The sequence below is a fragment of the Sporosarcina sp. NCCP-2716 genome (assembly GCF_023707985.1).
Taxonomy (GTDB): Bacteria; Bacillota; Bacilli; order Bacillales_A; family Planococcaceae; genus Sporosarcina.
This window is the reverse complement of sequence record NZ_BRCF01000004.1, coordinates 1-56091: the sequence shown is the minus strand read 5'-3', so window position 1 is coordinate 56091 and position 56091 is coordinate 1. Positions and strand designations below refer to the sequence as shown.

Here is a 56091-nt window from a genome sequence, read left to right as displayed (position 1 = left end):
TGTGTAGCACATGCCGGCGGGCGTGTTTTCATCCAGATCCTCCGGGAACTCGAACGCATCGGACGCTTCGTCGAGCAGCGCTTCATATGCGTGGACGTTCGGCAGGTCGGTCTCCGGGATATCCTTGCTGTCGCCCATGATGACGTAATGTTTCACTGTCTTCAGCAGCGGTGCGAGCTTCTCGAGGTGCGGGAACAGGTTGTCATCGACGAGCATGATTTCGTCTTCCGCATGGTTCACAACATAGGCGATATGCTCGGGGGACAGGCGGATATTGACCATGTGCAGGATTGCGCCGGTGCACGGGACGCCGAAATATGCTTCCAGGTGGCGGTGGTGGTTCCAGCCGAACGTCGCCACTTTCGTCCCGTGAGACATGCCGAGCTTGGTCAGCGCATCGGCCAGTTTCCGTGTCCGTTTTGCGAATTCCCGGTATGGAATCCGGTGGATCGTGTCTGCGGCTGTGCGTGAAATGATAAGCTTCTCCGGAAAAAACTGTTCAGCCCTGCGGATGAATGACGTCAGATTCAATGGCGTTTGCATCATACTGGCCCTCTCCCTTATCCTTCGATTTTTCGTGCACCGTACAGGAACACTCTGTCCATCCTATGCACGCACCACTTACAGCATTTCAATGATCGTCGCGTTCGCCATGCCCATCCCTTCACAGATTGCGAGCAGTCCGTAACGTCCGTCCGACCGCTTCAGCTCGTGCATGAGCGAAACGATCAGTTTCGTCCCCGTTGCGCCGAGTGGATGGCCGAGTGCGATCGCACCGCCGTTGACATTCAGCTTCGCCGGGTCGGCCCCTGTTTCGGCGAGCCAGGCGAGCGGCACGGGGGCGAAGGCTTCATTCACTTCATATAAGTCGATGTCATCGATTGACAATCCAGCTTTCTGCAGGACGCTCCGGGTCGCTTCGATCGGCCCGGTGAGCATGAGCGTCGGGTCCGAGCCGACAACTGTCCTGGCTATGATCCGCGCGAGCGGCCGGACGCCGAGCGCGTCGGCCTTCCCCCGGCTCATGAGCAGTACCGCGGAGGCGCCGTCGCTCATCTGGCTCGCATTTCCAGCTGTGATGACGCCGTTTTCGTCGAAGACGGTGCGGAGGCCGGCAAGCGTCTCCGGTGTCGATTCGGGGCGAGGGCCTTCATCGACAGAAAACAGGCGTGTCCCTCCGTCTGCACCGGCAACCGGTACTGGGACGATCTCCGGTTCGAACCGGCCGCTGCCGATCGCTTCGATAGCCTTCCGGTGACTGTCGTGCGCGTATCTGTCGAGCGCCTCCCGGGTCAGCCCCCACTTCTCTGCAATCCGTTCCGCGGACAAACCCTGATTGATGATTTCATACCGCGCGGTCAGCTTGCCGCTAGGTTTTGCGGCATGCATGTTGGAAAACATCGGTTCACGCGTCATGCTCTCGACACCGCCCGCAATGACGACGTCCATATCGCCGCAATCGATCGCCTGCGATGCGAAGTGGACGGCCTGCTGGCTGGAGCCGCACTGCCGGTCGATCGTGACGCCGGGGACCGTCACCGGAAATCCGCCGATCAGCCCGGCCGTCCGTGCAATATTGCCGCCCTGTTCGCCGGACTGCGTCACGCATCCGAGGATGATATCGTCCGTCTCCTCTTTCGGTACACCTGCCCGTTTCATCAGTTCGTCGAGCACGAGGGCCGCCAGTTCGTCCGGCCGCGTACCGGACAGGCTGCCTTTCCTCCGGCCCACTGGCGTCCGAACACCCGCCACAATCACTGTTTCCGTCATATGAGCACATCCTTCACGAGTTAATCGTCATAGTTTTCCAATAACTATACCAAGTTATGAAAGCGGTTTCAACAGGAGAATGAATGAGTGCTTTGCAATCTCAGTCTAAAGGCTGAGATGAAACTCCGTACCGCGCCCGTTTGGTAGAGCGCGGATCCGTTCTATGATGGACTTACAAACGAAGGGAGGCACGTTCACTCATGAAAAAGTTCCTACTTGCAGGACTCGGAATCCTCGCAGCTATCGTCGCTATCGCCAACATCGGCTCCATCGCAGCACTTGCCCTTTCGGCCGCAGCCGCATTTTTCGGCTGGCACTACTTCCGGAAAAGCGACTCGGCGCTCGGACGCATCCTTTGGGGGATCATCATGCTGTTCGGTGTCCTGACCGGCATTTCCAACATCCCGGCGTTCATCGGACTGCTGGCAGCGGCAGGCGCCTACTATGCATGGCGGTCCTGGAAAGTCGGCAAAAACCGCGACATCCTTGACGCAGAAACCGATCCGTTCGCCAAATTCGAAAAACAATGGAATGAATTCACAAAATAAGGAGGAAGTTATGATGAACACATTATGGTATAAATTCAAGTTCGCCGTACAGGAAGACTTGGAGAAATTCGCCCAGAAGAAATCATCGGAGAACGCTGCCGACCGTTTGAACGAAACGATCTGCGAAGCGGAGCAGCAGACGAAGGCGGTCGGGGTGCTCCTCGACAGGCAGCGCGTGCTGCGCGACGAAATCGTCAAGGAACAGCAGGAAGCGGAGCGGATGACGGACCGGCGCGCCGAACAGCTTCGGCTCGCGGAAGCTTCTGGCGATGAAGAGCTCATCCGCTATGCGGCCGACGAAACCGAAAACTACCGGCGCCGCCGCGATGAGCTGCGGGCGCTCGCAGAGGAGACGGTGGATTCGATGATCCAGCTGGAACGCCGTTTCGAGAACATGAAGCACCGTGTGCAGGACATGCGCGTACGCCGGCTGAAACTGATGGGCAACGAGAACGTGTCCCGTGCGAATCACCGGATGGACCAGATCTTCAACGCGGATCTGACGCCCGCCCAGGACGGCGTTTCCGACGACATGGAGAAAACACCCGGCGACGTCGCGTCCATGCGGCAGCGGCTGGAAAAACTGTCCGCCGAAGAAGCAAGCATCACGGAAATCGTGTAAACTGATAGGACAGCAGGCAGCTGACCGGGCCGGGGCGGTATGTACCGCCCACCCGGCAGCTCTTTTTGATGGAAACGAGCGGTTCGCCCCGGGAATCGAGCGGTTAGATCGGTGTAACAAGCGGTTCGGCATGAGAAACGAGCGGTTAATCCCATGAAACGAACGGGTTCATCGCCGGCAAGGACATTGAGAAAGGGGAGGATGCAGCTTGAAACGGACAAAAACGGAACGGATCACACTTTGGCTCATGGCATTCATACTGCTCATCTTCGTCGAAGCCGGGCTGTTCGGCAACGGCAATGTCATCTTCTTCTTTCTCGGGGCCCTTGCCCTTTATTTCGGTATTCACCAACGCTCCAAATGGGTCGTCATCAGTGGCGGGGTGTTCATCCTCATTGCACTGCTGTCCCTCTGGAGCCTGCGTCTGCTTATATTCGGTGTGCTGCTGTATGTCGTGATCCGGCTCTGGAAAGGCACACCTGCTGAGGAGATCATGCGTCCTTTGACGGGGTTGAAACGCGAAACACCGAACGGCATCTGGAAAAACCGGCTGTTCTCGGCGCAGTCCACGCCATTTACTTCCTATGAGTGGCAGGACGTCCACGTGCAGGGAATCCTCGGTGATTTCTACATCGATGTCACGGATACGGTGCTGCCGAAACGGACATCGTTCATCTCCATCCGGCAGGGGCTCGGACGTGTGAAGATCGAGCTGCCTTATGATCTGCCGGTCCGCGTCCATTGTTCCGCCCTGTTCGGCGAATGCCGGCTGTTCGACCTCGGACCGAAGCGGCTGCTGAACGAGTCCGTCCACATGAAAGACGGCTACGACCGGCCGATCGGCACCGAAGCGGAACTGATCATTTCGGTATCTGTCCGGTTCGGGGATGTCGAGGTGATCCGGAAATGAGCGGATTGTTCTGGCGTGGCGTACTGCTGTCGACGGCGTTCCTCCTCGTCTGCGCGGCGGGTGTCTACGGACTCATCGAATACGCACCGGTTCTTGAGTGGCACCAGCTTTATGAGGATGAATTCCTCGAAATCCCGCTAGGCGTCTGGCTCGCCGGCACGCCAGTCCTGCTCGGCTGGCTGTTTTCCAGCTGGATGTACAGCATCGCGCGCGGACGTGAAAAAGCGGTGGAACGCAGCTTGGCACAGCTCGCGGAGGAAGATCCGGAGCCATCGACGAAGGGGCTGTCCCGCAAACTGAACCGGTCGATCGCTGCGATTTCCGAAGTGCTGGACACCCAGAAGCGGAGCCTTCAGCGTATGACCGATCAGCGCGCGGAAGACCAGGACCAGATCATCCAGGAACGGCTCATCGAGGAACGGCAGCGGCTGGCGCGCGAATTGCACGATTCCGTCTCCCAGCAGCTGTTCGCCGCTTCGATGCTGCTGTCGTCCATGACGGAGCAGCCCGGGGATACCCCGCTGCAGAAACCGCTCCTGCAGGCGGAAAAGATGGTGCAGCAGGCGCAGCTCGAAATGCGGGCGCTCCTGCTTCACCTGCGGCCCGCTGTGCTGAACAGCAAATCGCTGAAGGAAGGGCTCGAGGAGCTGCTGCTCGAGCTCAAGGAAAAAGTGACGTTCACGATTCGCTACCGCCTGGAGGACGTTCCCCTGTCGAAAGGAGCCGAAGATCATTTATTCCGCATCGCACAGGAAACGCTGTCAAACACATTGCGGCACGCCCAGGCGACCGAAGTCGATGTGCTGTTCATCAGCCGGGAAGGTCTGGCCATCTTCCGTGTGCAGGATAACGGTGTCGGTTTCAACGATACAGCGGAGCGGGGCGGCTCGTATGGGCTGCAGAACGTCAAGGAACGCGCAGTCGAAATTGGCGGCGTCTGCAAGATCGTCTCGGTGCCTTCGCAAGGGACGATCGTCGAAGTGAAATTACCGATCCGACTGGAGGAGGATGGACATGATACGGATATTGCTCGCAGATGATCACGAAATGGTACGCATCGGCGTTTCCGCCTATCTCGGCATGCAGGCGGATATGGAAGTTGTCGGGGAGGCGGCGGACGGCGGCGAAGCAGTCGAGAAAGCCCTCGCCCTGCGGCCCGATGTCATTTTGATGGATATGGTCATGCCCGTCATGACGGGTGCGCAGGCGACAAAAGAAATCATCCGGCAATGGCCGGAAGCAAAAATCATAGTCGTCACCAGTTTCCTCGACGACGATAAAGTCTATCCGGCTCTCGAAGCCGGCGCGGCGAGCTACATATTGAAGACGTCGAATGCCGCGCGGATTGCGCAGGCAATCCGTGACACGGTCGGAGGACAGACCGTGCTCGAGCCCGAGGTGACGACGAAGATGATGGAAAAGATGCGCAGCGGCACGCCTGATCAGCCGCCGCACGAAAGCTTGACTGAACGCGAGCTGGAGACATTGCTGCTGCTTGCGAAAGGCCGGTCCAACCAGGAAATTGCGGATGAATTGTTCATCTCCCTGAAGACGGTGAAGACCCACGTCAGCAACGTCCTGTCGAAACTCGGCGTGCAGGACCGCACACAGGCGGTCATCTACGCGTTCCAGCACCAGCTGGCCAAATGAAAAGACGCACAGCGGAGTGATTCCCGCTGTGCGCCTTTTTTTCAATTAATCGAAATTCCGGTCGTCTTTCGGTTTCTGGTTGTTCCACTGGTCGTGGGCTTCCTTGTTGAACCGGCTGCGGCGGCTCTGTTCGCCGTATGGATACTCCTCGCCCGGTTCCGCTTCGTTATAGCCCGTGTCCGTCTCTTCTTCGGTGAACGGCACCGGATCAGTTCCGCCGAAGTTGTCCGGCAGATCGTGCGTCGGAACGTCCGAATACGCCGGCCCTTTCAGGCTCTGTTCCGGATCTTCCGGTATTTCATCGGACGGATTGACCGGCTGCTGTGCCTGATCGGATGCCCGTTTCATCTCCTGTTTCTTCTGATGCATATCGGAACGCGTTTCACGAACCCCCGATTTCGCTTCCGCTTTCGCAGCGCGTGCATCTTGTTTCATCTCTTCTTTCTTCTCTTCCCACTTTTCCTTCGAGACGTCAGCGTCCTGCAGACTAGACTCCATCTTCGACAAGTACCGTGACGCATGGTCGCGTCCGCCGAGACCGAAGGCGAGTCCGAAGGCGAGCGCTACGCCTCCTAAGATGAGGATGAACGCCGCGTTGATGATAGCCGGCGCGATACCGAGCTGACTGAGCGCCATGAAGAACGCGAACGCAAGGATTGCATACTTCGCGACGAAGCGCAGGATGTGCGGTGTGCCCGATTGCGTTTTCATGACACTGCCGATGAACTGTTCAGCAAGGTTGGCGAGCCAGAAGCCGACAGCCAGGATCAGTACAGCGGCAACGACCATCGGCAAGTAAGCGAAGATCGCGGTTGCGAGTGTCACCATGAATGCAAGCTGAACGATCTGCAGGGCTTCCACGACGAACAGCAGGATGACGACAATCTGGGCAATCGTCGCGATGATGGACGACACCTTGAAGCTTGAAGACGAATGGTCCCCTGATTTCACGCCGAGCTTGCCCGACAGCGAATCCACTCCGAGGTTCGACAGCAGCTGCCCCACAATCTTCTTGACGAATTTCGCGACATAGACACCGACGAACACGAGGGCAATCGCGATAAGGATACGCGGCAGCATGATCATGATGTCGTTCAGCATCGCGATCGCAGGCTGTGAAATGCCTTCCAGGTCAAGGACTTCCAGGCCGGAAATCGTCACTGGAATCAGGATCAGGACAAATACAATCGTCCCGATCACTTTGGAGACGCTCGTCCCCTGCACGGCAGAAGACAGGTGCAGGCGGTCTGCCATCTTGTCGACACCGACGGATTCAAGCAGTTTCGTAACGATCGTGCGCACCAATTTCGCGACGACATAACCGATCGCGAAGATCAGGGCAGCCCCGACCAATTTCGGGATGAATGCGATGAACCCTGTCAGCAGGTGTTCGAACGGTCCGCTGACACCGCTCAAGCCGAGCGCACTGAGCACTGCGGGGATGAACAGCAGCAGAATTCCATAGAATGCAATATTGGCGGCGGTGCTAACCCACTGGTCCTTGTTCACCGATTCCGGTGATCCGCCTGTCTTCGATACCGCTTTGTGCACATCCACTTTGCGGCCGGCCGACATGACCAGCTTTTTCACGACAGTGGCGAGCACATACGCGAGCAGGAGAATGAGTGCCGCTTTCAAGATGCCGAGAATGGCACCGCTGAAGCCGGCGAATACGCCCAAGAACGGCGCAGCGATCGGATTGAGGTTCATCATATTGAAGAAGATGAGGACCGTCAGCAGCAGAACGCCAAAGAATACCACCTTCCCGGCAATCCGGTCGGCGCTCCATTTTTTGTCCTGCATATTAAGCCGCTCATTGACACGGCCTTTCTTCATCGCCTTGACGACGATGTTTTCAAGCACTTTAGCGATGATGAAGCCGATGATCAGTACAATAATTCCGAGTATCAAGTCCGGCAGCCAGCTAAAGATGCTTGCGTAGTAGGGATCTCTGAACATTGATATCCTCCATTCTATTTAGTAGGTTGCTATCCTTATACCTGTTAAGGAAGACTGGTAAACCTTGGAGCGGGGTACGGGGCGGCGGGGTTATGAGCGCTTTTTTGGTTTTATGAGCGGTTCCCGCGATTTATGAGCGCTTTCCGGCTTTTATGAGCGCTTCCCGCGATTTATGAGCGCTTTCCGGCTTTTATGAGCGCTTCCCGTGATTTATGAGCGCTTTTCAGCTTTTATGAGCGGTTCCCGCGATTTATGAGCGCTTTCCGGCTTTTATGAGCGGTTCCCGCGATTTATGAGCGCTTTTCAGCTTTTATGAGCGGTTCCGCGATTTATGAGCGCTTTCCAGCTTTTATGAGCGGTTCCCGCGATTTATGAGCGATTCCCCAGATTTATGAGCGAACAGCGGATTTTCTTCATTAAAAAAACCAGCTCGCCCGCGGGCAGCTGGTTCACTTTTTCGGTTTGGTGGCATTCCACTGGGCGTGGGCCTGTTCGTTGTGGCTGATAGGAGAAATGACAGGCTGGCCGTCGGCGACGGTATCCTCTGCGCCTGCTGTGTCGTCCGGTTCGTGCACGACATGGGTGTAGTTGGAATCTGCCGGATCAGACAGCGGCAGCTCGTCGGTCGGGCCGGCCGGTCTGCCCTTTCTCGGCACTTTCGGTTCAAGATCTTTTTTCGTCGGATAGTTGTTGTCCTTGATGGTCATTCTGCTTCGCCCCCTCCGTAACCTGCCGTGCAGGCAGTTACCGATTGTGTTCTTAGAATTCCCGTGTCCGGACAACTTTAAACTCCGCACCCGCTTGCTTCAGAACCCGGACGGTACACGGACGGTCACTTTGAACAGGTCGCCGTCCACCTGGATCTCCATCGTGCCGCCGTGCATGTCGACGATCGACTGCGCAATGGCGAGGCCGAGGCCGGAGCCTTCGGTATGCCGGGAAGAGTCGCCTCGTTTGAACCGTTCGTACAGCTCATCGACGTTTTCATCGAGTTCATAGGCAGTGATGTTTTTGATGGTGAACTCCGCAAAACCGGCCGTCTCCCGCAGCGTCACATAGACGCGGGTGCCGGGCAGCGAGTACTTCAGCGCATTACCGATCAGGTTGTCGAGCATCCGCCACCAGCGCTGTCCGTCAATGACGGCGGGCACCGGCTCCTCCGGTATGGTCAGGCGGAAATCGAGCGGGATTTCGGCCATCCGTTCGGTATGTTCGCCGATCGCCTGGCGGACGAGCTGGGCCAGGTCGACGCGCTGCTTGGACAGTTCCATCGTACCGCTTGTCATTTTCGATACTTCGAACAGATCCTCGATCAGCGTCTTCAGCCGCTGGGATTTCCGGTCGAGCACGCCGACATATTCGTTCCGCTCTTCCGCAGAGAGATCGGGATTCTTCAACAGATCCGTATACGTGATGATGGACGTCAGCGGAGTCCGCAGATCGTGGCTCACATTCGTGATAAGCTCCGTCTTCAGCCGTTCGCTCTTCGCCTGGCTGCTGACGGACCGCTCCACGCCCTGCCGCAAGTTGTTCAAATTCGCAGCATGCGCAGCGAATGGGGAACGTCCTTTCACCGGAATATCGCGGTTCAGCCGCCCTGCCGCCATCTCATCGGTCGATTTCAGAATACGGCTCAAGTACCCCATCCGTCTCATGTAGAAGAAGAGTACGGGCAAGCCGATGAACAGCACACAAAACGTGTAAATGACGAACAGCTGTCCGTCGTACGACGCGCCGACCAGTCCGACTCCCGCCAGGAAAAATACGATGAGCAGCAGGAACGTCTGGATGGCAATCGAGCGGTTCAGGAAGACGTCTTCGATATTCCTGATGAATTTTATCGTAAAACTATTGTGCATATCGGCTGCGAACTGACCCGGCTGCCGGTAGCGGGTGATCGCGTTGCCGATCTGGAATGTCATGACGGCAATCATCGCTGCGTACACGACGAACGTCACGACGGCTTTCGTCAGATTGAACGAATAATCCCCGTATGGCATGACGTTCAGTCGGCCGGAAATGCCTTCCGCGAAACTGAGGACATTGACGAGCAGGAAAACGAAAATCGCTGCTTTCACATCCACCCGCCACGCATCATACCGCTCGGTGAACGGCAGGTCGATGAACCAGCTCCAGTTGAATTTCCACAATGTGAACAGGGCTATCAGCGCAGCGATCCCCGCCAGACCGGACACGATGAGCATCACTTTCAGCGACTGGTAATCCCGTGCTTCCCCGTATAGCACGCCGCCTTTCGCAAACGCGGAATGAGGCACGCCAATGAACCCTTTGTAGAGTGTCGACGCCGGGAAGATCGCATCCATGTCCTGCTCGGATAAGGCGACTCCCTCGGCATTGTATAATTCGCCCCGGTACGTGCCGTCATAGCCGTTTCCGTATCGATCAGCGTCCAGGCCGTAAATCTTCAAGTACCCTGTCTCATCGTTGAAATTCCGTTCATAGCCGAACGTACCTGATGTGTCGCCGAGTGTGACGGTATCGCCACCGGCCAGCGGCGTCAGCTTATAATTGACGGGGATGCTGCTCACACTGGTGTCGTCATTTTTCGCGTCACGCAAGGCCTGTGCGAGAAGGGATTTCTTTTTTGCCAGAATCTTGTTCTCCACGTACGAATCGTCTTCAAAGTTCTTGCGGATGTCTTCGATTTTTCCGTCTCGTTCATCGACCAGCGCCTGTTTGACAGCCGGCTGGCTTTCGGCTTCACGGATCCTGTCCTCATACTGCCCCTGGATATTTTCCACTTGTTCCGCCAAGCTGCCGTAATGGTTCCGATACGTGTCGATTTCGTCCGCTGAGACGGCCAGTTTCTTCTCCGCTTCCTCTATCGTGACGGGATTCAGCACGGTGTTACCAAGCTCGTTATAGACTTCTTCCATATGCTGCTGGAACTGCGAAGATTGTGTGTAGCTTTTGAAGAGCACGGACATTCCCTGGCCCGTGATCGTCACGAACCCGCTGAGCGCAATGGCGACGAGCATCGCCCAGACAAGCATCGGTGTATAGCGTTTCATCAGACGGTTCCTCCCTTGATCACTTGGATGAAGTACGCGAGTGTCCGGCTTGTACGTTCATAGCCGCTGCTGGCCAGTTCTGTAATGTGCGGAAAACAATACGCAAGACTGCCGAAGGCGATGAGGATGGAAACGACGGACCAGATCACCGCACTGTTACTTTTCGATTTTGTAACCAACGCCCCACACCACCTTTACATATCTCGGATTTTTCGGATCCGCTTCGATTTTCTCGCGTATTTTCCGGATATGGACAGCGACGATGTTTTCCGCATTGTACGCTTCCTCGTTCCACACCCGTTCGTAGATTTCGTTGATGGAGAACACCCGTCCTGGGTGCTTCATGAGCAGTTCGGTGATCTTGAATTCGATCGGGGTCAGCCGGATGGGCGTTCCGTCGAGCATCACCGTTTTCGCTTCTTCGTCCAGCACTAGACCGCCGACCGACAATGTCGACGTTCCGCCGCCGTAAGTACCGAGCTGCACATAACGGCGCAGCTGGGATTTCACACGGGCCATCAGCTCCATCGGCTGGAACGGCTTTGAAACGTAATCGTCCGCACCGACAGACAGGCCGTGGATTTTATCGGATTCCTCGACTTTTGCACTGAGCATGATGATCGGGACATTTTGGGCTTCCCGGATTTTGAACGTCGCCGTAATGCCGTCCATATTGGGCATCATGATGTCCAGGATCAGCAAGTGGACTTCTTCAGAAGCCAGCAGATCCAGCGCTTCCCGTCCGTCCGCCGCTTTCAGCACCCGGTATCCTTCGTTCTTCAAATAGATCTCGATTCCGTCACGGATTTCCTTGTCATCATCCGCCACCAATATGGTCATCGCCGCCATGTTGCGCACCTCTTCCTTGCTGATATCCTCATTGTAACAGGGACATCTTAACAATTGAGAAGGAAAAAAATGAAGAAATTCTTAAGATGAAGAGGGCATGGATTTTTAGCGGGGGTGCATACTTCTAAATGGAGGTGATGAACGTGGAGAACGAAGAAAAACGCAAGCACAAAGCGAAGCAGCTGGACCGGGAGGAATTCGGTTACGGCATGGACCTGAGTCCGGATGATTTCGATGTCATCGGGCAGAATGATGCAGCAAAGAAGCACAATCGGCAGGCGGGCAGCACGCAGGAGAAAGGCAAGCAGCAGGACCGATGAACGCAGACGAAAAAAACGGCCTGGAGGAAATCCTCCAGACCGTTTTTCTATGCGTGATTACTTGTTGTCACGCTGGTTGGCGCGTGCTTCTCCGCCTTTGCGTCCTGCTTCCGACTGACTCATCTTGTTCGTACCGGAAGTGTCCTGGTTCGCACGGGCTTCTCCGCCTTTTTGGCCGATCTCTTCATAGAATTCCTTGCCATGAGATTCAGAAGTGGCTTCTCCGCCCTTCTTACCGATCTCTTGGTAGAACTCCTTGTCATGATTCTTCGCTGTTGCTTCGCCGCCTTTTTTACCTGCTTCTTCCACTGTCATTTTACCGTTGTTTTTTTCTTCAGCCATTGTAAATTCCTCCTCCAATTTTAGTGAGTAATCTGATTTTATAAGGTAAGTTGTTTTTCTTCAGTAAAGGTAAGTGCACACCTTGCCGTAAGCAGCAGGGTCTTACTTATTGTTGCGCTGGTTGGCGCGTGCTTCGCCGCCTTTTTTACCTGCCTCAGACTGGCTCATCTTGTTCGTGCCGGAAGTATCCTGATTGGCACGGGCTTCGCCGCCTTTTTGGCCAATCTCTTCATAGAATTCCTTACCGTGGCTTTCGGAAGTAGCTTCTCCGCCCTTTTTACCGATTTCCTGATAGAATTCCTTATCATGGTTCTCAGCAGTAGCTTCGCCGCCTTTTTTACCGATTTCCTGGTAGAATTCCTTGTCATGATTCTTCGCTGTAGCTTCGCCGCCTTTTTTGCCTGCTTCCTCAAGAGTCATTTTGCCGTTGTTGTTGTTTTTGTTGTTATCGTTAGCCATGTGTAATTCCTCCTAGTTTTTATGTGATTTGTTCATATTTGTTATATTCCCGAACTAGATTCTTTCAAACCTTTTAAGTATGGGAAAGCAATTTTTTCATACTGTTTATGTTACTTATTATTATTGTTATTGTTGCTCTGCTCCGCTCTCGCTTCGCCGCCTTTTTGTCCGATCTCTTCATAGAATTCCTTACCGTGGCTTTTGGCAGTTGCTTCGCCGCCCTTTTTACCGATCTCCTGGTAGAATTCCTTGTCATGATTCTTCGCTGTTGCTTCGCCGCCTTTTTTGCCTGCTTCTTCGAGTGACATCTTACCGTTGTTGTTATCGTTAGCCATGTGTAATTCCTCCTAAAATTTAATAAGATTATGTTGCGTATCTGTTGTATTCCCACCCGACGCTATCTTAAACATTGCCAATCACGCTTCGCCTGCCAGTGTCCTGACAGCCATATGGAAGGAAACCGTCCGGGCCCTCTGTACGGATGGCCGATTCAGTGATAAACTGGAGAGCGCTCGACTTACGTGGTTCGAAATCCTCCCACGCAAAAAAACTAAGGAGCTGCTGTACTTATGAAAACAAGAACGCTGGCAGTCAGCGGTATTGTGGGCGCCCTCTATGTGGCGGTCACGATTGTCCTGGCACCTTTCAGTTTCGGCAACCTACAATTCCGTCTTGCTGAAGTCTTCAATCATCTGGTCGTATTCAATAAGAAATACTTCGCCGGCATCGTCGTCGGCGTGTTCGTCTCCAATCTGCTTCTATCGAATGTGGGTCCGCTCGATCTGGTCTTCGGCGTCGGCCATACGATCATTTCCCTGAGCCTCACCATCTTCCTCGCCCGCAAAGTGACCAGTCCGGTGAAGCGGATGATGGTCAGCACGGCGGTCTTCACATGCACGATGGGGATCATCGCGTGGCAGCTGCAGCTCGTTCTCGGCTTCCCGTTCTGGATTACGTGGGGCTACCTGGCCATCAGCGAATTCGTCGTGATGGCGATCGGAATTCCGCTCATGAGCGCCTTGAACAAACGTCTCCCTCTTTCAAAAATGATCTGACAGGAGCGATTCTGTGTACTTGACCATCGAGGAAACCGCTGAAAAATTAGGCATGCCGGCTGACCAAGTGCTGCGGTATGTCATGAACCAAAAAATCCGTGCAGTCCACGACGGCCGGGACTGGCTCGTCAATGAAGACCAGTTCGGCCTCTACTTCGAGCAGCTCGAGCAGCTCAAGCAGCAGATCGAGGAGTGGCGGAACGAACCGATTCCCCCGGACCGCGATATCAAAGACGAAGACTGAACAAACCGGCCCCCGCCGATGTTTCTCGACGGGGCCGGTTTTTTTGATGAATTCTAGTGAGAGCCGGGCGATTGGGACGCTGCCTAGTGACTGCTCCTCCGCAAAATGATGTCACTCGGGCAGAAAGAGGGCGCTCTAGTGACCGTTCTCAAGCATAATGACGATCCCCGGGCACTAGAACACTTTCCTAGTGACCGTCGTTGCGCACTATGACGCCGCGCGGGCAATAAGGACGCGCCCTAGTGACCGCTCTCCCGCATAACGACGGTCCCCGGGCACTAGAACACTTTCCTAGTGACCGTCGTTGCGCACTTTGACGCCGCGCGGGCAATAAGGACTCGCCCTAGTGACCGCTCTCCCGCATAACGACGATCCCCGGGCACTAGAACACTTTCCTAGTGACCGCCGTTGCGCACTATGACGCCGCGCGGGCAATAAGGACTCGCCCTAGTGACCGCTCTCCCGCATAACGACGGTCCCCGGGCACTAGAACACTTCCCTAGTGACCGTCGTTGCGCACTATGACGCCGCGCGGGCAATAAGGACGCGCCTTAGTGACCGCTCCCCCGCAAACCGATGGCCCCCGGGCACTAAACACACGCCAGCCTTCATCCAAAACACAAAAAAAGCACCCGGTTTCCGAATGGGGGAACCGGGTGCCGTACGAATGAGGTTAGGCGTTGACCAGCACAGCTTTTTCGATCGCCTGCTTCAAATCGGCGATGATGTCGTCTGCAGATTCCAGGCCGACTGACAAACGGATGAGTTCCTCAGTGACGCCGGATTTGACCAAGTCTTCCGCGGACAGCTGCTGATGCGTTGTGGACGCCGGGTGGATGATGAGCGATTTCGCGTCGCCGACATTGGCCACATGAGACCAGAGCGAAACGTTGTCGATCACGCGTCTGCCGGCGTCGCGTCCGCCTTGGATGCCGAATACGATGATGGAACCGGCACCATTTTTCAAGTACTTTTTTGCAAGCGCTGCGGTCGGGTGGCTTTCGAGGCCGGTGAATGTCACCCATTCCACAGACGGATGCTCAGATAAGAATTCTGCCACCTTCCGCGCATTCTCCCCGTGGCGCTGGATCCGCAGATGAAGCGTCTCCAGACCTTGGAGGAAGTTGAATGCACTGTCCGGATCGAGGCACGGACCGAAATCCCGGAGTCCCTGTACCCGGAGTTTCGTCGCGAATGCAGCGCCAGCCGTGTCGATGCCGTACCGCAGGCCGTGGTAGGTTTCATCCGGTTCGGTGAAGCCCGGGAACCGTCCCTGCGTCCAGTCGAACTTGCCAGCGTCGACGACAATGCCGCCGATTGTCGTGCCGTGGCCGCCGATCCACTTTGTCGCTGAGTGGATGACGACGTCCGCTCCGAATTCGATCGGATTGCATCCGTATGGGGACGCAAAGGTGTTGTCGATCAGGAGCGGGAGGCCGTTTTCGTGCGCGATGTCTGCGACTCTTTCAATGTCTAGCACTTGCAGACTCGGGTTGCCGATCGTCTCGGCGAAGATGCCTTTCGTCTTTTCCGTGATGGCGCTGCGGAAGTTTTCCGGGTCAGTTGAATCGACAAATTTTACCGTGATGCCGTACTTCGGCAGGCTGGTGGCGAACAGATTGTACGTTCCGCCGTACAGATTAGCGGCTGCGATGATTTCATCCCCTGCTTCAGCAATGTTGAGGATTGAGAATGCGATTGCCGCCATGCCGGATGAGAGTGCAACAGCCGCCGTACCGCCTTCAAGCTGTGCAATACGCTCTTCGAACACGGCAACGGTCGGATTCGTGATCCGGGTGTAGATATTGCCGGCTTCCTGCAGGGCGAACAGGTTCTTCGCCTGCTCTGTGTCCTTGAAGACGAACGACGTCGTCCGATGGATCGGGACGGCACGGGATCCGGTTGTCGGATCGGATTGCTGGCCACCGTGAAGCAGCTGTGTTTCGGGTTGTAAATTTGTCATATACCTAACCTCCGGAAGATAGTTTTGATGGAACTGTGCACACCGGACGGGTGATGGGGAAACTAAAAAGGCCCCCTTCAGAAAATAGAAGAGGACCTGCCATTGCTGGCACTTCCCCTTATCTTTCAGACCGCTGTAACAGGATCTGTAGGAAGTAGCACCTTTGCAAGCTGGTCTGCTTGCTGGTTGCCGGGCATCGTAGGGCCTAGTCCCTCCGCCGCTCTTGATAAGAGTTTGTGACTTATTCAGTTTTCCATCTTGGAACTGACTATACAGGCTCCGGATCCGGAAGTCAACAGGTAACTCAAAATAATTTGATAGTTTCGCGATTGACTAATCTAATCCCTTGCCAGCACTGCGTTTCAGCTGAAATAAAAAAAGCCCGGTTGCGTGAAAACCGGGCTCTTGTGTGAATGTCTGGCTTATTGGGCTGCGCCGTAGAAAATTTGGCCGCCTTTCAGATTGACGATCTTAAGCATACCTGTCCGTTTAACGAAGATGCTCTTGAACTGACCTTGGCCTTTGGCGTCTTTCAGCAAAATCGTACGTTCGTTATAATTGTCCGATACGACGACAGGAGTCAGGGCACTCAAGTCGACATGAGCTGCAAGTGTTCCGTATTCAGGAAGGCTGCTGATCGCACTTGACGGCTGTTCCGGTTTTACGGATGGCTGCTGTTCAGGTTTCTGTTCAGGCTTCACTTCAGGAGCCGGTGCAGCTGTATCCGCTGTCACGGTTGTCTGAAGGACGACCCCGCCGCCTTTTTCGCTGATCACTTTCAAGAGCCCTGTCTTTTTCACGAAGACACTCTTGTACTGCGTACGTCCGTAGCTGTCGGAGAAAAGGATCACCCGGTTTGATACGTTATCCTCTGTCACACGTGTTGTGAAAGCGGCCGGATCGATGACTGACGCAATTGACGCGTATTCTTCAAGACCTGTGATGTCCTGAGTGACTTGCTGTCCGTAGTTTGTGTTGTGCTGGACATACGAGTAGGAGCTCTGTGCGTCTGCCTGCTGTCCTGCGTGGGCGTACGTTGCTGCCTGGGCACCTCCTGCGGAAATCATCAGTGCGCTTACTGCTGTAATCAATGTCTTTTTCATCTTGTTCCTCTCCTTTTCCTGTTGGGATACTTATATCATAGCCCTGCTGTCTGAGGATTCCCTGAGATGGAAATTAGGAGATGATGAGAAAACCAACATGCGATTCTAATGTTTGAAGGATATAGAAAAAGAGCCGTCTATTATCGGCTCTTCACGAGTAATTCAACTGCTTCTTTTACGAGTGCTTCTTTCGCTTCCGGTGAATCGGAGAGCTCCTCGTCTTCCATGCAGCTGATCAGATTGGTGCTGACGATCAGACCGATTGTCCGGTCGATCGCTGAACGGGACGCGGATAACTGGGTGATGACGTCTTTACAGTCATCCTGCGCTTCGATCATCCGGAGCACGCCCCGGATCTGGCCTTCGATCCGCTTCAGCCGGTTTACAACTTTCGTATCGTATTCCATCTGTCCATGCCCCCTCTCTTCCCTCCACTTTATACCCCTTCCCGTATAAGGTCAACAGATTGCTTCCCTGGTAAATTAGAACAGCGCGAAATTGTTCGAATTATGTTATACTTATCTATGTTATTTCGTGTTCCAAACCATTGGGCCAACGTTTTACACTGTCTGTACACTGAATGGCCGTGGGTCTTCACCATTCGAACACTATCGAAGCAGACCAGAGGAGGGAATCGTTTGGCTTTTCCGCGTAAGGAACATCCTGTATCCGACTTCATTGCAGCCCGTCATATCGGTGAAAAGATATCATTCATCCGAAACGGGGTTTACGTGATCGGCACTATTCATAAGATATTGGAGAACTCCGTCATTGTGGAGATTTCCGAAGAGGATGCCGAACAGATCGGCGCCGCCTCTTCATTGACGGTCGTCGCCCACAAGAACTACACGGTCGTCTGACCGGATAGAAAGAGCCGTATCGGCAGCGCATCCGCGAACTGCCGATTTTGCTGTCCCGCTTTTCCTGCGCGGGCATGACGCAGAACGAATTTACATACAATTGAAAGGGGATTTCCTTACATTATGAAAGAACAAGTACTTGAACGGTTCATCCGCTATGCGAAAATCAACACCGAGTCTGATGACAGCAGCGCTTCGACGCCTTCCACGGACTGCCAGTGGGATCTGCTGCGTCTGCTGAAACAGGAATTGGAAGAACTCCAGATGGAAGACATCACACTGGACGACAATGGGTATTTGTTTGCGACACTGCCGTCCAATACGGACAAAGACGTCCCGGTCATCGGGTTCCTCGCGCACGTCGACACGTCACCCGATTACTCGGGCAAGGACGTCAAACCGCAGCGCCATGACAATTACGACGGAAGCGACCTTGTACTGAACGAAAACACCACACTGTCAGCCGAGCGGTTCCCGGAACTGAACAATTACATCGGCCAGACGCTCATCACGACAGACGGCACGACACTGCTCGGTGCTGACGATAAAGCGGGAATCGCGGAAATCATGACGGCGATGGCCTATTTGCAGGCACACCCCGAGGTCAAGCACGGCAAACTGCGTGTCGCCTTCACACCAGATGAAGAAATCGGACGCGGGCCGCATAAGTTCGACGTCAAAGCATTCGGCGCGGATTTCGCCTATACGCTGGACGGCGGCCCTCTCGGCGAACTTCAATACGAAAGCTTCAACGCCGCGGGTGCACGTGTCACGTTCTACGGGACAAATGTCCACCCGGGCACGGCAAAGGATAAGATGGTGAACTCCATTTTGCGTGCGCAAAAATTCCAGGCGGCGATGCCCTCCGATGAAGTGCCTGAACGGACGGACGGACGTGAAGGGTTCGTCCATCTGATGCACGTCGCGGGCTCGGTCGAGAAGACGGAACTTGATTACATCATCCGTTACTTCGACAAGGAAACATTCGAAGCACGGAAACAGCTGTTCCGCGATACGGTCGCCGAGATGCAGACGGAGTATGGCGCCGACGCTGTCACACTCGAGCTTGAGGACCAATACTACAATATGGGGGAAAAGATCACCCCGCATATGGAAATCGTCGAAATCATCGAAGAGGCATTCGGCAAGCTTGGCATCGAACCGGTCATCGAACCGATCCGGGGCGGTACGGATGGCTCCCAGATTTCCTATATGGGCATCCCGACACCGAATATCTTTGCCGGCGGGGAGAATTTCCACGGCCGCTATGAGTTCGTTTCTGCAGAGACGATGGAGAAAGCGGCGCAAGTCATCATCGAAGCTGTGCAGCTGTACGAAGCACGGGCGTAAGGAGGCGTCGGCATGAAAGGGATCTGGCTCGGTATACTCGCCGCCGTGTTTTTCGCGGTGACGTTCGTCCTGAACCGCTCCATGGAACTTGCAGGCGGCAGCTGGATGTGGAGTGCCTCGCTGCGCTACTTTTTCATGGTGCCATTCCTCTTCGCCATCGTCGGTATGCGCGGAGGGCTTCAGGCGATGAGCCGGGATATGCGCGCCCGTCCTTGGCCGTTTTTCGGCTGGAGCACCGTCGCTTTCGTCTTGTTCTACGGACCGCTCACCTTTTCCGCAGCCTACGCACCCGGCTGGCTGCTCGCCGGGACATGGCAGCTGACGATCGTTGCAGGTGTCCTTCTTGCACCGATCTTTTACCTGACCGTCCGGACACCGGCGGGAGAGCGGAAAGTGCGGCAGACGATCCCGGTCCCGTCGCTCCTCATCTCCCTCGTCATCCTCGCGGGAGTCGTGCTCATCCAGATTCCGCATGCCCAGTCGGTCACAGGGAAGGCGCTCCTGCTCGGCACGCTGCCGATCGTTGTGGCAGCGTTCGCCTATCCGCTCGGCAACCGCAAGATGATGGAACTGCTCGGCGGCTCGCTCGATACGTTCCAGCGGGTTCTCGGTATGACGCTCATGACGCTGCCGGTCTGGCTTGTCCTTGCGGGGTATGCCTGGCTGACGGTCGGGCTGCCGTCCTGGAGCCAGCTGTTCCAGTCGTTCGTCGTCGGCGTCAGCTCAGGGGTCATCGCAACAACGCTGTTCTTCATGGCGACCGATCTCGTGCAGCATGATCAGGGACGGCTCGCGGCGGTTGAAGCGACGCAATCGCTCGAGCTCCTGTTCGCGATGCTCGGCGAGATGCTGCTGCTTCACATGGCGCTGCCGGGACCTGTCTCCCTGGCCGGCACTGCCGTCATCGTTATCGGCATGTCGCTCCACAGCTGGCAGACGTCCGTTGCCGCCAGACGGCAGATCCAGCAGTCCGCATGAAAAAACTGTCCAAAACGACTCAATCGTTTTGGACAGTTTTTTTTCATCAGCTGGCGGCTTCATAGGCGCCGAGCAGTTCGACGGCCTCTTCCGCAAGCGACGTGTCGATCGCCTTGTCGAAGTCGATCTCTCCCTGGATGGCACCGTTCGCTTTGTACGTTTCATACTGCTTTTTAATGTCGTCAATGAACATCTTGCCGTCCGGATCGAGGCCGGTCACGAAGACTTTATCCCACAGTTTGGCGTCTTTCAGTGCTGTGTGCTTCACCATGATGTCGATGATTTCGTCTTCGTCCACATCCTCGAAGAAGGCGTCGTTATAATCGCGCACCCCTTTCAAGTAAGCGGCCATGAAGCGCAGCGACAGTTCTTCGTCCTCCATGAACTGCGGGGACGCGAGCACCATGGCGATCTGGGATTCCGGTGCATAGTCCGTCGTGTCGCCGAAGCGCAGGTGGAACCCGTTTTCGATGCCCTGTGCGATGAGCGGTTCGATGCTCAGAGCCGCGTCGACCGTACCGGAATCGAGGGCGCCGAGCATCGCGCCGAAGTCGGCAATGTGCACATACTCGACGTCGTCCTCCGTGAGGCCGGCGTGTTTAAGCATCTCCTCGTAGATGTAGCCGTCAATCGAGTTGCGGGAGGAAACCGCAATCTTCTTCCCTTTGAAATCCGGATAATCCATAATGACGTCTTTCATATGGTTGCCGATGACGAAGGAGAAATACGATTCGCCCGGCATGTTATGTCCTTTGTCAGCGATGATCCGCACGTCGATCCCCTGTGCGATGGCATTGAAGAACGAGGCTGTCGACACGCCGCCCGCAATCGAGACTTCCCCGGCAGCGAGCGCCGGCAGCATATCATCGCTGTTCGCGAAATCGGTGAATTCCACGTCTATGTTATAGTCTTCGAAATAGCCCCGTTCCTTCGCGATATAGAAACCGGCTCCCGATGCGGCGCCGTCCTCGGCAATGACGACTTTCGTCCGCTTCTCGAGCGGGCTGAGTGCGCCTTTTTCCGTTTCGTCAACAGGTTTTGCGGCCGGTTTCGTCTCCGGTTCTTTGTCTCCGCAGCCGCCGAGTGCAAGTGCGGCACCGATCACCAGTGCAAGCCCGCCTGCTTTCATCCACTGTTTCACACGCTTCCCCTTCCGTCATTTTCTTGTCTTCTGGACTTCCTGCTGCAAGTGTTTCCAAATGTCGACAAACTGGCCGGCAAGTTCCGGGTCTTTCCGGATCTCTTCGATTTTTCGAGGACGCGGACGGTCGATCCGCACTTCTTGTATGATCTTTCCGGGCTGAGCGCTCATGAGAAGAATCCGGTCGCTGAGCATGAGTGCTTCGTCGATGCTGTGGGTGATGAACAGCACCGTCTTCCTCGTCTCCGACCAGATCGAGAGCAGTTCTTCCTGGAGGATAAATTTGTTTTGTTCGTCGAGTGCTGCGAACGGTTCATCCATCAGCAGGATTTCCGGATCATTCGCGAACGCCCGGGCGATGCTCACCCGCTGTTTCATGCCGCCCGACAGTTCACTCGGGTACAGATGGGCAAACTTCGACAATCCGGTCTTCTCCAAATAGTAGGCGGTCTGTTCCGCGATGACCGATTTCGGCGCTTTCCGCATCTCCAAACCGAAGGAGACATTGTCACGCACGGTCATCCAGGGCAGGATGCCTTTCTCCTGGAACACCATGGACTGCAGCGGCCGGGCACTCTGTTCGGCATGGATCTTCAGCTCGCCTGCACTTTGCGTCTCGAGACCGGCGAGTATGCGCAGCAATGTCGTCTTGCCGCAGCCGCTCGGTCCGACGAGGCAGACGAATTCACCTTCGCCGACGTTGAGGGAAATGTCCTCGAGCGCCGTGACACTTCCTGTCTTCTTCACGAAGACTTTGGTCAATCCGCGCAGTTCGATTTTCGGTTTCATCTAATCACCTCCAAGGCAGCAATTTTTTCTGCAGTCCGCGCAGCAGCAGGGAAAAGACATAGCCGAAGAACGAAATCATGATGAGCCCGACAAACATGTTCTGCAAGAGGAACGCTTTGTAGGACGTCCAGATCAGATACCCGATGCCGGACGTGGCCCCCATCATTTCAGCTGCGACGATAGTGAGGAGGGCGATCGCCTGCCCCATCTGGATGCCTTCGAGCATGACAGGCAGCGCACCGGGAAGGGCGATTTTGAAGAAGAACTGCGATTTGCTCGCGCCATAGTTGCTCGCGACGTCCAGGTAGATCTTGTCGATGCTGAGCACGCCCGCTGCAGTATTGATGACGACGGGGAAGAACACACTGCCCGCAATCGTGACGACCTTCGACAGATCACCGATGCCGAACAGGATGATGATGATCGGCAGCAGGGCAAGCGTCGGGATCGGCATGAGCGCCATGACGAGCGGCGAGACGAAGTGCCGGACCGGTGTGTACAGGCCCATCAGCAGACCGACCAGTATTCCCGGGATGACACCCGCCAGGAAACCGAGGGCGATCCGGTACAGCGACACACCGACGTGTTCGGCGATCGCACCGCTCAGCAGCATTTCCCAAAACGTTGTAACGATCGCTGTCGGCGGCGGGAAAAACCGGATATCGAGCCCGCCCGTGCGCGACAGCAGTTCCCACAGGGCGAGCAGGAAGACCGGCGAGATGATCGTCAGCAGCTGCTGCGCCCGTGCTTTCACCTGCCTGCGTTTCCATTCGGTGCGCTCGATCTGCACCGGGTCTTGCGTTGTTTTCACTGGATGAGTCACGTTCACCACCTCACAGTACTCTATGCGTTCGCCTGTATTATCGGATGGGCAACTGCCAAAGGAAGTCAAAAAAAGCCTGCATCCGGATGTGGATGCAGGCTGTGTATCAGACCGTCTTGGTCGCTGTCTCTTTGATCTCCCTCCTGGCTGCGTAGATGTTGGCGACGATGACTTTGGCGACGCCATACACAGGGACGGCCAGGATGATTCCGACAAACCCCGCAATATTCCCCGCAGCAAGCAGGAGAGTGATGACGGTGAGCGGATGGATGTCGAGCGATTTCCCCATAATATTCGGGGTGATGAAGTTGCTGTCGATCTGGTTGGCCGCAAGGGTGATGACCCCCACCCAGATGACCAACTTCGGGTCTTGCGTGAACGCTATGAGAATCGCCGGCATGACCGCAATCCACGGACCGAGGAACGGGATAAGGTTCATGAACAGCGTGAAGACCGCGATGAGCAGTGCATATTGCAGGCCGATGATCCAATAGCCGATCAGGATAATCGTCGCAAGGATTGCACTGATCAGGAACTGCCCCTGGATATAGCTGCGGAGCACGTGGTCGATATCTTCAATCGTTTTCTTGACCCACATACGGCGCTTGCCGCTGAAATACTTGTAGATATTCGGCGCTAATTTTTCGTGATCCTTCAGCATGAAGATGAAGAAGAACGGTACGAGCACCAGGAGAACGATCGCCTGGACGAACGACTGAATAAATGATACGACCCAGCCGCCGAATTTCAGGGCATAGGACTGGATTTTATCCGCCGCACTGTTCAAAGATTCCTCAACCTGAGGAGGCAGATCCTTCTTCTGTTCCAGCGCCAAGTCCTTAAAGTGAACGAGCTCGCTCGTGATTTTAGGTCCATTGTCGATGAGATTGTTGACTTCCTTGGCAATCGGCGGGTAGACGAGCGCGGAGAATGCATAGATTCCCCCGGCCAATATAGCCAGGATGATCAGGATCGTTCCCCATCTCGGGACTTTTCGCTTCTCCAGGAACCGCTGGATCGGCTCCGTCATGTAATACAGCACACCGCCGACGATAAGCGGCAGGATGATCGCTTTGGCGATGATGCCGATCGGCGCAAAGATGTAGTTGATCTCCAGAAAGAACTTGATGATGAGCAAAGCGAGCAAAATGGCGATGCCCGTCTGGAACCATAATTTTTTCGTCACGAGGCAGCCTCCAGTCCTCCAATTTTTTGTATAGTTAGTACTAGTATACAAGTTACCCGCTGTGCTGTCGAATATGCGCAGACGTACAAAAACTCACCCCCGGCCATCGGAGGTGAGTTCGTTTTTCAGTCAGTCCCGCATTTCCAAGTAAGAGAGCGACACTTTCAAGTTGGCATTGCGCTCACGGATCGCATCGAGCAGCACTTGGTCTTTCGTATCCACTTTGCTGCGGATTGCGAATGTGTATAAGATCATTGTCCCGAGATTCGTCGTCTCGACTTGACGGAGCTGGTAGAAGTCCGTTTTTTCTTCCAGAATATCATCCAGCAGACTCTCATGGTTCAAGTTTTCCGGCACCGTCACTTTCAGCAGCTGCGTGTCCTTCCCTTTGCCATAATCGACTTTGTACAGCAGATAGAAAATCAGGCTGGCAAACAGTGTCAGTGCGATGGCGAGCGGAAACTGGAACAGCCCTGCTGTCATGCCGACACAGAGGCCGAAGAAAATATAGGCGATGTCCTTCGCGTTGGTGACCGCACTCCGGAACCGGATGAGGGAGAAGACCGCGAACAGACCGAACGCCACGCCCGCATTGCCGCTGACGACGTTCATGACAACTGACACGACGACACTCATCATGATGATCGTATGGACGAATGCCTGTGAATAGCGCTCTCCTGTGAATGTGATCTGGTATACTTTCGTGATGATTAAACTTAAGATGAACGCAAGTGCCATCGCGATGAGACTCATCCAGATGGTCGGCGCCCCCTCTATTCCATTAGATGTAAACAAGCTCGTGATCTGATCCATCTTCCATTCCTCCAATTATAGGTTCTTCCAGTTGTTTCGGTTCTGAACAGCCTGTTTGCGGCAGCACATCCCCGCTCAGCAGTTCCGTACTCGTGCAAAATTTCGATGCGCTGCGCTGTTCGCAGTTCAGCGTCTGCAGAATACGCGCAAGCCAGAGCGGTACGGCATGATCCACTTTCACTTCCAGCACGACGAGATCGGGGTCGATGAAATGCTCGCCATATGGTCCATGCTCGATGTGCAGGTCGTCTTTCCGGCATCTCAAATCGAAGTCGAACGTGATGCGCAATTCAGGGTCGGTCACGCCATGCAGCGCGTGCCGGCTGTAGCTGACGACCATTTCAGGCTTCAGATTGTAATAATGGCGGAAATAATCGATTTCCTTCATGACTTGCCGGTTCGACGTGTCGTAGTCGGACAGGTCCGTTCTGCCTTCATCCGCCAAATACCGGTACGCTTCCTTCAGCGGCAGCAGCATGCGTCGTTTGTTCACGACCTTCTTATGCTTCTGCTTCACTTCGAAGAACGCGGTGCTGTCCATATCGGCGTCGTCGTAAACGCGCAGCCGCAGTTTCTGCCGGTACTTCAGTTTGTTTTTCGTCTCGTAGTAGATCGTCTTGTCCGGGCTGTCGAAATACAGGCTCGTGACGGAATACTTGCCCGCTTTCCCATTTTTGTCATTGCGCATGCGCGGGCCGATCTGCTCGACCAGCTGCTCATACTGCCGGCGTGTGATCAGGTATTTCTGTTCTTTCCTGCAAAAGATCTCAATCGCCATCGTGTTCCCCCTCTTTCCTTCCGTTTTCCTTGTGATATCCACTTTACAGGGCGAAGATGGGAAACCGCTGATGATTCCATTAGAGAATGGTGAGAATGGTGTGAGGTGTGGGGGTGCGGGGTGTGTTTATGAGCGCTTTTTGGGATTTATGAGCGCTTCCCTGTTTTTATAAGCGTTCCACGAGATTTATAAGCGTTCCCCACACTCAACAAGCGCTCCACCATTCATATCAGCGCCCGGCCGATAAGATATCCCGGGTTTGACAGGACAAAATGGGGGAAACTAAAGGAATAGACTATACCAGAGGAGGCAATACATGATGAGAAAGAAATTAGCTCTTGCAGCAGTTGGTCTCGGTGCGGCCTACCTTATGCGCAACAAAGATGCACGGGATAAGATGTCGAAGCAGTTTTCGGACTTTGCCAATACACCGATGCGCGGTGACAAAGACAAAGACAGCAGCTCTTCCCACCAGACGGCACAGGCACATAAGTAAACAAGCAAGAAAAAACCGTTTCCCGGCAAAGGAAACGGTTTTTTCATGAGGCTATCGGGCTGCCTGTAATCTGTCGGCAGCTGACAAATCGGTGGGTCCTCGCAACTGGCTCAATCACGCCAGGCGGTTCTCGAAACCGAGGATTGGAATCCGGTCCTCCTCCACAACGATGTCGGAAAGCGGCAGTTCAATCATATAGGCGTCGCTTCCGTACGGCAGGACAGCGACTTTTTTTGCAGCAAACGGGTTATGGGTGACGAGTTTCACGAGTCCGGTCCGGCTGTCCGCGCCTTCGATGGCAAACCGGTGGCCCTTCAGGATTGCATATGGAACGATCTCGTAAGCATCGTCGAGTTCCCGCATGTCGACCGGCCGGACAAACGACAGATGCGACCCTCCTATTGGGGAAAACCCGTTATCCAGATCCGCAGCATCCGTAGTCGTCAAATAGATCTGCCGGTTCCTTGAACTGATTTCATACTCGTTCCCTTTCCAGCGAGCGAATCTTCCTCTTCGAATCATCCCGTCACCTCCGAGCTATGAAGTTCCCTATCTATCTATGAGTATACAGACAATACAGAGTCTTCAATAGACATGATTCGTCCTATTTCTCACTAAGTGTGAAGGCTTAGGGCCTGCCGCACACTTAGTAGGTAGTAACTATACCCCGATCGGCATCGGGTTTAACCTGCTTGCCGCCGGGGTATAAAGTTACTATTACAGCACAGGGAGGTTTTTCGGATGAGTGAAGATCACGGTTTTTCAGATAAGGTCAAAGGCGCCGTCAACAAGGTGAAAGGCGAAGCAAAAGACCAGTATGGAAATGCAACAGGTGATATCGGAAAACAGGCAGAAGGCAAATTCGACAAGATCAAAGGCGAAGCACAGAAGGAAGTCGGCAATTTCAAGGACGACCGCGACCGCCGCTGAACCGCAAGTAAAGAGCTGCACGGCTCAGGGACGATTGTCCATGGGCCGTGCAGCTTTTTTTGATGAAGAAAACCGGCCTTCCGGCAGCCGGTCTGTCATAAGTGATTGGTGTTGATCCGCGGGTAGCGGCCGGCGTTTTCTTCTGCCTGGATGTCTTCCTCCGCATTTTCGAGCGGGACTCCGCTGTTCGTCACTTCCCCTTCACTGTCGAATGGTGAAGGCGCTGATTTGCCCGTCTGCGTGCCTGCCGGGTCATGGTGTCTTGGTGTGTCCGGGTCATCCATCACGAACAGGGCGACGCCGCCGTCTTTGACTTCATTGTAAAACGCCTGTGTCTGCTGCTCGTTGAACCCGAGCTGGTCGAACGCCTCTTTTGCAGGCTCTGTGTCCGTGAATAGGAACTTCATACGGGCGAGCCAACCGTCCTGTTCGCGTGTCGGCAGGACGATATCCGTCTGGTCTTCCAGCTCGCGGTCGTTGTCCTCGGTATTCGAAACCGCGAAAATTTCGTCTTTCGTGTATCCGAGCGATTTCAGCTCTGTGATCTTGGCCAGCACGACGTCGCTTGACTGGAACGTGCCGACATACCGTTTCCGTTTCATGGCTTCCTTCACTTCCTTTCAAATTTTAAAGTCCAGCTGCCATTACTGTAAGTATTCCCCGAACTGCGCGGATTAGAAACCAATTTGCGGGAAGGTTTAGTTTTTCGAGTTAGGTGAATACTGTTAGTATCAACTAAAAGGAGTGAACGCTTGGATGGACGTTAAAGGCAAGGTGGAAAGCGAATTGCAGAACATGGACAGTGAGAAGAAAGAGGACATCCTGAACAACTTCAACCGTTTCAAGTCGTATTTGGCAGACCAGGTGGCAAAAGGTGAAAAGTTAGGGCTGAGTGATAACCAGCTGGCAAAGGCGACTGAGCTGGTGGCAAGCTACCTCGCGAAACACGAAGAACCGAAGAACCGCGAGCAGAACGTCCTGCAGGAACTCTGGAAAGTCGGAGACAAAGACGAACAGAAAGCACTGTCCAGCCTATTGCTGAAACTCGTCAAAGCGGAGTAACTCCTATAAGGAGGGCAAGCCCCATGGAAGAGAAGAAAAAGCCGTTCACAGCCGATGACCGGAAAGATGTCATCGAACCATACATGGACAATCCGGAAGGCATCAAGACCGATAAGGAATCCCTCTTCGACATGCATGAGGACATGCAGACCGTCGATGCTATTCCGATGGAAGACGCCAAGCTCGATTGGGACGATGAGAAGCAGGTAAACCACCGTGAGACAAAAGACAACTCGCAATCGGAAGAGGAATTTGAAGGTCGGTAATGACCACAGCAGACACAGGGAACTCCAGTCCCTGTGTCTTTTATTTCCCGGGGAATAAGTGTTCCGATGACCCGGGACCGAGCCTTTGCAACTGACCGGGCAACCCCGTAAAATAGAAGACACAATCGACTTGAAAAGGGGTTTTTCCGATGTTGCAGGAACGGCTGTATTATAAGGATCCATACCGGACGAGCTTTACGAGCACTGTGATCCGTGAGGGAACGGATGAGCAGGGGCGTCCCTTCGCCGTGCTCGAGAATACCGCTTTTTACCCGACTGGCGGCGGGCAGCCGCACGATACAGGAGATCTCAGCGGCTCAGCTGTCACCGATGTCGAGGAAACCGGCGGTGAAGTCCGCCATTACTTGGAACGGCCGCTAGGGACAGGGACTGCGGTGACCGGCACGGTCGACTGGGCGAGAAGGTTCGATCATATGCAGCAGCATACCGGCCAGCATATCCTGACCGCAGCGTTCGTCGAACTGTTCGGCTATACGACTATCAGTTTCCACTTGGGGCAGGAAATCGTCACCATCGATCTGGCCGCGGCAGATGTCACGGCGGACGAACTGGCGGCTGCCGAAGCGCTCGCCAATCAGGTGATCCTTGAAAACCGGCCGATCGGGACAAAGTGGGTCACGAAAGAGGAGCTCGGTCAATACAACTTACGCAAAGACGTCAGTGTAGAGGAAGAGATCCGGCTGGTCATCATCCCGGACTTCGACACGAACGGCTGTGGCGGCACCCATCCGGCATCCACCGGACAGGTCGCTGCCCTGAAAATCCTGTCTGTGGAAAAGCAGAAGAAGAACACACGTGTCCACTTCGTCTGCGGAGGACGTGTCCTCGACCAGCTCGGCACTGTCCACGGGGAACTCACGAAGACGGCCCAGCTGCTGAGCGCTCCGCTGAAGCAGACAGCATCTGCCGCAGAGCAGCTGCTGGAGACCGCGCATTCCCTTGAAAAACAGCTGGAAGCGGCAAAAGAGGAACTGCTCGACCGGGAAGCGGCGAGCCTGGCAGGCCGGAAATCAGGAATCATCCGGCAGACCTATGACGGCTATTCGATGCAGGAACTTCAGAAATTGGCGAAGAAGACACTTGCGGTCCGCGAGCAGGCAATCGTCATCCTCGTATCGGAGACGTCGGACAAACTCCAGTTCGTCGTCTCACGTACCGCTGCGCTGAAAACGGATCTCCGGACGGCTTCGTCGATCGCGCTGCCGGCCATCGAAGGCAAAGGCGGCGGCTCCGCATCGACAGTTCAGGGCGGCGGAGCCAAGCTCATCACTGCCGACGAACTGGCCCGGCTGCTCGAGCGCTCCATCCCGGTATACGCATAGTAGAACGCAAAAACCCCCTCCCGTCCGGATCTTTCCGGTTGAAGAGGGGGTTTTCGTTATTTCTTGCTGCCGATAACCGCTTCCCAGTCGATTGTGCCGGCTTTGACTTCATCACGGCGTTCTTTTGTCATCGAATCCGATGGGCGTCCGCCATTCGGCCAGTCTTTGTCATGATGCGCAAATTCCGGACGGTCCTGCGATAGGATGAATGCGGAGACGTCCGCCACTTCCTGGTCGGACAGACTGCCCTCGTTCCCTCTCGGCATGTTGTTCTTGACGTAGCCTGCCATTTTCGTCAGGCGGGCAATCCCCGCTCCGTCGTTGAAGGAACCTTCACCCCACACCTTCGGACCCGTGTTTGCACCGTTGCCGCTGCCGTCGGACGCATGGCACGAGGCACAGGACTGCTGGTACACTTTCTCCCCGTCGGCAACGTTCGGGACAGGCATGTCATCGAAGCTGTTCTGATGGCGCCAGCTGAGTTCGGCACCGACCGGGATTCCTTCTGAAATGTATGTCATGTAGGCGACCATGGCATTCAGATCGGGATCGTCTTTCTCGAATTTCTGCCCGTCCATGCTCCGCACCATACAGCCGTTGATGCGGTCTTCCAGTGATACGATCTTGCCAGAGCGCCCGATATACATCGGATAGACGGCAGACATGCCGACCAGGGAGGAAACTTCCTCATCGAGCCCGGCACCGGCGTGACAGCTTGTGCAGGACAGCTCGTTAACCCGCTTTTCACCGTCTTCGGCCGAAGGGGCTTCGCTGCGCAATACGTTTGACGTGTCATTCACCAGTTCGTACCCCCGTTTGATGGCTTCACCCAGTTCATCGTCCGGCACGTCATCCATCGATGGCGGGTTGTACTGGATTTCTCCGCTGTCCGGCACGTCAGGCTGTGCGACTTCGGTGATGTCCTCAGCTTCCGATGCTTTGTTGGATTTCAGCTGGAAGGACATAAGCACAATCGTCAGTGCGAATACAGCCACCAATATAGTTAGGACTAAAGTCGATGTCTTTCTCATTTTTAATCGCCTCCTACTTTTGAGACTATCGTATCATCTCCGGCACACGAAATATATAACATTAAACTAATTTCGATCGAAATAGGGAATACCCTTACCAGCCCCGCCCCCCGGTCTGTTCACTCATGGCCGAGGACTTTTTCCCAGTCGATCGTGCCTTCCTTCACTTGCTGCTGCTTCTCCTTGTCCATAATATCTTTCGGTCCGTCACCGTCCGGCCAGTCATCTGCACTGTCCGGAAACTCCGGACGTTCCTGTGACAGGACAAACGCCGAGACATCGGCCGCTTCCTGAGGGCTTAGCGATCCGGGTGCGGTCATCGGCATGTTTTCCAGGACGAAGCCCGTCATTTTCGACATCCTGGCCATGCCTGCCCCATCGTTGAACGAGCCTTCCCCCCACAGTGCGGGACCGGTAGTCGGACCGGAACCGGAGCCGTCCGCCGCATGGCAGGTGATACATGACTGCTGATAGATCCCCCGCCCGTTCTCGACGTTCGGGATCGGCACTTCATCCACTTCGTTCTTCCCGAGCCACGGCAGATCAGCCCCTTGAGGAATCCCTTTCGATATGTATGTCAAATAGGCGATCATGGCATTCAGGTCTTCGTCGTCGGGATCAAATTTTTCATAGTTCATGCTCCTCACCATGCATCCGTTGATGCGGTCCCCTATCGTCGCGATTGCGTCGTTCCGCGAGCGGTATTTCGGATACTGGGCGGTGACTCCGACGAGCGAAGAGACATCCTTGTCCAGACCGGCACCCGCATGGCAGCTTGTGCATGCGAGCTGGTTGACCACGTCCTCCCCGTCCGTCGCTTCGGCTTTCTCCCGCAGCAGATTGGACGTATCCATCATGAGATCATAGCCGCGCTGGATCGCCTCCCCTTCCGGACCGTCCGGCAGATCATCCATCGACGGCGGATTGTAGGCGATCTCCACGTCGTCCGATACGTCATTCAAATTTCCGGATTGGATGGCCTGCCCGTCTTCCTTGTCCTTTTTCAATTCGTTCGCCATAATGAAAATTACGACAAGCCCAATGAGTGCCAGTACACTCAGCACCCATGCAGATTTGTTACGCATGAAAAACCCCTCCTCTTATTATGTTTTGATCAATTAAATGTAAGCAGCCGTTACGGGGGCAGCTGCCGGCAGCTTATGTACAGACGGATTCGCAATTCTCTTCCCTCGGAGCTTCCAGGTAAAACATCGGCCTGCCGGGTTTCCTTTCATCCGGATTAGGATAAAAGGGGAAGAGAGGGGTTTTGCGTCAGTAACGAGCAAGGACTCAGGAGAGGAAGCGTGCGGATGATAACTTTTGACCATGTCACGAAAACATATGACGGCACAGCCAATGTCGTGGAAGAGATCAATTTCACTATCGGCGAAGGGGAGTTCTTCGTGCTGATCGGCCCGAGCGGCTGCGGCAAGACGACCACCCTGAAGATGATCAACCGGCTCATCCCGCTGACAAAAGGGACTATCCGGATCGGGGATAAGCGGATCAGCGAGTACCCGGTCCACGAACTGCGGAGGCAGATCGGCTATGTGCTGCAGCAGATCGCCCTGTTCCCGCATATGACGATCGAAGAGAACATCGCCATCGTGCCGGAGCTGGACAAATGGGAGAAGGCGCGGATCCGGGACCGGGTCACCGAATTGCTGACGATGACCGGCCTCGACCCTGAGACATACCGGAACAGGAAGCCGAGTGAACTGTCCGGCGGCCAGCAGCAGCGGGTCGGCGTCGTACGGGCGCTCGCGGCGGATCCCGACATCGTGCTCATGGATGAACCGTTCAGTGCGCTCGACCCGATCAGCCGTTTGAAGCTCCAGGAAGATTTGCTGCACCTGCAGCGGACGATCCGGAAAACGATCGTCTTCGTCACGCACGACATCCAGGAGGCGCTGAAGCTCGGCGACCGGATCTGTATCATGAAAGACGGAGCGGTCGAACAGCTCGGGACGCCGGATGAAATACTGGCAGCACCTGCAACGCCGTTCGTGAAAGAGTTCATCGGCAGTCATGGAACGAAGCCCTTCGTCCTGCGCGATTACATGCAGCCTGTCCGTGCCGGTTCGCCGGACGGAAAACCTTCCATCGTTCTGGACGCCGACTGGAGCACCGTCCTCGATGCGCTGCAGTCCTCAGACACCGTCTATGTGACGGACAGCAGCGGACAGACGGCCGGCATGCTCACGAGATCGGCTGTCTTTGATTACCTGGCTGCGCAGGAACGTGAAAGGACGGCGACATGATGAGCCACTTTGCAGACGTATTCAAAGAACGGAAAGGGGAACTGGCGGGTGCCCTGTTCGAACATATCCAGCTGTCTTTCATCGCCCTCTTCTTCGCCGTCCTGATCGCCATCCCGCTTGGCATCTACTTGACGAACCGGAGGCGGATCGCGGAAAGTGTCATCGGCGCGAGTGCCGTCCTGCAGACCATCCCGTCGCTCGCATTGCTCGGATTGCTCATCCCGCTGCTCGGTATCGGGAAAGTCCCCGCCATCATCGCACTTGTCGCCTACGCCCTGCTGCCGATCCTGCGCAATACATACACAGGCATCCAGGAAGTCGATCCCTCTTTGAGGGAAGCCGCCACAGCGATGGGCATGACGAACCGGCAGCGTCTCGTGAAAGTCGAACTGCCGCTTGCGATGCCGGTCATCATGGCAGGCATCCGTACGTCAATGGTGCTCATCGTCGGGACAGCTACGCTTGCTGCGCTGATCGGCGCGGGCGGGCTCGGTGATCTGATCCTGCTCGGCATCGACCGCAACAATCCGTCGCTCATCGTCCTCGGTGCGGTTCCTGCTGCGCTGCTTGCACTCGCTTTCGATTTCCTGCTGAAGAAATTCGAGGGGCTGCCGTTCAAAAAGGCGGCGGCCGCATTGGCGGTCTTCTTCCTGGCCGCCCTGCTCGTAATTGTCGTGCCGCTGTTTGCAAACGGCTCGAAGAAAGAGTTCGTCATCGGAGCGAAACTCGGTGCCGAACCGGAAATCCTCATTAATATGTACAAGCTGCTGATCGAGGATGAAACCGATCTGACCGTGGAACTGAAACCCGGTCTCGGCAAGACATCGTTCGTCTTCAACGCGCTGAAGTCAGGAAGCATCGACATGTATCCGGAATTCACCGGCACGGCACTGTCCGAGTTCCTGAAAGAGGACGCCGCGAGCAATGACCGCCAAGAAGTGTACGAACAGGCACGGGACGGCCTCGTCAGCCAGTTCGACATGGCGCTGCTCGAGCCGATGTCGTATAACAATACGTATACACTGGCCATCTCGAAAGCATTCGGGGAGCAGACCGGAATCACCGCCATCTCGGACCTCGCCTCCGTCCAGAACAATGTCAAAGCGGGCTTCACCCTGGAATTCAACGACCGCGAAGACGGCTACAAAGGCATCCGGAAACTGTACGGCCTCGACTTCCCGTCCGTGAAGACGATGGAGCCGAAACTGCGCTATCAGGCCGTCCAGTCGGGCGATATCAACCTCATGGATGCGTATTCGACGGACAGTGAACTGCAGGAGTACGAGATGACCGTGCTCGAAGACGATAAGGAGCTCTTCCCTCCGTATCAGGGCGCTCCTCTGCTGCTGCAGAAAACGCTCGATAAACATCCGGAACTTGAAGACGTGCTGAACAAGCTCGCCGGCAAAGTGACGGATGACGAAATGCGGGATATGAACTTCCGCGTCAACTCGGGCGGTGAACAGCCGGCCGACGTGGCCCGCCAGTACTTGGAGGAAGCAGGATTATTGAAATGAACATAGCCAGCAGAAACTCCGGTAATCGGTGTCTCTGCTGGCTTTTCCTTTTGTGACGAAGGGCCTTTTGCAATCCGCTCTCCATGTGCGCTATACTGGCAGTTGGCTGGCAACTCGACCAATAAAGGAATGAACTCTGTGAAAAAAGAAATCTCTTCCATTTATTACGTGCGGTTCTTCGCCATGCTGTTCGTGGTGCTTGTCCATACGACCGCCCAATACCGGCACCTGTTCCCGGCGCCCTCGATCCAGAACACGTTCTATTTCTTCCTGAACAACATTGTCCGGGTCGAAGGCGGCATGTTCGTCATGATCATGGGAATCGTCTTCTTCTATATGTACCGCGACCGCCCGTTCACGAAAGACGTATTGCTCACCTACTGGAAAAAACGCGTCACCTACATACTGATTCCCTACGTCGTCTGGTCACTCATCTACGAAGTCGAAATGTGGCATTATCAGGACCGGCCGCTCGTCCTCAGCGACATCATTCACCGGCTCTTGTTCGGGGAAAGCAAGTACCAGCTCTACTTCATCTTCATCGTCGTGCAATTCTACTTGGTCTTTCCCCTGCTGGTCATTCTCGTGCGCAAGTTTGCGTTTTTCCGGAAATACTTGTGGCTCTTCGGGATCCTCGCGGAGTACGGCTATTTCCAGTTCACGATGCACACGGATTTCGTGACCGTCCCGCTCCTGTTCAGCTTCATCGGCTCGTACATGCTCGGCGCCTGGATCGGTGTCCATTATGAGACGATCATCGATAAGATGTCGAAAAAGAAGATGGCCCTCTCCGGAGCGGCGGGTCTGCTGTTCGGTCTGACGTATGTGTTCATCCGCTACCGGAATACGTATTTCGAGCGGCTGCCGATCGACGACGACTATTATAAGATGATCGGCATCCTGTTCAAGGTGATCGGCAGTCTGTTCTTCTTCTACTTTGCCGAATATCTCGTGCGCTGGTCCCGCAAAGTATCGGTCCACCGGATGCGGAGCGTGGCGGCCTACTCGTTCGGCTTCTACCTCATGCATCCCCTCGTCCTGTTCCAGGTGATGAAATACTTGCCGACCCGCGGCACGCCGCTGTCCTGGCACGTGACGATATTCCTGCAATATACGATCACGGTGATCCTCTGCTATCTGATCATCTGGACGTTCCACCGGTTCGTGCCATTCGCAAGCTTCATCTTCGGGAAACTGCCGAAGAAAGCCCCGCTGTTCTGGCAGGTCAAAGAATAAGCTGCTCCCCCCGCTGCCGAGAAATTTCTGCGGGCGCAAAAGGAAGTTTATTTTTTGCAGAAAATTGTTTATGATGAACAAGGGGGCGATGATTTTGAAGAAACCGATGATCTTACTGGCGGCAGGACTCCTGCTCGCCGCATGCAGCAATACGGATAATGCTGACAAACCGTCAGAGAACGATACAGCGCCGGCAGCGGAACAGCCGGCAGAGCAGAATGACGCGTCTGGACTGGAGGAAGGGCTGAAAGGCGATACGGAAAAAGTCGAATTGCCCGATGTTGCTTCCGGTGACGTGCCGGCGAACAAGAAAGTGAACTTCACAGGCACCGTATTCGCAGCCGAGGATGGCAAGTACGGCTTGAAGGCAGACGTCACTGACGCAGCGGAGGATGTGCTGTGGGTCGACGATCTGCGGCTCGGTGAACGGACGGAGATCCCGGAAGGCACCGAAGTGACCGTCTACGGCAGCTATACGGAAAAGGACGATCAGGGCGTCCCTGTCGTGAAAGCTGTCTTCATCGATACGAAATAAGTACGCCTGCAAGCCCCCTTTCGAGGGGGTTTTTTCATATTAATTCTCTTTTTCCTAGTATCCCTCTTGATTTCTCCGTAATTAGGCATAAAATAGAAAAGTACTTTCATGAAGGAGCGTAATGAGATGAAAAAGATAAATCAATCGATTTTCCAGCGCTATTGGAATCCGTATGTCGTTTTGGCGATCGCGGGAATCCTGAGCGCTGTCTATTTTGGACTGACCTCGACGGTATGGGCCGTCACCGGTGAATTCACCCGGCTCGGCGGGGACATCCTCAAACTGTTCGGCGTGGATATTTCCGGCTGGGCGTACTATGACATGGTGCATTTGAAAGGGACGACGTGGAGCCGCCCTGACGGCTGGATCGTCTGGGGCATGTTTGTCGGGGCGCTCGTCATGGTGCTCCTGAGCAACAGCTTCAAGATCCGGCGGCCGCAGCAAAAACGTCGTTACGTCCAGGGACTCATCGGCGGAATCGTCGCCGGGTTCGGGGCACGGCTCGCGCTCGGCTGTAACTTGGCCGCGTTCTTCACAGGCGTGCCGCAGTTTTCGTTCCACTCTTGGATCTTCATCGTCGCGACAGGCATCGGGACGTTCTTCGGAGCGAAGCTGACGAAGACACGCTGGTGGAAAGGCAAGCCGACGCTGACCCGGGGCTCCGGGAAGCCGGCACCTGCGAAAGCGCGCGTCATCCAGCCGTACATCGGCGGGGCCATTGCGATCGTCTACCTCGCGCTGACCGTCTACTTCTTCGTGACGGGCCAGAAACTGCTCGGCCTTGGAGCACTGTTCGGACTGGCGTTCGGCATCCTGATCGAGCGCGGGCAGATCTGCTTCACATCTGCATTCCGTGACCTGTTCCTCGTCGGCCGGAGCGTCATGGCGAAAGCGATCATTCTCGGAATGGCGGTCAGTTCCATCGTGACGATCATCGTCATCTCCGTCTACGGCCTGACGCCGATCACGCAGATCGCTGCACTCAGCACGTTCATCGGCGGCGCCCTGTTCGGGTTCGGTATCGTCATGGCGTCCGGCTGTGAAACCGGGATGATGTACCGCCTGATGGAAGGACAGGTGCTGTTCCTGCCGGTGTTCGCCGGCAATGTCATCGGAGCCACGATCCTTGCATATGCATGGGATCATCTCGGTGTCTATGATACACTCGTCAAAAGCGGAGCCAAAGTCAACCTGCTCGATTCACTCGGGCCAGTCGGAGCAATTGCTGCGACCCTGGCCATGCTTGCTGTCCTGTACGGGCTGACGGTTTACCGCGAAAAGCAATATCATCGTAAAATTGTACTGGCGAAAGGAGCGAAACAGCATGCAAACTGATCTGGAAGCCGATTTCACACTCGACCTGCGCGGCGAATCGTGTCCGTATCCGGTCATCTATACACTGGAAGCACTCGAAGGCATGAACAAAGGCGAACTCCTGCAAGTCATCACCGACTGCCCGGGATCGTTCCGCAACGTGCCGGAAGAAGCAATCGCACATGGCTATACGTTCGCAAAGGATCCTGTGAAGAATGGACAGGAATACTTGTTCTATATTTATGCATAAGCAAAAGCAGAAGCCATTCACCGGCTTCTGCTTTTTTATATTTCCGGGAAAAACGCACTGCCCAGCTGCGGTTCCTTTTCCTGCATAACATATAACAAACAGTGTAAAGGAGGGAATCGTTTTGCCAAAAAGCAGTCGTGAGGAGCTGCAGAGCCTGTCCACACAATTTCTGGAGATTTTCATTAAAGATGTGTTTTCGAAACACAAGGTGAACACCTCTTCCGTTAAGGACTCGATGTCAGAGGAGCAGCGGCAGCAATTGAAGACTACTGTTGAGAAACTGAAAGGTCAGGTGGAGGATTTTCTGCAAAACCAGTCTACCGTGAAGTCGGACATGGAGAAGGAGGCAAAAGAACAGCCTTCCAGCAGCCCGCTGCGAGAGTCATTCCGTTCAAAAAAAGAGACGGAGGATATTCCTGATACGCCGGACGAATAACGGCCGGTTATCATGTTATCCGTCCAATCTGCCGGTAGGAAGCTGAATATAGTAGGAAAGAAAAGAAAGGAGATGAAATGAAGTGAGCAGTATGTATAATTCGAGTGAAGAAGAATGGTGTGCACTTGACCCATCTGCAAACCATCCATGCAATCCTTGCGGTTCGTCGGACAACGGAGATATCACCAACACTGCAAACGTCCTGTCAGACATCGATCAGTCTTCACATGAATTGATTGTCATCCGTGATTCGTGTGACGTCACTGTTTCTACGTCAGATACCCAGATCGCGGTATCCCTGCAGGCCGCTCTCCAAGTCGCGATTGCTGTTGTGGTCAATATCACCATCGCGGACAGTGCCCGTGCTGAGAAAGTAACACAAGAACTACTGGAACGTGCGCAGATCCGCCAAGCCAACTACCAGCGGCTGATCATCGTGAATTCCCGGGGCGTTGACGTGACGACAACAGATACGGATGTCGCCATTTCCCTCCAGCTGCTTCTACAGATCCTCGTCGCACTCGTGGCCCAGTTGGATATCTTGTAACCAGATGGATACAAGTAAGGATGAAACAGACAAAAGCCTCTCTCCGATTACCGGAAGAGGCTTTTGCATTCTTTCCCTGTCATTCAATCAAGTTTCACCCGCTGCAGCCGCAATGCATTCAGCACGACGGAGACGGAACTGAATGCCATCGCCGCACCCGCGACCCACGGGGCAAGCAGGCCGAGCGCGGCAATCGGGATGCCGATCGTATTGTAGAAAAAGGCGAAAAACAGGTTCTGCTTAATGTTGCGCATCGTTTTACGGCTCATGATGATAGCATCCGCCACACTGTTCAAATCGCCGCGCATGAGCGTAATGTCTGCCGCTTCGATGGCGATATCCGTCCCGGTACCGATTGCCATACCAATGTCCGCAAGAGCCAAGGCAGGTGCGTCGTTAATGCCATCACCGACCATAGCCACCTTTTTCCCCCGCTCCTGCAATTCTTGGATCTTCCCGCTTTTTTCTTCGGGCAGTACTTCTGCGATGACATGGGACAGGCCGACCTGCCGACCGATCGCTTCTGCTGTATGTCGGTTATCGCCCGTCAGCATGATGACGTCGAGTCCGAGATCGCGCAGCCGCTTGATCGCCTCTTTGGACGTTTCCTTGACAGTATCCGCTACGGCAATGACACCTGCTAAATTGCCGTCGATCGCAATGAGCATCGCCGTCTTCCCTTCATTCTCCATGTCCTCCATGGTGGGTTCGATGTTTTGAAGGGCAATGTCTCTGCTCCCCATGAGCTTTCTCGTTCCGACAAGCACATGTTTCCCTGCAACTTCCGCTTCGATTCCATAGCCAGGAAGCGCCTTGAACGTTTTCGGTTCGAGCAAAGCGATTCCTCTTTCTCTGACACCCGTTACAATAGCTTGTGCTAAAGGATGCTCAGACTGGGTTTCTGCGGAAGCGGCCAATTCTAAGACATCCCGTTCTGCAAAACCTTCGGTTGCGATGACGTCCGTCAGTGCCGGCTCCCCTTTTGTCACCGTACCGGTTTTATCCAATACCACGGTATCGATGGACCGGGTATTCTCCAGATGCTCGCCGCCTTTGAAGAGCATCCCCATCTCAGCGGCCCGGCCTGAACCCGCCATGATGGACGTCGGTGTCGCAAGCCCGAGTGCACACGGGCAGGCAATGACGAGGATGGAAATGGTCGGAATCAAAGCAGAACGGAAATCGCCCGGCATCACGGCGAAGTACCAGACGAAAAATGTCACGACAGCGATGCCGACGACAATCGGAACGAACACACCTGAGATTTTATCCGCGAGGCGCTGGATGTCCGCTTTCGACCCTTGCGCCTCTTCCACCACTTTGACGATCTGCGACAGCGCACTGTCCCTGCCGACGTTTGTCGCTTTTATCTGCAGGGACCCATTCTTATTGATGGTCGCACCGATGACCGAATGACCGACCGCCTTATCGATCGGGATACTTTCACCTGTGATCATCGATTCATCGATCGCCGACTGACCGGCAACGATTTCGCCGTCCACCGGAATTTTTTCACCCGGTTTGACGATGATGATATCTCCAGTTGCCACTTGTTCAATCGGGATGTCCTGTTCCACACCGTCTTTCAGGACGCGTGCAGTTTTCGCCTGCAGACCGAGCAGTTTCTGGATTGCCTGACTCGTCTTCCCTTTCGCCCGCACTTCGAACAACTTCCCGAGCAGGATCAGCGTAAGGATGACAGCGGAAGCTTCAAAATACAGCTCCGGCTCACCTGTACTGCCGGCGTTCATCCATTCAAACGTCAGGAACAGACTGTAGAAATAGGCAGCGCTCGTACCAAGTGCAACGAGGACGTCCATATTGGCACTTTTACTGCGCAGCGCGTTGAACGCCCCTTTGTAGAACTGAGCGCCGATGATGAACTGCACAGGTGTCGCGAGGGCCAGCTGCACCCACGGATTCATGAGGAATGCCGGCAGGTAGATGAATGACGTGAATTCGAAATGCGCAACCATCGTCCATAATAACGGCAGCGTCAAGATCGCCGAGAAGATGAATTTGCGGGTCTGTCTCTGTATTTCCTGTTCTTTGTGATCGATCTTTTCCGATCCGTCCGTCTTCGGAATCAGGTCAAAGCCCATCTTCTTCGCTGCGGCGGCCATCTCGGCAGGACCCGTCCGGCCGCTGTCATAGACGACGGTCAGTGTCTCGAGCGCAAAATTGACAGCCGCACTTGTAACACCATCCATCCTGCCCAGCCGCTTTTCGATTCGGGCAGCACAGGCGGCGCACGTCATGCCGGCCACGTCGAACTCGGCCTTATCCTGAATAACATGGTACCCGAGCTTCTCGATTTTTTCCGTGACGTCCTTTGTGCTGACGAGCTGCGGATCATAGACGACGGTCGATGTCTCGAGCGCGAAATTGACGTTCGCTTTCTCCACGCCGTCCATCCGGCTGAGCCCTTTTTCAATACGGTTCGCACAAGCCGCACAAGTCATGCCTTGGATCTTAAGCGTTTCCTCCGTTGGTGCCATGCCGTTCCCTCCTATACCTGTAAGGGGTATATTTCAGTGAAAAGAAAGGATTATACGTCTGCCGTATAATCCATTTTTCGTTACACGATATCGTAGCCCTGGTCTTCAATCGTTTCTTTCACTTGTTTCAGCGTTTCGTCGCTATCATAGCTGACAGTCACTTGGTTCGCCGCCAGATCCGCTTTGACGGATGAAACACCCTTCAATTCCCCAACATTCGTTTCGACCGCGCTGACACAGTGGTCGCACGACATTCCTTCAACTTTCAATACTGCTTCCATGATGAATTCCTCCTGTCTATTGGTTTATCTGCTTACTTATTTGGTCATCGTCTTCATGACGCTCATCAGTTCCTGGATCGCCGCTTCGCCGTCCTGTCCTTTGATGGCGTTGACGACACAGTGGTGGGTGTGGTCCTCCAGCAGGGCGAGCGACACTTTGTTCATGGCCGACTGGATGGCGCTGATCTGATGGAGGATGTCGACGCAGTAGCGGTCATTTTCCACCATCTGATGAACACCGCGGACTTGCCCTTCGATGCGCTTGAGCCGGTTCAGCAGCTGCTGTTTGTTCGGCTGGACAGTCGTTTTCGCTGATCCCGTCATCTGCTTCACTCCTCGGGAGATGATATACCCTATACCCCTATCTTAACAAGGCGTTTTACCAATTGCAACAGGTACGGTCCGGTACCCCATGACGCTGCAGGCCGCCTGTGAGATACTGGAGGAAACAGGATAAGGGGTGTTCAGATTGAAACGATTATTGGATTGTACAGCTTCGGATTTCAGGCAGATGGACGGGCAGGCGCTGCGGCGGTCGATTCAGGCGTGCGAGGGGCGCGTATTGCTGTCGGAGACGATTGCAAATGCGTCGCCCCTGTATCCCAGTGTCACAAACGCGGAACTGGCAGCATCGTTCGGCGCGGATTTGCTGCTGCTGAATGTGTTCGATGTGTTCCATCCGGCGATCGAAGGCTGTCCGGATGCGGAGGAAGTAAATGGGGAGTCTGTTGTCGGACGCATCAAACGGCTGACCGGGCGTCCCGTCGGCCTGAACTTGGATCCGGTTGATCCGGATGCTGAACAGGCGGAACAGCTCGATGCTCTGCCCGCCGGACGTCTCGCGACACGCGAAGCGCTGAACGCGGCGAAACAGCTCGGCTTCGACTTCGTCTGCCTGACGGGCAACCCGAAAACCGGCGTCACGAACGATGCGACCGTTGCCGCAATCCAGCTGGCTCGGGACGTGTTCGGGGAAAGCGGCCTGATCATCGCCGGCAAGATGCACGGCGCCGGCGTGGCGGGTGAAATGGGCAGCCGTCTTTTGTCCGAAGACGTGCTGGCGGACTTTATCGATGCTGGCGCGGATGTCATTCTCATGCCGGCTCCGGGAACCGTGCCGGGCATCACTGTTGCCGCAGCGGAACAATATGTCCAATTCGTCCACTCAAAGGGTGCGCTGGCCATGCTGACAATCGGCACGAGCCAGGAAGGTGCCGACGAGTCGACCATCCGCCAGATTGCCCTGAACAGCAAAATGGCTGGTGCTGACATCCATCATATCGGCGACACCGGTTTCTATGGGATTGCCGTGCCGGAAAACATCATGGCCTATTCCATCGCAATCCGCGGACGCCGCCATACGTATGTGCGGATGGCGAAATCGGTACTCCGATAAGCCCTATTGCCGGATCTTCATATCTTCCAGTGAACGCAGCAGCCGGAGCCGTGCAAATGGCTGAACTCCCCAAAGCATCAGGAACAGGACTGCCCACAAAATAGTCACACCGGCAAAAACAAGCCCGCTGTCCGGAAAAATCAGCAAAAACAGCGTAAAGAGACTATTCAGCAGAAAGAAACCAAGGATAAGCATTAGTTGAGATAAAAGCCAGCGTCTTCCGCTGCGGACCATTCCCGGCAGTTCCGCAGCAGAAGGAGCTGTTACGTATACCCAGCTGTCCCTGCTCCTCTCCGTCAAAAAGTAGGTTAAACCGATCAGCAAAGCAGATAGAACCAGGCTCATCGCAGCAGCTGTCACCAGCACAGCGAGCCGGCCAGTTATGACTGACACCGTCCAGCTGCCAAAATACGCATTCAAGATAACTCCCACAGTACCTGATAAAAGGGCAAGCCCTGTACTCTGCTTTCCTCCGAAACTTTCAAAGAAACGCCGCTCCTCTGTATCATAGTACAGTGTCCTGTAGACCGACTTGTCATATTGGACAGGGATGTATGTACGTTTCATCACCTTCACCTCCTCTAGAATCATACGTGAAACTGCAGGAGACTTCAAAACACACATGTAATCGCACTCCGCGTATCCTCACTTCACTCTGAGCCTTTTCTCCCGCTTCGGGCGTGGATATTTATCCACATCCCTTCTCCCTTCTTCCTGACTCGTTTTATACGTCAGGTCTTTCTGCACTACTAGTTTAGTGTAAGTCTTACTTAAGAATCGTTTGAAAAAATAGTCCATTCGAAGAATGTATAAACTGGTATAGTTATCCTAGTAATAGTATTCATAAAGGAGCGAAACAAATGAAATTGAAGTCTATGATGATGGGCAGTATCGCTGCATCACTCTTATTGCTGGGAGCTTGCGGAAGCGCAAAAGATACAGATGAGGAAACTGCATCTGCCACAGCTTCAGAACCGGCGTCAGCTGAGAAGAAAAAAGAAGAGACGGCAGCCGAAACAACTGAAACCGAAGAACAGACAGATACAGAGGAAACAGAAGGCAGCGAAACAGAAGCAGCTGAGGCATCAGAAAGCGGTTCTGCTGAGAATCTCAACCCATATATTGAGGAAGAAACAGGAGGCGACGTAGAAATCGTCTTCACGAACAACGATCCGAAATTGACGCATGACTATTCCGATAAGGTGTCCTTGGCGATCGAGTCTTACCAGATCGCCCATGTCACAAATGTAAACGAATCGGCCAAACATAACTTCGATGAAGAAGATGAGGGGTATGTCATCACTTACAAATTCAGCTTCGACACCAAGCTGGATGAGGATGTCTACTTCAATGCAAGCACGATGATGCTGTCCGACGACGGTACGGAGAATCTGTATATGCGCAGAAGTCTCGTTAAGGAGGATGACTGGCTGAAAGGCGATAAGGATAATGCCGGCCGTCAGTACTCTGCAGGCACGTACACAGGCATGCAGGCGTATACGATGACGAAAACCCAATACGAGCGACTGACCGCCCCGACACTGACGGTCGACCGCCCGATGCTTGAGGACGATTTCAAAAAGAGTCTTGGAGACGAAGCAATTTTTAAAATCCCGTTCAATGAAGACGGAGCTGAGAAAGCATCTAAAAGTTCGGCACTCTACGCCGACAAGATGGTGACCGATACGATTGCGGACAAAGAATTGTTCTTCTCCAAAGAAGACATTCAAGAAACAAAAAAAATCGACGGTGTTTCCATTACATTGGAGGGTGTCCAATATGCTGACATCACGCCGACAGCTGCCCACGCTGACCGCTTCCGTAATTTTGGAGACGGCCCGCTTGTCGCAGTGACAGCCAAGCTCACGGTAGACAACAACAGCGATGCGGCCTTCGCCAAATCTTTTGCAGATGCCCGCCTGCTTCTCGATCAGAACCGCGGAACGATGCTGTCTGAAGGCATGCTGGAACCAACGCTGTACGATGACCAGCAGCCCGGAGAATCGGAGGAGTATCTTAAAGTCTTCCTCTTCCGCAAAGACGAATTCGACTTACTGAAGAACCTGAGCCTGCAATTTGGCCCGCTCGCAGATGGTAATGCGAAAAAACTATTCAAAGAACAATCGGTGACGTTTGAATTACCGATGAAGTGATACAAGCGCGGCATCCATGCTGATGCCGCGCTTTTACTCTGGAGACAGGTGTCTTGAAACATAGATGACAAATCTCAGAATGTATTGCTGTTTATTACTTGATTGAATATACTAATTGAAAAGGAGGTCGAATATTCCATGACTTCAGAGAACGGAAATCTTTTCAATAGAGAACGACCAGAGGAACCCGAACGGAAACCGGAACGGAAAGAAGGAGAACCGACTGCTGCGTTTAAAGGCGCTTCCCTGGCGGCGCTGCTGATTGGCGTAGCCGCTTATCTTCTCGGACTGTATAATGCGACGATGGAGCTGAATGAAAAAGGCTATTACTTTGCCATCTTGATATTTGGACTCTATTCCGCTGTCTCCCTGCAAAAAGCGGTCCGGGACAGAGACGAAGGGATCCCCGTAACCAATATCTACTACGGCATCAGCTGGTTCGCCCTGATTGTGTCCATCTTGCTGATGGCCATCGGTCTGTACAACGCCGGAAGTATTATTTTAAGTGAAAAAGGATTCTATGGAATGGCCTTTGTTCTAAGTATCTTCTCGGCGATCACTGTCCAGAAAAACGTGAGGGATACACAGAAGGCAAGAGGGCTAGAGTGAGAAGCCCTAGTTTTCCTGATCGATATACGTTGTGAATGGGGCATCAGACAAGTTATAGGAACATGTTCGTCGTCACTTTGAAAACTAGTTAATTATGGATTTACTTACAACAATCTAACAATTATCTGCCAGAATCAGCTGGCCATTTCTTCTCAACTTATTCTATGTCATTATGATGCCTGCAGTATAATGTATTGGTTTTCTCAGTTCTGTGAAAAAGCAACATATAGAGGTGACTTCGTGGATAGTAAGAAAAAAGCATTCGTTATCGTAGATGTACAAAAGGCTTTTGACGATGAGAAATGGGGGGAACGCAATAATCTTAATGCGGAGGAAAATGTCAGCCTGATTTTAAAGCGTTGGAGAGAAGAGGGCTGGTTGGTGATCCATATCCAGCATGTTTCTGATGATCCCCAGTCATTATTTCATCCGAAAAAAGACACCTTCGCGATAAAGGAATTGGCAAAACCTCAGGGTGATGAAGTCGTTATCCAGAAAAAAGTGAACAGCAGTTTTATTGGTACAAATTTAAAGGATTATTTGAGAGCAAATGATGTATCGGAAGTTGTAATTGCAGGGTTGACTACGCCACACTGTGTATCAACGACTACACGTATGAGTGGTAATTTAGGTTTTACCACCTACCTGGTCTCTGACGCAACAGCTGCCTTTGGTTTGAAGGACCAGAATAATCACTACTACGACGCAGACACAATACACAATATCACATTAGCTACTCTTCATGAGGAGTTTGCAACAGTGCTTACGACAGATGAATTAATGAATGATCTTCTAAGCTGACGAGCATCTATAGTTTTTGCAGGATTCGTTTGTTGCTGTCAAGCTCTATGCAGGCCATTTTTAATGATTTCAATAAATATATATCAAAATAGTAGAAGTCAGCAGCAGAGGATGTCTTCTATAAGAGCGGTCGTCGTATATTCAATGTTTGTTTGAAAAGTAATCCCCTCACACTTAGCCAAAGCGGAGGGTGATTGCTTTTTTCTATGAAAAAATAATGGTTTCCTTTCACAGCTGTAAGATTACATGATCGACCAGCTGTCGATCAAATCGCTCGAGTCGCAGGAAGTTCAAAAAGGTAACTTATTTAAGAGCTGTCTCCAGTTTTAATTTACAAATGTAGGGCTGTTCTAGAAACTGAGTTTGTACTGACTCTCTAGACTACCGCCACCTTCTCCCTCTACCTTCACGCCTCCTGATACTGTTTCAGCCGCTGGTAAACAGCCCAGTTACAAAGGAGGGCTATCGCCACTAACACGACCATTGTTAGAACCATGTTTTGCATGAAGTAGGTGAGGAAGAATTCCGTTTTCGTGCTCATCAGCGTCAAAAAGTCTTGGACGGCGTAGTTGTTGATGGGAAACAGGTTGAGCAGGTGATAAATCGGTCCTCTTTTCACCAGTTGCGTCAGTGCTTTCGGCAATAGGAAGATTCCGAGTGCAATCAGCAGAGCACTGAACGGCGATCGTGTGGCAGACGAAATATAGAGCGTGATGCCTACTATTGCCAGCAGGCCGATCAACTGAAGTGCCACCGCTAACCCGTATACTTGCAGCTGATTGAGCTCCACGGGAAATGTAAACAATTCCATAGAAAAATTCGTTTGAATGCTCGTGTCCCAGCCTGTGAAGCCACTGTTGTATAAAGCAAACGCACCGAGTGAAACACCATGGATAAAGAGGAACGCCAAGACGGAAATGAAAGTGCCGGCTATGATTTTCGCTACGGTCATTTGCTTTCTGCCACGCCTAGTAGACAGCAATAACGGATTCATATTTCTGGATGTGTCGCTGGAGAAAACAAGACTGCACAGTAAAATCGAAAGCGTGCTGATGAGGAGGAACAACTGGTTCGTCACGTGATAGAAGTCTTTCCAAGTCACGAAACTCCCCATCTTCAAGGGCTTTTCGAATTCGGTGAAGCCAATTTCCTCTATTGATTTCACCTTTATTTGGTCAATTGTGAGCGTCTCCCCTTGTTTGACTGCCGTATTCATCCGGTCGTAAATATTTTCCCCATTAGCAATGAACGTATTCGCCACTTCCCAGGAAAACAAGTCAAATCCCCTATTGTTGACGTCGTCCTGCTGGAAGCGTCCTATGTAATTTGAAAGAACATCTTGTACTCGTTGATCGGTAAATTCACCGGTGCTCCGCTCGACTATCTGATGATAATTTTCAACCCCTTTCCGTTCGATACCTTGTAGCTGTGCATGATACATGCCGATGTACAAAATGCCGGCCAGCACGAATAGGGAGATGACGAGTGCCCCGATAAAGGTCCGGTTCTGCTGAATTTTTTCCATTTCATATTTCACAATGGTCTTCATCGTACCGCCTCCTCCCTGAAATAATAGAGATACAAATCTTCCAATGTCGGCTGCACGTGTTTCGCTTCAGGAGCGGGCTTTTCCTTAGAAATAATACGGAGTACCGTCTTGTTGCCTGCATGTTTTTGATTGCTGATCAAGTGCTGCTGAAGCATCCCGGCGAGCCTGTCATTTTCTACCTCTGTCTCCCAAACGCATCCGCTGATAGTGTCGATCAATCTGAAGGAAGGCCCCCTGTTTTCAAGAACTCCTTTGTTTAGGACAAGAATTTCATCTGCAATATATTCGATGTCTGACACGATATGCGTGGAGAGGAGGACAATTTTGTTTTCAGAGAATGAACTGATCAAATTCCTGAACCGCACGCGCTCTTTTGGATCCAAACCGACAGTCGGTTCGTCGAGGATCAATACTTCGGGATCGTTGATCATCGCCTGCGCAATGCCAAGCCGTTGTTTCATGCCGCCGGAGTATGTTTTGATCTTTTTATTCCGTACATCCTCCAAGCCCACCAACTCTAAAAGTTCTACGCATCTTTTTTTCGCGACGTTCTTATGGATGCCTTTGAGCGCCGCGATGTATAACATGAACTTCATGCCGGTGAAGTCCGGGTAATAGCTGAAATCCTGGGGCAAAAATCCAAGTATCGAGCGGAACGCGTCTGAATTGGCACGGGTATTCTCCCCGTTGTATGTCACTGTGCCTGTCGTTTGCTTAAGCACCCCGCTTATGATTCGAAATAGCGTCGTCTTTCCTGATCCGTTCGATCCGAGAAGGCCGTAAATCCCCGGCGTTAAGCGAAAGGATACGCGATTCAGCGCGATTGTATCATCATAGCTTTTCGTCAGATCTTTTAATTCCAGTTGCATTCGTAAAACGCCTCCCATTTGTTCTGCTTCACGGTTCCCATGACAATCAACCCTAACCATATGGCTGACACGGTAAAGCCGATCCCCCAATACAACATGCTGAATTCATAAATATTATAAGCGCTAATAATAATTACAAAGCCCATCAGCAGCAGTCCTGCCCCAATCCAGAAAACGAAAGACGTCAGTCGGTTCCGCCAGATCGTGAACAGGGACAACAGGACGATGCATGTGATGTTAAATGGAACGAGCAAGTATAGAAAAATGTGCCAGAACGGAATCATGGCGACACCTTGACAGATGAAGGCCAGGCAGACGATCAGACACAAGTCGGCTGCGCCGAAAATCAGCAACTTAGCTGCGGTATGCTGACGCAAGTCATACTTCAGCGTCTGTTCCAATTCCCACATGCCGGTCGTAACGCTGTGAAATACTTCTTCCATGAAGAAAATCGCAGAAAAAACAAGCACGACAGTCACGCATTGAATGATCAGTACAGAGGACACGGTGTTGACGGCCTTTGTGATGAAAACCGCTGTGACGAGAAGCAATACTACTTGGATCAGCCACGTACGCAGCCTTGTGAAACGCAGGGACGAGCCAAACAGGTTGAGCATTGAATACCGATGAAGCTGATTTTGATGGATTGCCCGCTTACCTAACTCAACGACCAGCCGTTTCTGTGCGTCGTCCGATTTGACTTCATACTGGGCTATTCTCTTCATCGTTTTGTCATCCATTTTGATACTCCTCCCGGTTGAGTGCTCTGCTTAACTTTTTTAACCCTTGGTGAATGCGAGATTGAGCCGTGGCAACCCCTGTTCCGGTGATGGTAGCGATGTCTTTCACCTTTAACTCATGGTAATACTTCAAGATCAGCGCCTCCCTTTGCACGTCCGGCAGCTGATTCAATGCTGCCTGCAGCTCGTTTGCACTCTCCTGCTTGATCAGCTGATGGACAGCGGTCTCTGACTCGGAAGGCAAAACGGTCTCATCCAGCTCAAACTGCGCCAACTTCTTTTTTCGATATTGGTTGTTACACACATTAACCGTTATCGTAAATAAGTAATTGAAGAACTTTCCGCTGAACCGATAGTCCCCTATGTTTTCGACCACTTTTAAAAAGATTTCCTGCGTTAAATCCGTTGCCAGCGCCCGGTCCCCTAGACACCGCCTTACGCAGAACGAAAAGATTTGATCGTAGTATTTGGCCACCAGCGTTTCCCACGCGTCAGTATCTCCCGCCTGGATCTTCCGGATCAACCTATAGTCCTCAAATGTCTTCACCTTCCCAACACGCCCTATCGAAAAAAATACCTCTCACTCTAGATTAACAGCGAATCTCTGAAAATCATTTAACTTTTTTGATTTTCAATAAAAGTGGATACTAATCTGGCAACGCAAAAACGGCCTGTTCAGAAATGATCTCTGTAACAGGCGGTTACCTATAAAATAGCAATGGCACTCGCAATCCCTTCTCAACTATGAGATAATTAGAACACCTGTACTACCACTGAAACGAGGTGCTGTCATGAAACCGGTGATCCTCGCCGAAAAGCCGTCGCAGGCAAAGGCGTATGCCGATGCGTTTTCGGCTCGCAAACATGAGGGCTATATGGAGATCCTGCCGTGTCCGGTGTTTCCGGAGGGGGCTTTTTTGACATGGGGTGTCGGCCACCTGGTTGAGCTGAAGGAGCCGCATACGTACAACCCTTCCTGGAAACGGTGGTCCCTCGGCAGCCTGCCGATCTTGCCTGACCGCTATGAGTTCGAGGTGTCGAAGGGGAAATACAAGCAGTTCCAAGTCGTGAAAAAGCTGATGAAGAACACCGATACGGTCATTAACGCGTGTGACCCGGACATATCTCCATAAAAGTTCTTGTACATAATAATAATTTCAATCCATTCCAACGTATTATATAGATATCAAACAAGAATTTATTTTGCACACAAATGTAAAAATGCACATAACCAGATTAATTATCTGGATTTATGTGCACTTCTCAAAAAAGCAGAGGTTTTATAATTCATAACCTTTTAACTAAATTAAATACAATTTTGATCATATCTCCTTAAAATTTCAAGCGTTGAAATTTGAACAAGATTAAGCCGAAATATTGAATCATACTCATTTGAAAGCCCGGGATGAGACCCCTCAGGATGAAGTCTTTTCCAAAACGTCTCAAAGAATCCTTGTCCATTATCCAACCACTCATTTAACCCTTTGTAAAATAACGGTGGATTACATTGGGATAGGGCAGTTCTAGCTGATTGGCTATCACTAAAATGGAGTCCAGTTATTTTCTCAGCTAATGCGTTAAATAACTCTTCTACATAACTCCTTAGCTGACTATTGCAAGCTGCCCAATCACCGCGGTTGAATGCATTATTAGCTTGATTATAATGACCTTTTGCCGTCTCTAGATTGTGCTTATCAAGTAACTTTCCCAATAAGGTTTCATTTGTATTGAAGTCTATATCTGTTTCAAATGTTCTAGTTAATATACCATCTTCTATTACAAACCCATCTTTTAATAGAAGTCTTCTTAATTGCGGATAATTAACAAATTCATTGTTGTCAGTTTTAAAAAAATAATTATTTAATACTGTCTTGCTAATAACATCGTCCACAATCTCATATGTCAGATTGTCACCTAGAATTCCAGGCGTTTGTGGATTTTCCAATAAAAACCCACCGATTGCTAAGACTCTTTGCTCTAAATTATTTCCTACTGCCACTCTATCTAATCCGTACCTAAATGCATATGTACTTAATTCAGAATGTGACTTCAAGTCTCGTAATAAGTACATAATGTCCATTATCGTTGCCCTTGAGAACAATTGTATCCCTCCCTACTTTCATATAAATATATCAGTTCCCAATTGATTACACAAAAGTTATACATTAAGTGTGATTATTTTCTAATAATGGATTACTATTGAATATAAACACCTATGTTAAAGGAGAGAGAATATGTATCTATCTGAGTTAAGTGTTTGGAATTTCAGGAAGTTTTCATCAACAATAGAAGGCGATCCCGGTTTAATCCTTAATTTCACTCCAGGGTTAAACCTATTAGTTGGTGAAAATAATTCGGGGAAAACAGCAATTATAGATGCAATAAAATACACCATTCATACTCAAAGCTATGAAAATATCAGAATTGAGAATGAGGATTTCCATCTGCCTGCCGGAGAAACCGATGAAACAAACAGAGCTTCTGAATTACGTATCGAATGCGTTTTCAAAGGATTTAGCAATGATGAAGCAAAAAACTTCTTAGAATGGCTAGGTATGGAGAAAAATGATCAGGGCAACTACGAATATTATCTTAAAGTGTCTTTAACTGCCAAAAGAAATAAAAGTACTATTTATTATGATATTAAAGCTGGACCAGACCATGAAGGAAAACAACTTAGCGGAGAAGCAAGGAACCTATTAAGAAGTACTTATCTCAAACCTTTACGTGATGCCGAAAAAGAAATGTCACCCAAAAGAAATTCTCGATTAGCACAAATTTTAAACAGTCATGATGCATTTAAAGGAAAGGAAGAAGGACATTATATTTTTGAAGCGATAAAGGAGGCAAATGAAAAGATTCAAAGGTACTTTAAAGGTATAAACCAAGACGGATCTCCATTGCCCAACCAAGAAGGAAAGAAATTATTAAAAGAGATTAATGATTATTTAGATGAATTCGGAGGTATTAACAATAAACTTCAATCAAATTTTACTTTAGCAAAATTAAACCTAAAAAATATACTTGAAAGATTGAACCTAGAAATGACAGATAATAAATCAGGACTAGGTTCTCAAAATTTATTATTTATTGCAACAGAATTGCTACTTTTAAAAAGAAACTCGTACCAAGGCTTAAAATTAGCACTGGTTGAAGAAATTGAAGCCCATTTACATGTACAAGCACAAATTAGATTAATTGATTATCTCCAGGAAGAAGTAAAAAATTCCGATGTACAATTAATTATGACTACACATAGTACCGACCTTGCTTCAAAAGTACGATTAGAAAATTTAATAATCTGCAAAGAAGACAAAGCTTTTCCTATGGGTCAAAATTATACAACTTTAAATAAAGGCGACTACTTATTTTTAGAACGCTTCTTAGACTCGATGAAGGCAAACCTATTCTTTGCACAAGGGGTAATTCTGGTGGAAGGTGATTCAGAAAACTTATTATTACCGACCATCGCAGATATAATAGGAAAGCCTTTCTCCAAGCATGGGGTAACTGTAGTTAATGTAGGTAACACAGCTTTTTTAAGATACTCAAGAATTTTTAAAAGAAAAAATCCAGATCGCGGAGTGTTAAATATTCCTGTTGCGGCTATAACCGATAACGATATTAAGCCCGATTTTTACAAAACAAGAGAACCAGAAGTTAGCACAAAGAGTGATTTAGAAATAGAAAAACCTATAGAACAAAGAAGGGCAGATAAAATCAGCAATATAGATGGTCAAAATGTAAGGTTATTTATTTCTCCTGATTGGACATTAGAATATGATCTTGCATTGGGTAAACTACAAAAAGAATTATTAACTGCTGTTCTTAGGGCAGAAAAAATAGGCAACAGTGATGTCATTGGTTTAACACTCGAAAAGAAGCAAAAAATCACAAAAGACGTCGATGAACTGTATGAAGAGTGGGAGAAAAATAGTACTTCTAATGAAGAAAGAGCTTTTTATATTTATTATGATCTAGTGTTAAAGAAAAAAATATCTAAAGCAATAACCGCCCAATGCTTTGCTGAAATTTTAGAGGACTTGAAAGGGAAGAATCCTGAAAGCATAAAATCCAAACTCCAGAGTGATCCGCAATTACAATATATTGTGCAAGCTATTCACCACGCTACAACCGGAGGTGAGTAACTATGCAGATAACAGATAAAGATATTTTATACTCAGAGGGCCTATTACTAAAAGACGGTGAATCATTTAATGCTGAACGAAGAGAGATTATTGAAAGCTTAGACACTGTAGACGTATTAGCAAGCCCAGGAAGCGGGAAAACAACTACATTACTAGCCAAGTTGGCAATATTAAACACCAAACTACCATTAGAGAATAATGAAGGGATTTGTATCCTTACCCACACCAACACTGCCATTGATGAAGTAAAAAAAAGATTGGGTGTGTCTGGAGTTAATCTTTTTAGATATCCAAATAACTGTAGCACGATACAGTCATTTATCAATCAATTCTTAGCAATTCCGGCTTATATATATTTCTATGGAAAAAGGCCACTTAGGATAGATGATGAAATATACAATGAAGCTATAAATAAAGAACTTTTTAACCATATACCTTGGAAATTACGATATGGTATACAGAAACAGCGTATAGATGTTACAAAAATTAGGTTCAATTTAGACAATTCTACTTTGGTAAACGGCTTACATGGGAACCCTATCTATAAAAATCACGAGAGCGACAGCTATGTTGCTCTAGAAAAATTAAAGGAGAGTATTATGGAGGACGGAATCCTTTGTTATGACGATGCATATTACTTATCTTTTAAATACCTTAGGACACATCCTAATCTTAAAGAGATATTTTCCAAGCGTTTTCGCTATGTCTTTATAGATGAAATGCAAGACACGATGGAACATCAGATTACTTTACTTAATTCAATTTTCGATGAGACCGTTGTTATCCAGAGAATTGGAGATCCAAATCAAGCAATATATGATGATCCTAATGCCACGGGACTTTGGGATATAAACAAAGACTCAATACTTGAAATATCAGATAGTAAGCGCTTTTCGCGTAAGATTGCCTCTGTTGTTCAAAATGTATGTATCAGCCCACAAGAATTGGTTGGCAACTCGTTAATCGAGGAAATAAATCCTCGAATTCTAGTTTTTTCCGAAGCTAGCCAAAAAAATGTGCTTTTACATTTTTCAAGGTTAATTATCGAAAACAATCTACATATCCGTGACAGTAATATTTTCAAAGCCGTTGGATGGGTATCAGAACATGAAAGTGAATTGGGGATAACTAGTTATTGGGATATGTATGAAAAAGAACGTAAAAAGAAAATTGATTTCGATCATTTAAAAAGCTATTTGGCAAAAGGAAATATTGATGAAGTTATAAATCAAGGGAGCAATCTTTATAGAAAAAGAATACTAAGGGGGTTTGTAAAAGCATTAAGAACAATGAATGAAAAAAATGAGGGCAAGTATTTCACAGAACAATCATTTTTAAGGTATCTTCAAGAAAACAATGAAGAAGTTTTTGCTCAATTATTACTAAACCTTTCTAAATGGTGCTTAAAAATCCAAAATGATGAAGAAATATTGAGCGAAGTGACTGCCTTCATTTCTTGTGAAATTAAAGAGATTTTTAAGTGGAGCGATACTTCTAAATTAAATACCTTTTTCCAAACAAAGTCAGAGGATGTGATGGAAGAGCATCAGGTACAGACTAACGTATTTACTTTTTCAGAGGATGAAACAGATGTCAGCATAGAGATCTCTTCCATTCATGGTGTCAAAGGCGAGACACATACAGCCACACTTTATTTAGAAACCTTTTACTTTGATTATGATATTAAACGAATAATAGAGTATTTGAAGGGGCAACACACTAAAACAACCGCCAAAAGAAAACTACAAAACCTAAAGATGACATATGTCGGAATGACACGCCCTTCTCATTTACTTTGTATCGCAATTAGAGAAGAGACTATAGATGGACACGAAGAAGAACTGAAGGCTGCTGGTTGGGAAATTGAATATGTCGATAAGGTAAAATGACTATAGAATTTAATCCGTTTTTAAAAAATTAATATTTATCGTATTAAAAAATAATAAAGAAGTGATTAAAATAAGTAAAATAGCTATCCTAGCCGAAAAACCATCCCAAGCAAAGGCATATGCAGATGCTTTTTCAGTAAAAGCTCGTCATAAAACTCATATTGAGCTAAACCCATGCAACACCTTTCCTTCCGGTCCGATAATTACATGGGGGATTGGACATTTAGTTGAGTTAAAAGAGCCGAAAGAATATCGAAAAGAATGGGCGTCTTGGAATTTAGCTTCTTTGCCGATTCTGCCAAGTAAGTACGAGTATAAGGTGTTTATGGCACACTAGAAATGTAGGAAACGGCAGCTAATTTATGTATAAAAAAAGGCCACTTGCCAACA

Annotated in this window: 62 protein-coding genes, 1 pseudogene and 2 riboswitches (1 of these 65 only partly in view); of the genes and pseudogenes, 31 read left to right on the top strand and 32 right to left on the bottom strand. The window is 51.7% G+C overall.

All coding sequences use genetic code 11. The features are described from left to right. Positions 1–546: the 5' portion of a long-chain fatty acid--CoA ligase gene (locus NFU03_RS07615; RefSeq protein WP_251637572.1), read on the bottom strand. It extends 1062 nt beyond the left edge of the window; 546 of the gene's 1608 nt are visible here — the first part of the coding sequence; its start codon is at positions 544–546; its stop codon lies beyond the left edge, outside the window. Positions 547–621: 75 nt separating this feature from the next. Further along, on the bottom strand, positions 622–1770 hold the full coding sequence (locus tag NFU03_RS07610) for a thiolase family protein (RefSeq protein WP_251637570.1): 1149 nt from the start codon (positions 1768–1770) through the stop codon (positions 622–624). A 200-nt stretch (positions 1771–1970) separates the two neighbouring features. On the opposite strand from NFU03_RS07610, the gene NFU03_RS07605 reads away from it, so the two are divergent. From NFU03_RS07605 to NFU03_RS07585, 5 genes are all read left to right on the top strand, one after another. After that, positions 1971–2318, top strand: a complete 348-nt coding sequence (locus NFU03_RS07605) for a lmo0954 family membrane protein (RefSeq protein ID WP_251637568.1) — start codon at positions 1971–1973, stop codon at positions 2316–2318. A 13-nt stretch (positions 2319–2331) separates the two neighbouring features. Further along, on the top strand, positions 2332–2940 hold the full coding sequence (locus NFU03_RS07600; RefSeq protein WP_251637567.1) for a PspA/IM30 family protein: 609 nt from the start codon (positions 2332–2334) through the stop codon (positions 2938–2940). A 208-nt stretch (positions 2941–3148) separates the two neighbouring features. After that, positions 3149–3850, top strand: coding sequence for a cell wall-active antibiotics response protein LiaF (gene liaF / locus NFU03_RS07595; RefSeq protein ID WP_251637565.1), 702 nt, complete (start codon positions 3149–3151; stop codon positions 3848–3850). Continuing rightward, positions 3847–4890 (top strand): sensor histidine kinase, encoded by a 1044-nt coding sequence (locus NFU03_RS07590; RefSeq protein ID WP_251637564.1) that lies wholly within the window; start codon positions 3847–3849, stop codon positions 4888–4890. Before liaF ends, NFU03_RS07590 begins: the two co-directional genes overlap by 4 nt. Continuing rightward, positions 4865–5500, top strand: a complete 636-nt coding sequence (locus NFU03_RS07585) for a response regulator transcription factor (RefSeq protein ID WP_251637562.1) — start codon at positions 4865–4867, stop codon at positions 5498–5500. The genes NFU03_RS07590 and NFU03_RS07585 overlap by 26 nt, the downstream gene beginning before the upstream one ends. 45 nt (positions 5501–5545) lie before the next feature. Here NFU03_RS07585 and NFU03_RS07580 read toward each other — a convergent pair whose 3' ends face one another. From NFU03_RS07580 to NFU03_RS07560, 5 genes are all read right to left on the bottom strand, one after another. After that, positions 5546–7459, bottom strand: a complete 1914-nt coding sequence (locus tag NFU03_RS07580; protein ID WP_251637560.1) for a mechanosensitive ion channel — start codon at positions 7457–7459, stop codon at positions 5546–5548. Positions 7460–7908: 449 nt separating this feature from the next. Next, positions 7909–8166, bottom strand: coding sequence for a hypothetical protein (locus tag NFU03_RS07575; RefSeq protein ID WP_251637558.1), 258 nt, complete (start codon positions 8164–8166; stop codon positions 7909–7911). A 99-nt stretch (positions 8167–8265) separates the two neighbouring features. Continuing rightward, a complete protein-coding gene (locus NFU03_RS07570) occupies positions 8266–10491 on the bottom strand; it encodes a sensor histidine kinase (RefSeq protein ID WP_251637557.1) in 2226 nt (741 codons plus the stop codon). Continuing rightward, entirely contained in the window at positions 10491–10670 is a 180-nt protein-coding gene (locus tag NFU03_RS07565) for a hypothetical protein (RefSeq protein ID WP_251637555.1), read from the bottom strand. The genes NFU03_RS07570 and NFU03_RS07565 overlap by 1 nt, the downstream gene beginning before the upstream one ends. After that, positions 10648–11340: a response regulator transcription factor gene (locus NFU03_RS07560; RefSeq protein ID WP_251637552.1), complete on the bottom strand. Its 693-nt coding sequence runs from the start codon at positions 11338–11340 to the stop codon at positions 10648–10650. The genes NFU03_RS07565 and NFU03_RS07560 overlap by 23 nt, the downstream gene beginning before the upstream one ends. A gap of 137 nt (positions 11341–11477) precedes the next feature. On the opposite strand from NFU03_RS07560, the gene NFU03_RS07555 reads away from it, so the two are divergent. Further along, the gene (locus NFU03_RS07555; RefSeq protein ID WP_251637550.1) at positions 11478–11660 is read left to right on the top strand and encodes a hypothetical protein; all 183 of its coding nucleotides are present in this window, start codon (positions 11478–11480) and stop codon (positions 11658–11660) included. Between the two features lie 57 nt (positions 11661–11717). Here the strand turns inward: NFU03_RS07555 and NFU03_RS07550 are convergent, their stop codons facing one another. The 3 genes and pseudogenes from NFU03_RS07550 to NFU03_RS07540 all read right to left on the bottom strand — a co-directional run. After that, positions 11718–12002, bottom strand: a complete 285-nt coding sequence (locus tag NFU03_RS07550) for a KGG domain-containing protein (protein ID WP_251637548.1) — start codon at positions 12000–12002, stop codon at positions 11718–11720. A gap of 102 nt (positions 12003–12104) precedes the next feature. Further along, entirely contained in the window at positions 12105–12461 is a 357-nt protein-coding gene (locus NFU03_RS07545) for a KGG domain-containing protein (RefSeq protein ID WP_251637545.1), read from the bottom strand. Positions 12462–12601: 140 nt separating this feature from the next. Further along, a pseudogene (locus tag NFU03_RS07540) lies at positions 12602–12796 on the bottom strand (KGG domain-containing protein); the annotation flags it as partial. Between the two features lie 180 nt (positions 12797–12976). Then, a riboswitch (PreQ1 riboswitch) is annotated at positions 12977–13021 on the top strand. A gap of 9 nt (positions 13022–13030) precedes the next feature. On the opposite strand from NFU03_RS07540, the gene NFU03_RS07535 reads away from it, so the two are divergent. Continuing rightward, positions 13031–13516, top strand: coding sequence for a QueT transporter family protein (locus NFU03_RS07535; RefSeq protein ID WP_251637543.1), 486 nt, complete (start codon positions 13031–13033; stop codon positions 13514–13516). A 13-nt stretch (positions 13517–13529) separates the two neighbouring features. Continuing rightward, positions 13530–13760, top strand: coding sequence for an excisionase family DNA-binding protein (locus tag NFU03_RS07530; protein WP_251637541.1), 231 nt, complete (start codon positions 13530–13532; stop codon positions 13758–13760). 673 nt (positions 13761–14433) lie between these two features. Here NFU03_RS07530 and NFU03_RS07525 read toward each other — a convergent pair. The 3 genes from NFU03_RS07525 to NFU03_RS07515 form a co-directional block, all read right to left on the bottom strand. Next, entirely contained in the window at positions 14434–15723 is a 1290-nt protein-coding gene (locus tag NFU03_RS07525) for an O-acetylhomoserine aminocarboxypropyltransferase/cysteine synthase family protein (RefSeq protein WP_251637540.1), read from the bottom strand. 115 nt (positions 15724–15838) lie between these two features. Then, positions 15839–15956: riboswitch (SAM riboswitch) on the bottom strand. A 189-nt stretch (positions 15957–16145) separates the two neighbouring features. Further along, a complete protein-coding gene (locus NFU03_RS07520; RefSeq protein WP_251637538.1) occupies positions 16146–16826 on the bottom strand; it encodes a hypothetical protein in 681 nt (226 codons plus the stop codon). Between the two features lie 140 nt (positions 16827–16966). Further along, positions 16967–17233 (bottom strand): metal-sensitive transcriptional regulator, encoded by a 267-nt coding sequence (locus NFU03_RS07515; protein WP_251637536.1) that lies wholly within the window; start codon positions 17231–17233, stop codon positions 16967–16969. A gap of 231 nt (positions 17234–17464) precedes the next feature. Between NFU03_RS07515 and NFU03_RS07510 the strand changes: the two genes are divergently transcribed. The 3 genes from NFU03_RS07510 to NFU03_RS07500 all read left to right on the top strand — a co-directional run bounded on the left by NFU03_RS07510 (position 17465) and on the right by NFU03_RS07500 (position 20014). Next, the gene (locus NFU03_RS07510; RefSeq protein ID WP_251637534.1) at positions 17465–17686 is read left to right on the top strand and encodes a DUF2187 family protein; all 222 of its coding nucleotides are present in this window, start codon (positions 17465–17467) and stop codon (positions 17684–17686) included. Positions 17687–17809: 123 nt separating this feature from the next. Next, positions 17810–19036, top strand: coding sequence for a peptidase T (gene pepT / locus NFU03_RS07505; protein ID WP_251637532.1), 1227 nt, complete (start codon positions 17810–17812; stop codon positions 19034–19036). Between the two features lie 12 nt (positions 19037–19048). Further along, positions 19049–20014: a DMT family transporter gene (locus tag NFU03_RS07500; RefSeq protein WP_251637530.1), complete on the top strand. Its 966-nt coding sequence runs from the start codon at positions 19049–19051 to the stop codon at positions 20012–20014. Positions 20015–20060: 46 nt separating this feature from the next. On the opposite strand, the gene NFU03_RS07495 is transcribed toward NFU03_RS07500, so the two are convergent. The 6 genes from NFU03_RS07495 to NFU03_RS07470 all read right to left on the bottom strand — a co-directional run bounded on the left by NFU03_RS07495 (position 20061) and on the right by NFU03_RS07470 (position 25544). Next, complete coding sequence (locus tag NFU03_RS07495) at positions 20061–21143, bottom strand: ABC transporter substrate-binding protein (protein WP_251637859.1); 1083 nt, start codon at positions 21141–21143, stop codon at positions 20061–20063. Between the two features lie 27 nt (positions 21144–21170). Continuing rightward, positions 21171–21944 (bottom strand): ABC transporter ATP-binding protein, encoded by a 774-nt coding sequence (locus NFU03_RS07490; RefSeq protein WP_251637528.1) that lies wholly within the window; start codon positions 21942–21944, stop codon positions 21171–21173. Positions 21945–21948: 4 nt separating this feature from the next. Beyond that, positions 21949–22734 carry an ABC transporter permease gene (locus tag NFU03_RS07485; protein WP_398290064.1) on the bottom strand — a complete coding sequence of 262 codons (786 nt, stop codon included), beginning with the start codon at positions 22732–22734 and terminating at the stop codon, positions 21949–21951. A 139-nt stretch (positions 22735–22873) separates the two neighbouring features. Beyond that, positions 22874–23953 carry an AI-2E family transporter gene (locus tag NFU03_RS07480; protein ID WP_251637526.1) on the bottom strand — a complete coding sequence of 360 codons (1080 nt, stop codon included), beginning with the start codon at positions 23951–23953 and terminating at the stop codon, positions 22874–22876. A 129-nt stretch (positions 23954–24082) separates the two neighbouring features. Further along, positions 24083–24766 (bottom strand): DUF4956 domain-containing protein, encoded by a 684-nt coding sequence (locus NFU03_RS07475; RefSeq protein WP_251637524.1) that lies wholly within the window; start codon positions 24764–24766, stop codon positions 24083–24085. Next, positions 24735–25544, bottom strand: coding sequence for a polyphosphate polymerase domain-containing protein (locus NFU03_RS07470; protein WP_251637522.1), 810 nt, complete (start codon positions 25542–25544; stop codon positions 24735–24737). Before NFU03_RS07470 ends, NFU03_RS07475 begins: the two co-directional genes overlap by 32 nt. Positions 25545–25863: 319 nt before the next feature. Here NFU03_RS07470 and NFU03_RS07465 point away from each other — a divergent pair, with 319 nt between their 5' ends. Beyond that, a complete protein-coding gene (locus NFU03_RS07465; RefSeq protein WP_251637877.1) occupies positions 25864–26040 on the top strand; it encodes a hypothetical protein in 177 nt (58 codons plus the stop codon). A gap of 114 nt (positions 26041–26154) precedes the next feature. Here NFU03_RS07465 and NFU03_RS07460 read toward each other — a convergent pair whose 3' ends face one another. After that, a complete protein-coding gene (locus NFU03_RS07460; protein ID WP_251637520.1) occupies positions 26155–26562 on the bottom strand; it encodes a hypothetical protein in 408 nt (135 codons plus the stop codon). 219 nt (positions 26563–26781) lie between these two features. Here NFU03_RS07460 and NFU03_RS07455 point away from each other — a divergent pair, with 219 nt between their 5' ends. Beyond that, a complete protein-coding gene (locus NFU03_RS07455) occupies positions 26782–26970 on the top strand; it encodes a CsbD family protein (protein WP_251637519.1) in 189 nt (62 codons plus the stop codon). A gap of 95 nt (positions 26971–27065) precedes the next feature. Here the strand turns inward: NFU03_RS07455 and NFU03_RS07450 are convergent, their stop codons facing one another. Then, entirely contained in the window at positions 27066–27572 is a 507-nt protein-coding gene (locus NFU03_RS07450) for a general stress protein (protein WP_251637517.1), read from the bottom strand. 154 nt (positions 27573–27726) lie between these two features. On the opposite strand from NFU03_RS07450, the gene NFU03_RS07445 reads away from it, so the two are divergent. The 3 genes from NFU03_RS07445 to NFU03_RS07435 all read left to right on the top strand — a co-directional run bounded on the left by NFU03_RS07445 (position 27727) and on the right by NFU03_RS07435 (position 29641). Further along, positions 27727–28032, top strand: coding sequence for a DUF3243 family protein (locus tag NFU03_RS07445; RefSeq protein WP_251637515.1), 306 nt, complete (start codon positions 27727–27729; stop codon positions 28030–28032). A gap of 23 nt (positions 28033–28055) precedes the next feature. After that, on the top strand, positions 28056–28298 hold the full coding sequence (locus NFU03_RS07440; RefSeq protein WP_251637513.1) for a hypothetical protein: 243 nt from the start codon (positions 28056–28058) through the stop codon (positions 28296–28298). 149 nt (positions 28299–28447) lie between these two features. After that, a complete protein-coding gene (locus NFU03_RS07435) occupies positions 28448–29641 on the top strand; it encodes an alanyl-tRNA editing protein (RefSeq protein ID WP_251637511.1) in 1194 nt (397 codons plus the stop codon). A 56-nt stretch (positions 29642–29697) separates the two neighbouring features. Here the strand turns inward: NFU03_RS07435 and NFU03_RS07430 are convergent, their stop codons facing one another. Both NFU03_RS07430 and NFU03_RS07425 read right to left on the bottom strand, forming a co-directional pair. Then, the gene (locus NFU03_RS07430; RefSeq protein ID WP_251637510.1) at positions 29698–30672 is read right to left on the bottom strand and encodes a c-type cytochrome; all 975 of its coding nucleotides are present in this window, start codon (positions 30670–30672) and stop codon (positions 29698–29700) included. 119 nt (positions 30673–30791) lie between these two features. Then, positions 30792–31757, bottom strand: a complete 966-nt coding sequence (locus tag NFU03_RS07425; protein WP_251637509.1) for a c-type cytochrome — start codon at positions 31755–31757, stop codon at positions 30792–30794. A gap of 225 nt (positions 31758–31982) precedes the next feature. On the opposite strand from NFU03_RS07425, the gene NFU03_RS07420 reads away from it, so the two are divergent. The 8 genes from NFU03_RS07420 to NFU03_RS07385 all read left to right on the top strand — a co-directional run bounded on the left by NFU03_RS07420 (position 31983) and on the right by NFU03_RS07385 (position 38768). Next, entirely contained in the window at positions 31983–32933 is a 951-nt protein-coding gene (locus NFU03_RS07420) for an ABC transporter ATP-binding protein (RefSeq protein ID WP_251637508.1), read from the top strand. Further along, the gene (opuFB, locus tag NFU03_RS07415; RefSeq protein ID WP_251637507.1) at positions 32933–34450 is read left to right on the top strand and encodes an osmoprotectant update ABC transporter permease/substrate-binding subunit OpuFB; all 1518 of its coding nucleotides are present in this window, start codon (positions 32933–32935) and stop codon (positions 34448–34450) included. The genes NFU03_RS07420 and opuFB overlap by 1 nt, the downstream gene beginning before the upstream one ends. Before the next feature lie 138 nt (positions 34451–34588). Continuing rightward, the gene (locus tag NFU03_RS07410; protein WP_251637506.1) at positions 34589–35686 is read left to right on the top strand and encodes an acyltransferase; all 1098 of its coding nucleotides are present in this window, start codon (positions 34589–34591) and stop codon (positions 35684–35686) included. 94 nt (positions 35687–35780) lie between these two features. Next, the gene (locus NFU03_RS07405) at positions 35781–36221 is read left to right on the top strand and encodes a hypothetical protein (protein WP_251637505.1); all 441 of its coding nucleotides are present in this window, start codon (positions 35781–35783) and stop codon (positions 36219–36221) included. 126 nt (positions 36222–36347) lie between these two features. Beyond that, the gene (gene yedE / locus NFU03_RS07400; protein ID WP_251637503.1) at positions 36348–37556 is read left to right on the top strand and encodes a selenium metabolism membrane protein YedE/FdhT; all 1209 of its coding nucleotides are present in this window, start codon (positions 36348–36350) and stop codon (positions 37554–37556) included. Beyond that, complete coding sequence (yedF, locus tag NFU03_RS07395) at positions 37546–37785, top strand: sulfurtransferase-like selenium metabolism protein YedF (protein ID WP_251637502.1); 240 nt, start codon at positions 37546–37548, stop codon at positions 37783–37785. Before yedE ends, yedF begins: the two co-directional genes overlap by 11 nt. Before the next feature lie 121 nt (positions 37786–37906). Continuing rightward, positions 37907–38221, top strand: coding sequence for a hypothetical protein (locus tag NFU03_RS07390; RefSeq protein ID WP_251637501.1), 315 nt, complete (start codon positions 37907–37909; stop codon positions 38219–38221). Positions 38222–38312: 91 nt separating this feature from the next. Then, a complete protein-coding gene (locus NFU03_RS07385) occupies positions 38313–38768 on the top strand; it encodes a spore coat protein (RefSeq protein ID WP_251637855.1) in 456 nt (151 codons plus the stop codon). Between the two features lie 83 nt (positions 38769–38851). Here NFU03_RS07385 and NFU03_RS07380 read toward each other — a convergent pair whose 3' ends face one another. The 3 genes from NFU03_RS07380 to NFU03_RS07370 all read right to left on the bottom strand — a co-directional run bounded on the left by NFU03_RS07380 (position 38852) and on the right by NFU03_RS07370 (position 41871). Continuing rightward, on the bottom strand, positions 38852–41266 hold the full coding sequence (locus tag NFU03_RS07380; RefSeq protein ID WP_251637500.1) for a heavy metal translocating P-type ATPase: 2415 nt from the start codon (positions 41264–41266) through the stop codon (positions 38852–38854). 80 nt (positions 41267–41346) lie between these two features. Further along, positions 41347–41547 carry a copper chaperone CopZ gene (gene copZ, locus NFU03_RS07375; RefSeq protein ID WP_398289980.1) on the bottom strand — a complete coding sequence of 67 codons (201 nt, stop codon included), beginning with the start codon at positions 41545–41547 and terminating at the stop codon, positions 41347–41349. A 36-nt stretch (positions 41548–41583) separates the two neighbouring features. Next, entirely contained in the window at positions 41584–41871 is a 288-nt protein-coding gene (locus tag NFU03_RS07370; protein WP_251637499.1) for a metal-sensitive transcriptional regulator, read from the bottom strand. Between the two features lie 145 nt (positions 41872–42016). Here NFU03_RS07370 and NFU03_RS07365 point away from each other — a divergent pair, with 145 nt between their 5' ends. Further along, complete coding sequence (locus NFU03_RS07365; protein WP_251637498.1) at positions 42017–42943, top strand: DUF7916 family protein; 927 nt, start codon at positions 42017–42019, stop codon at positions 42941–42943. 3 nt (positions 42944–42946) lie between these two features. On the opposite strand, the gene NFU03_RS07360 is transcribed toward NFU03_RS07365, so the two are convergent. After that, the gene (locus tag NFU03_RS07360) at positions 42947–43510 is read right to left on the bottom strand and encodes a hypothetical protein (RefSeq protein WP_251637497.1); all 564 of its coding nucleotides are present in this window, start codon (positions 43508–43510) and stop codon (positions 42947–42949) included. A 293-nt stretch (positions 43511–43803) separates the two neighbouring features. On the opposite strand from NFU03_RS07360, the gene NFU03_RS07355 reads away from it, so the two are divergent. The 3 genes from NFU03_RS07355 (at position 43804) to NFU03_RS07345 (ending at position 46506) form a co-directional block, all read left to right on the top strand. Continuing rightward, a complete protein-coding gene (locus NFU03_RS07355) occupies positions 43804–45096 on the top strand; it encodes a DUF5068 domain-containing protein (protein WP_251637495.1) in 1293 nt (430 codons plus the stop codon). A 138-nt stretch (positions 45097–45234) separates the two neighbouring features. After that, complete coding sequence (gene yiaA, locus NFU03_RS07350; RefSeq protein WP_251637493.1) at positions 45235–45705, top strand: inner membrane protein YiaA; 471 nt, start codon at positions 45235–45237, stop codon at positions 45703–45705. Positions 45706–45945: 240 nt separating this feature from the next. Next, the gene (locus tag NFU03_RS07345) at positions 45946–46506 is read left to right on the top strand and encodes a cysteine hydrolase family protein (RefSeq protein WP_251637491.1); all 561 of its coding nucleotides are present in this window, start codon (positions 45946–45948) and stop codon (positions 46504–46506) included. Positions 46507–46912: 406 nt separating this feature from the next. Here NFU03_RS07345 and NFU03_RS07340 read toward each other — a convergent pair whose 3' ends face one another. From NFU03_RS07340 to NFU03_RS07325, 4 genes are read right to left on the bottom strand one after another with little or no spacing between them, the layout of a single operon-like run. After that, the gene (locus NFU03_RS07340) at positions 46913–48055 is read right to left on the bottom strand and encodes an ABC transporter permease subunit (RefSeq protein WP_251637490.1); all 1143 of its coding nucleotides are present in this window, start codon (positions 48053–48055) and stop codon (positions 46913–46915) included. Next, positions 48052–48924: an ABC transporter ATP-binding protein gene (locus NFU03_RS07335; protein WP_251637489.1), complete on the bottom strand. Its 873-nt coding sequence runs from the start codon at positions 48922–48924 to the stop codon at positions 48052–48054. The genes NFU03_RS07340 and NFU03_RS07335 overlap by 4 nt, the downstream gene beginning before the upstream one ends. Further along, positions 48909–49664: a hypothetical protein gene (locus tag NFU03_RS07330; protein WP_251637488.1), complete on the bottom strand. Its 756-nt coding sequence runs from the start codon at positions 49662–49664 to the stop codon at positions 48909–48911. The genes NFU03_RS07335 and NFU03_RS07330 overlap by 16 nt, the downstream gene beginning before the upstream one ends. Then, on the bottom strand, positions 49657–50211 hold the full coding sequence (locus NFU03_RS07325; RefSeq protein WP_251637487.1) for an RNA polymerase sigma factor: 555 nt from the start codon (positions 50209–50211) through the stop codon (positions 49657–49659). Before NFU03_RS07325 ends, NFU03_RS07330 begins: the two co-directional genes overlap by 8 nt. 244 nt (positions 50212–50455) lie before the next feature. Here NFU03_RS07325 and NFU03_RS07320 point away from each other — a divergent pair, with 244 nt between their 5' ends. Then, positions 50456–50797, top strand: a complete 342-nt coding sequence (locus tag NFU03_RS07320) for a toprim domain-containing protein (RefSeq protein ID WP_251637486.1) — start codon at positions 50456–50458, stop codon at positions 50795–50797. Between the two features lie 173 nt (positions 50798–50970). On the opposite strand, the gene NFU03_RS07315 is transcribed toward NFU03_RS07320, so the two are convergent. Further along, positions 50971–51744 (bottom strand): hypothetical protein, encoded by a 774-nt coding sequence (locus NFU03_RS07315; protein WP_251637485.1) that lies wholly within the window; start codon positions 51742–51744, stop codon positions 50971–50973. A gap of 154 nt (positions 51745–51898) precedes the next feature. Here NFU03_RS07315 and NFU03_RS07310 point away from each other — a divergent pair, with 154 nt between their 5' ends. After that, the gene (locus NFU03_RS07310) at positions 51899–53812 is read left to right on the top strand and encodes an ATP-dependent nuclease (RefSeq protein WP_251637484.1); all 1914 of its coding nucleotides are present in this window, start codon (positions 51899–51901) and stop codon (positions 53810–53812) included. 2 nt (positions 53813–53814) lie between these two features. Continuing rightward, complete coding sequence (locus NFU03_RS07305; protein ID WP_251637482.1) at positions 53815–55701, top strand: UvrD-helicase domain-containing protein; 1887 nt, start codon at positions 53815–53817, stop codon at positions 55699–55701. Positions 55702–56091: the final 390 nt, after the last annotated feature.

Bases quoted from the DNA above. Each gene is read 5' to 3' on its own strand.
- NFU03_RS07610 (WP_251637570.1), bottom strand. From the start codon at position 1,770: ATGACGGAAACAGTGATTGTGGCGGGTGTTCGGACGCCAGTGGGCCGG.
- NFU03_RS07605 (WP_251637568.1), top strand. From the start codon at position 1,971: ATGAAAAAGTTCCTACTTGCAGGACTCGGAATCCTCGCAGCTATCGTC.
- NFU03_RS07600 (WP_251637567.1), top strand. From the start codon at position 2,332: ATGAACACATTATGGTATAAATTCAAGTTCGCCGTACAGGAAGACTTG.
- NFU03_RS07590 (WP_251637564.1), top strand. From the start codon at position 3,847: ATGAGCGGATTGTTCTGGCGTGGCGTACTGCTGTCGACGGCGTTCCTC.
- NFU03_RS07585 (WP_251637562.1), top strand. From the start codon at position 4,865: ATGATACGGATATTGCTCGCAGATGATCACGAAATGGTACGCATCGGC.
- NFU03_RS07580 (WP_251637560.1), bottom strand. From the start codon at position 7,459: ATGTTCAGAGATCCCTACTACGCAAGCATCTTTAGCTGGCTGCCGGAC.
- NFU03_RS07575 (WP_251637558.1), bottom strand. From the start codon at position 8,166: ATGACCATCAAGGACAACAACTATCCGACGAAAAAAGATCTTGAACCG.
- NFU03_RS07570 (WP_251637557.1), bottom strand. From the start codon at position 10,491: ATGAAACGCTATACACCGATGCTTGTCTGGGCGATGCTCGTCGCCATT.
- NFU03_RS07560 (WP_251637552.1), bottom strand. From the start codon at position 11,340: ATGGCGGCGATGACCATATTGGTGGCGGATGATGACAAGGAAATCCGT.
- NFU03_RS07555 (WP_251637550.1), top strand. From the start codon at position 11,478: ATGAACGTGGAGAACGAAGAAAAACGCAAGCACAAAGCGAAGCAGCTG.
- NFU03_RS07550 (WP_251637548.1), bottom strand. From the start codon at position 12,002: ATGGCTGAAGAAAAAAACAACGGTAAAATGACAGTGGAAGAAGCAGGT.
- NFU03_RS07545 (WP_251637545.1), bottom strand. From the start codon at position 12,461: ATGGCTAACGATAACAACAAAAACAACAACAACGGCAAAATGACTCTT.
- NFU03_RS07535 (WP_251637543.1), top strand. From the start codon at position 13,031: ATGAAAACAAGAACGCTGGCAGTCAGCGGTATTGTGGGCGCCCTCTAT.
- NFU03_RS07525 (WP_251637540.1), bottom strand. From the start codon at position 15,723: ATGACAAATTTACAACCCGAAACACAGCTGCTTCACGGTGGCCAGCAA.
- NFU03_RS07520 (WP_251637538.1), bottom strand. From the start codon at position 16,826: ATGAAAAAGACATTGATTACAGCAGTAAGCGCACTGATGATTTCCGCA.
- NFU03_RS07515 (WP_251637536.1), bottom strand. From the start codon at position 17,233: ATGGAATACGATACGAAAGTTGTAAACCGGCTGAAGCGGATCGAAGGC.
- pepT (WP_251637532.1), top strand. From the start codon at position 17,810: ATGAAAGAACAAGTACTTGAACGGTTCATCCGCTATGCGAAAATCAAC.
- NFU03_RS07500 (WP_251637530.1), top strand. From the start codon at position 19,049: ATGAAAGGGATCTGGCTCGGTATACTCGCCGCCGTGTTTTTCGCGGTG.
- NFU03_RS07495 (WP_251637859.1), bottom strand. From the start codon at position 21,143: ATGAAAGCAGGCGGGCTTGCACTGGTGATCGGTGCCGCACTTGCACTC.
- NFU03_RS07490 (WP_251637528.1), bottom strand. From the start codon at position 21,944: ATGAAACCGAAAATCGAACTGCGCGGATTGACCAAAGTCTTCGTGAAG.
- NFU03_RS07475 (WP_251637524.1), bottom strand. From the start codon at position 24,766: ATGGATCAGATCACGAGCTTGTTTACATCTAATGGAATAGAGGGGGCG.
- NFU03_RS07470 (WP_251637522.1), bottom strand. From the start codon at position 25,544: ATGGCGATTGAGATCTTTTGCAGGAAAGAACAGAAATACCTGATCACA.
- NFU03_RS07465 (WP_251637877.1), top strand. From the start codon at position 25,864: ATGAGAAAGAAATTAGCTCTTGCAGCAGTTGGTCTCGGTGCGGCCTAC.
- NFU03_RS07460 (WP_251637520.1), bottom strand. From the start codon at position 26,562: ATGATTCGAAGAGGAAGATTCGCTCGCTGGAAAGGGAACGAGTATGAA.
- NFU03_RS07455 (WP_251637519.1), top strand. From the start codon at position 26,782: ATGAGTGAAGATCACGGTTTTTCAGATAAGGTCAAAGGCGCCGTCAAC.
- NFU03_RS07450 (WP_251637517.1), bottom strand. From the start codon at position 27,572: ATGAAACGGAAACGGTATGTCGGCACGTTCCAGTCAAGCGACGTCGTG.
- NFU03_RS07445 (WP_251637515.1), top strand. From the start codon at position 27,727: ATGGACGTTAAAGGCAAGGTGGAAAGCGAATTGCAGAACATGGACAGT.
- NFU03_RS07440 (WP_251637513.1), top strand. From the start codon at position 28,056: ATGGAAGAGAAGAAAAAGCCGTTCACAGCCGATGACCGGAAAGATGTC.
- NFU03_RS07435 (WP_251637511.1), top strand. From the start codon at position 28,448: ATGTTGCAGGAACGGCTGTATTATAAGGATCCATACCGGACGAGCTTT.
- NFU03_RS07430 (WP_251637510.1), bottom strand. From the start codon at position 30,672: ATGAGAAAGACATCGACTTTAGTCCTAACTATATTGGTGGCTGTATTC.
- NFU03_RS07425 (WP_251637509.1), bottom strand. From the start codon at position 31,757: ATGCGTAACAAATCTGCATGGGTGCTGAGTGTACTGGCACTCATTGGG.
- NFU03_RS07420 (WP_251637508.1), top strand. From the start codon at position 31,983: ATGATAACTTTTGACCATGTCACGAAAACATATGACGGCACAGCCAAT.
- opuFB (WP_251637507.1), top strand. From the start codon at position 32,933: ATGAGCCACTTTGCAGACGTATTCAAAGAACGGAAAGGGGAACTGGCG.
- yedE (WP_251637503.1), top strand. From the start codon at position 36,348: ATGAAAAAGATAAATCAATCGATTTTCCAGCGCTATTGGAATCCGTAT.
- yedF (WP_251637502.1), top strand. From the start codon at position 37,546: ATGCAAACTGATCTGGAAGCCGATTTCACACTCGACCTGCGCGGCGAA.
- NFU03_RS07385 (WP_251637855.1), top strand. From the start codon at position 38,313: ATGTATAATTCGAGTGAAGAAGAATGGTGTGCACTTGACCCATCTGCA.
- NFU03_RS07380 (WP_251637500.1), bottom strand. From the start codon at position 41,266: ATGGCACCAACGGAGGAAACGCTTAAGATCCAAGGCATGACTTGTGCG.
- copZ (WP_398289980.1), bottom strand. From the start codon at position 41,547: ATGGAAGCAGTATTGAAAGTTGAAGGAATGTCGTGCGACCACTGTGTC.
- NFU03_RS07370 (WP_251637499.1), bottom strand. From the start codon at position 41,871: ATGACGGGATCAGCGAAAACGACTGTCCAGCCGAACAAACAGCAGCTG.
- NFU03_RS07360 (WP_251637497.1), bottom strand. From the start codon at position 43,510: ATGAAACGTACATACATCCCTGTCCAATATGACAAGTCGGTCTACAGG.
- NFU03_RS07355 (WP_251637495.1), top strand. From the start codon at position 43,804: ATGAAATTGAAGTCTATGATGATGGGCAGTATCGCTGCATCACTCTTA.
- yiaA (WP_251637493.1), top strand. From the start codon at position 45,235: ATGACTTCAGAGAACGGAAATCTTTTCAATAGAGAACGACCAGAGGAA.
- NFU03_RS07340 (WP_251637490.1), bottom strand. From the start codon at position 48,055: ATGAAGACCATTGTGAAATATGAAATGGAAAAAATTCAGCAGAACCGG.
- NFU03_RS07335 (WP_251637489.1), bottom strand. From the start codon at position 48,924: ATGCAACTGGAATTAAAAGATCTGACGAAAAGCTATGATGATACAATC.
- NFU03_RS07330 (WP_251637488.1), bottom strand. From the start codon at position 49,664: ATGGATGACAAAACGATGAAGAGAATAGCCCAGTATGAAGTCAAATCG.
- NFU03_RS07320 (WP_251637486.1), top strand. From the start codon at position 50,456: ATGAAACCGGTGATCCTCGCCGAAAAGCCGTCGCAGGCAAAGGCGTAT.
- NFU03_RS07315 (WP_251637485.1), bottom strand. From the start codon at position 51,744: ATGGACATTATGTACTTATTACGAGACTTGAAGTCACATTCTGAATTA.
- NFU03_RS07310 (WP_251637484.1), top strand. From the start codon at position 51,899: ATGTATCTATCTGAGTTAAGTGTTTGGAATTTCAGGAAGTTTTCATCA.
- NFU03_RS07305 (WP_251637482.1), top strand. From the start codon at position 53,815: ATGCAGATAACAGATAAAGATATTTTATACTCAGAGGGCCTATTACTA.